We start from the raw sequence: 57671 nt of genomic DNA on the forward strand, positions 1-57671 counted from the left end.
AGAGTATCTTGGGGAGCATACAAAAGTATGTGACCCAAGTGCTTGAAAGAAGCCAACACCCCTACAACGCGAAATATAACGAGCATTAGTGTTCGCGGGCGTGATTAATAGTATATTTGGGTATCTCTACCACTAAATCCTCATCCGTCACTAACGCCTGACAACTTAAACGGCTTTCAGGCTCTAATCCCCACGCTTTGTCTAACATATCGTCTTCTAACTCACTACTCTCTTCCAGTGAATCAAAACCTTCACGAACGATACAATGACAGGTTGTGCAAGCACAGGATTTTTCACAAGCGTGCTCAAGCTCAATACCGCTGCGTAGTGCAACATTTAAAATAGACTCGCCTTCTTGTGCTTCAACAACAGCACCGTCTGGACATAAATCACTATGAGGTAAAAAAACTATTTTCGGCATAATTATATCTCATCCACAGAATGGCCTGACAACGCTTGTCGAATGGAGGTATCCATACGACGCGCTGCAAACTCCTGCGATTGCTTATCCAGTTGTTTAATGGCATTTTCAATTACGATTGGGTCAGTGCCCTCAACCGCTTTAATTAACTCATTGACCGCATTATCAATTTCTGACTCTTCTTCTGGCGTCAGTAAATTGCCATCTTGGGCTAATGCGCTCGTTAAACTTTCAAGCACTCTTGCAGCTTCAACTTTTTGCTCCGCTAAGCGGCGCGCATTTAAGTCATCTTGCGCGTTAGTCATTGAATCTTTAATCATGTTTGAAATTTCGTTATCTGTTAACCCATACGATGGCTTAACTTGAATAGAGGCTTCTACGCCAGTGGACTTTTCCATAGCGCTAACACTTAATAGCCCATCCGCATCCACTTGAAAAGTAACACGAATATGTGCGCCACCTGCAGCCATTGCAGGGATATCACGCAAGGTGAAGCGAGCTAATGAACGACAATCAGCTACCATTTCGCGTTCACCTTGCACCACATGAACGCTCATCGCCGTTTGCCCATCTTTAAAGGTGGTAAATTCTTGAGCGCGAGCAACTGGGATCGTCGTATTACGCGGGATCACTTTTTCAACCAACCCCCCCATGGTCTCTAGGCCAAGGGATAACGGGATCACGTCCAATAACAACATTTCGCTGTCGGGTTTGTTCCCTACTAAGATATCCGCTTGAATGGCGGCACCAATCGCTACCACTTTATCTGGGTCGATAGATGTCAGTGGTGACTTACCGAAAAAATCGCCGACTTTCTGGCGTACTAAGGGTACGCGAGTCGAGCCACCAACCATGACAACGTTCAGCACCTCTTGCGCTTCAACACCTGCATCTTTTAACGCACGGCGACAAGCCATTAGTGTGCGTTTAACATGGGTTTCAATAAGCGCTTCAAACTGCTCGCGACGGATTTCCCCTTGCCAATTAGCAAGTTTGATTGTCGCAGCGTCCGCGTCACTGAGCATGACTTTGGTTTCTGTCGCCACATTAAGTAATTGACGATTTAACTGATGGTCACCTTGTAATGAAACTCCTGCCTGCTCTGCGATCCACTGTGCCAGTACTTGGTCAAAATCATCGCCTCCAAGTGCGGTATCGCCACCTGTCGCTAAGACCTCAAAAACACCGCGACTCAGGCGCAAAATAGAGACATCAAAAGTCCCACCCCCGAGATCATAAACCGCTATCACGCCTTCTTGTCCAGAATCTAATCCGTAGGCAATTGCAGCCGCAGTCGGCTCATTCAATAGGCGTAACACGTGTAAGCCTGCAAGACGAGCCGCATCTTTCGTGCCTTGGCGCTGGGCATCATCAAAATAGGCAGGAACCGTGATCACTACGCCATCCATTTCCCCACCCAATGTTTCTTCAGCGCGTTTTGCTAACGTTTTCAATATATCCGAAGAAACTTGAATAGGATCTACTTGGCCGGCAGCCGTTTGGATAAACGGCAAGCCATTTTCACTCGCACTCAGCTGATACGGCAAATCAGGATAACGTTTTTGAATATCCGCCAATGAGCGCCCCATCATACGTTTAACTGAAATAATGGTATTCACTGGGTCTTGCTCCGCAAGTTGCTTCGCATCCCATCCCACTAATTTGCTTGCAGGCTGATAATTAACAACCGATGGTAATAAAAAGCGGCCTTGGTTATCTGGCAAAGCCGCAGCTTCACCACTACGCACTGTTGCAATCAAAGAGTGGGTGGTACCTAAATCAATGCCTGCCGCCAATTTGCGTTGATGCGGAGCTGCTGTCATACCGGGTTCGCTGATTTGTAGTAACGCCATAATCGTTTTCTCTTAAAATTCATCTAGTAACCGTTCTTCGAGTTGCTCAGCTTGCTGCTGAAGCTTATCGAGAAAACGTAGTTTACGTACGGTATCAGCGGCTTTTTCCCACTGCATGGCATCTAACTCTGTCACCATCAGTGCGCTTCGTGCTTGCTGCATTTGTTTGACGTTTTGCATAAATTTAGCCAATAGATCAAGTGCATCAGCGCTATTCTCAATATTGTCTAGTTCTTCACGTAACTCAAGCTGCTCCATCAAGAATGCCGTATCATGCATAGTATGTTGTTCGTTATTAATGTCGAAACCATGCAATGAAAGCATATATTCCGCACGTTTTAGCGGATGACGAAGGGCTTGGTAGGCAGCATTAATGGTTGCTGCTTTTTGCAGTGCTTGCATTTTTTCCTGTTCAGAGCAGGTAGCAAAACGGTCAGGATGGTATTGACGCTGTAAATCTTGAAAACGTAGCGTCAGTTGTTCATTATCAATGGCATAAATGGGAGTTAACCCAAAAAGAGTAAAGTAATCCATAAGTGCTCAGTTTCTCGAACCGGTTACCAATACCACTAACATGCAAATTGCTTATATTAGTGAGACTGGCCGAAAATTAGGCTTAATTGAACGCATTATACGTGAAAACTTTCACCGCATCCGCATTCGCTATTGACGTTAGGGTTATTAAATTTAAACCCTTCGTTTAAGCCTTCTTTCACAAAATCCAGCTCAGTGCCATCAAGATAAACAATGCTCTTGCCATCGATAATGACTTTCACACCTTTATCTTCAAAAACTGTGTCTTCTTCATTGATTGTATCAGCAAACTCAAGAACATAAGCCATTCCTGAACAACCTGAAGTTCTTACACCTAAACGCAAACCTTCACCTTTTCCACGATTTTGCAGAAAAGATTGAATACGCAGCGCAGCACTTTCTGTAAGAGAAATAGACATTGCAAACCTCACTTTAGAAACAAACAAGGCAGATGCTACTCATGAGTCGCATCCGCCTTCAAATTATTTTATACCCATTTATTTCCAAACTAAGAAACTCAGCGATGTTTAGCCTAGAGGCCATGGGTATTGTGCCAGTTATAGGACGATAACTTGTTGTTATTTATTAATATGGGTTGCCCTATAGACTGATTAAAAATTTATTTGCTTTGGCGTTTGCTTTTGTAATCAGCAATAGCAGCTTTAATTGCGTCTTCCGCTAGAATTGAACAGTGAATTTTCACTGGTGGTAATTCTAACTCTTCTGCAATTGCTGTATTTTTGATTGACTCAGCTTCATCCAAACTTTTGCCTTTCATCCACTCAGTCACCAGTGAACTTGATGCAATTGCTGAACCACAACCATAAGTTTTAAAGCGTGCATCTTCAATAATGCCGTCATCATTTACTTTAATCTGTAATTTCATGACGTCACCACAGGCAGGTGCACCTACCATACCACTACCGACGCTTGGGTCGCTGTTGTCAAACGAACCAACGTTGCGTGGATTTTCATAATGATCGATAACTTTTTCACTGTAAGCCATTTTTAAACTCCTGAAACCGTCTGATTAATGGTGAGACCATTCGATGCTGTTAAGATCTACGCCGTCTTTAAACATTTCCCATAAAGGAGACAGCTCGCGTAAGTGGCCAATTGCGCCATGAATCATTTTGATTGCATAGTCAATTTCTTCTTCTGTCGTGAAACGACCTAAAGAGAAACGGATTGAGCTATGTGCCAGCTCATCATTCATCCCTAAAGCGCGCAGTACATAAGAAGGTTCTAGGCTTGCAGAAGTACATGCCGAGCCTGAAGATACAGCCAAATCTTTTAATGACATCATCAGTGATTCACCTTCAACATAGTTGAAGCTGACGTTCAGAATGTGCGGCGCACCGTGTTCTAAATCACCATTGAGGTAAACTTCTTCGATATCTTTAATGCCGTTCCATAAACGCAGGCGTAAACCGCGTAAGCGCTCAGATTCCGCTGCCATTTCTTCTTTGGCAATACGATAAGCTTCGCCCATACCCACGATTTGGTGTACTGGTAATGTCCCAGAACGCATACCGCGTTCATGACCACCGCCGTGCTGTTGCGCTTCAAGGCGAATTCGTGGTTTACGGCGAACATACAGTGCACCAATACCCATTGGCCCATAAAGTTTGTGCGCAGAGAACGACATTAAATCGACTTTTAACGTATTTAGGTCGATAGGCAATTTGCCCACGCTTTGAGTTGCGTCGACGTGGAAAATAATCCCTTTGCTACGGCATAATTCACCAATAGCTTCGATATCCTGCACTACACCAATTTCATTATTAACATGCATAATAGAAATTAAAATAGTGTCTTCGCGGATAGCGTCTTGTAGGTCTTGCATAGCAATTAAACCGTTGCTTTGCGGTGACAGGTAAGTCACTTCAAAACCTTCACGCTCTAATTGGCGGCAGGTATCTAAAACGGCTTTGTGTTCCGTTTTACAGGTAATAATGTGGTTGCCTTTCTTTTTATAGAAATTAGCAGCGCCTTTAATCGCTAAGTTATCAGACTCAGTTGCGCCTGAAGTAAACACGATTTCACGTGGGTCAGCACCCACTAATTCAGCGATTTGATTGCGAGCAATATCTACCGCTTCTTCCGCTTGCCAGCCGAAACGGTGAGAACGGGATGCTGGGTTACCAAAGTTCCCATCCATTGTTAAACATTGCATCATTTTTTCAGCCACACGCGGGTCAACCGGTGTTGTTGCTGAATAATCAAGATAAATTGGTAATTTCATTGCTCACTTACTCCAAAAGACAAGCTAACTTGACTTTAATTTTTAAAGATACAAATGGCGGAAACTAGATCTTCGTCTAACCACTCACCGAGATGTACCGACTGCAATTATTTTAATATTTTTTAAGCACGTACATTGATAATCGATTCAGGTGTGATCCCATTTGGCATGGTTTTACGCTGTTCGTTATCTTGTCTATCAGCAACAACCATGACTTCTTGGTTTTTAACCAGTTCATCAAGGCTAATGCTGCTTAGGAAACTTGTAATTCTGTCACTTAAATCACGCCACAGTGCATGAGTTAAGCAGCGGTCGCCATTTTGACAACCTTCTTTATTACCCTGACAACGTGTGGCGTCAACAGATTCATCTACCGCAGCGATTACTTCAGCAACAAAGATTTGGTCTGCGTCTCTACCAAGCAAATAACCGCCACCTGGGCCGCGAACACTCGAAACCAACTCGTTTTTACGTAAACGAGAAAAAAGTTGCTCAAGATAAGAGAGGGAAATCCCCTGACGTTCAGAAATGTCCGCTAAAGGCACGGGACCTGACTGAGAGTGTAATGCGACATCTAACATCGCAGTTACTGCGTAACGCCCTTTGGAAGTGAGTCTCATAACATATTACTCCATGGTAAATTATGGTCAGATTGTGACATTCCTGAGTAATTTAGTCAACTATTTACCTGACTAATTTACTCAAGTATTATTCACCTGTTTTTACCGTGGATTTCGCCTCACTTTTTCGCCCATTTTTCCATCGACGTTAAAATACCCCGCAGGATATGTAACTCTTGGGTTTCGATGTGTGCACGTGTGAATAAACGACGCAATTTATTCATAATTAAGCCAGGGTGCGCTTTACGAATAAAACCAGATTCATTCAATACACTTTCAAGATGAACATAAAAACGCTCAACATCTTCTGATGGCGGGTATTCTACCTCATCATCTGTTGAAATTACCGTGTTTTTTTCATCCATTGAAAGATGCGCCATGCGTATCTCATAACTTACCAATTGAACCGCCATCGCTAAATTCAAAGAGCCGTATTCTGGGTTCGTGGGGATATACAAATGATACTGACATTTTTGTAGTTCTTCGTTGGTCAAACCCACTCGCTCACGGCCAAAAACGATAGCAACGGGGGATTCTTTGGATTGCTCAACAGATTTAACACCACACTCACGCGGCTCAACCATTGGCCAAGACAAGGTGCGAGAACGGGCACTGGTGCCGATCACTAACTTACAGCCTTCTAAGGCTTCATCGAGGGTTTTAACGATTGTCGCATTACCAATAACATCACTCGCCCCGGCAGAAAGTGCAATAGCATGTGAATCAGGTTCAACAAGAGGATTAACGAGGTACAGATTAGAAAGCCCCATGGTTTTCATTGCACGGGCAGTTGAGCCCATATTACCAGTGTGTGAGGTTTCAACAAGAACAATACGGATATTATCTAGCATGGTTTATACGTTTAATGAAAAAATTATCGCAATAGCTTAACACAAAATTGCTTATTGTGACGAACATCTATATACTTCGGCACTCCAGTTTTTCGTTCTTTAACATTCCAGTGGAAAAAGCCCATGCATCCGATGCTTAACATCGCCATACGTGCAGCACGTAAGGCCGGTAATCACATAGCTAAAAACTATGAAATGCCTAGTAATATCAAAGTGACTCAGAAAGGCACTAACGATTTCGTGACTAACGTTGACCAAGAATCTGAGCAGCTGATTATTGAAATCATCCGCAAGTCATATCCAGAGCACACTATTATCACTGAAGAAAGTGGTGAGTTAATTGGTAAAGATGATGATATTCAATGGGTAATCGATCCACTGGATGGCACTACCAACTTCACAAAACGTCTCCCTCATTTTTCTGTTTCTATCGCTGTACGCGTTAAAGGCCGTACTGAAGTTGCTGTTGTTTACGACCCAATGCGTAATGAATTATTTAGCGCAGTACGTGGACAAGGCGCTCAACTTAACGGTTATCGTATTCGTATCGATGAAAAACGTGATCTTGATGGCGCTATCGTTGCGACAGGTTTTCCTTTTAAACAAAAACAACACGCTGCGGTATATATGAATATCATGACTGCAATGTTCGATAAGTGTGCTGATTTCCGTCGTACCGGTTCTGCAGCCCTGGATTTATGCTATGTTGCTTCTGGTCGTGTTGATGCATTCTTTGAGATCGGCTTAAAACCATGGGATTTCTTAGGCGGTGAACTAATCATGCGTGAAGCTGGCGGTATCATGACTGACTTTATTGGCGGCCATAATTATATCGCATCTGGTAACTTAGTCGCTGGTAGCCCACGCGTTGTTAGAGACATACTGTCCGTCATGAAAGATGAGTTATCGGAAGCATTAAAACGCTAATTCGACAACGTATTGAATTTTAACACCCACACAATTCGACTGTTTTGTGTGGGTGTTTTTTTACTGATTAAACCGTTTAATGCGTATTAAAATAAGATAACGCCTTTAATTAACTCACGGTTATTAATCACGTCTTGCTCATAACTATTACCAATAGAATTAAAATCAAATTGATGAGTTAGCATCATTTCACTCGCGAGCTTTCCTTCCGCCATCAACCTTGCCACTTTATTGAAATCTTCAAGCGTCGCATTGCGACTTCCCATCATTGTTGTTTCTTTCTTATGAAAATCAGGATCTGGAAACGATAAATTACCTTTAAATAGCCCAACAAAAACAATCAAACCACCATGGCGAATTAAATTCACCGCAGTGTTCATTGCGTGTTGATTCCCCGTTGCATCAATGACTTTCTCTGCAAGCATCCCTGAAAAATGGCTTTCAATACTTGATAAGTAATTTTCACTCGCTGGGTCACACGTTGTTAAACCTAATACCTTTTCAACATGTTGACGACGAGCCTCACTGGTGTCAGCAACTAATACGTTAGCACCGTCTGCTTTAGCAATCGCAGCAACACCAAGCCCTATCGGACCAGCCCCTACGACTAGAACAGTATCTTGAGGCTTAACTTGTGCGCGTCTCACTGCATGAGCACTAATCGAAAACGGTTCAATTAACGCCCCATCAATATCAGTAACGGTATCCGCAATGGCTAACACGTTGTTTTGTGGGACGTTTAAGAACTCACAAAAACCACCATCTTCATGAACCCCAATCACCGAAATTTTTTCACAACAATTTGTTTTACCACTTTTGCAAGCCCCGCACTCATAGCAAGCAACATAAGGCATCACGGCAACACGCTGCCCAACTTTCCATTGAGTGACATCAGAAGCAACCTCGCAAATAGTGCCAGAAATTTCATGGCCTAATACGCGTGGATACTGGAAAAATGGCTGATTTCCTCCCCAGGCGTGAATATCTGTTCCACATATTCCAACGGCATGTATTTTTATTTTTACGTGCCCAACTTTAACTGTAGGTTCAGCAACGTCTTGATAGACTAATTTTTTAGGTTCCTGGCAAATCAATTGTTTCATATTTTCCTCCGTCAATTTATCTGTCTTTTTTAATTTAAAAAACATAGACTAGATACTTAGCAACCGAATTTTGTGATTAAATGTTTTTAAATCGGTTTTAAATCGGTCTTTAAAGAATAAAAAACAGCTTAAGGGGCAGTTAAATGGTGAGGAGTAAAAATATACGTTATGGGTCAATTAACGAATTTTTAGATGCAATTCATAAAAATTTATTAACGTCCCCCTTCCCATCACAATCTTCTTTAGCGGAAATGTTTAATATCAGCCGAACTACCGTTAGACATACCCTTGAATATTTATTAGAAAAGAAAATCATTGAAAAACAAGGGAATGACTACCATGTCATTCGCTATCCCAATAAAACTGATTTTTTCCCAGTTGAGTCAAGCCTTCCAGATCAACAAATCGTCTTATTCGAAAAAGCGTTTTACCAAATGATTAAACGCAAAGAATTGATGCCCGGAGATACTTTTACTGAGTTACAATTGGCGAAAAAAAGCCATGTGAGCTCTAGCGTTGTCCGTGAATTTTTAGTGGAGTTTTCTCGTTATGGGTTAATTAAAAACACCCACCGAGGAAATTGGCACATGATGAAGTTTTCGCGCGAGTATGCAGAAAAACTCTTTGAGTTCAGAGAATTACTAGAAACCAATGCCCTTACGCACTTTTTAAATTTACCCGCAGATGACCACCGTTGGATTTTAGCAAAAGAGCTATTACTTAAGCATAGAACACTGCGCGAAACAGTGACTATCAATTACCGCGACTTTTCCCAACTCGATTATGAGCTACATAGCCTTATTTTATCGGGTGCCAACAACCCATTTTTCAGTCAGTCTCTTGAAATCATCACTGTAATATTCCACTTTCAATACCAGTGGGATGAATCTGACTTAAAAGAAAGAAATGTACTGGCAATTGAAGAACATATGACCATTTTAAGTGCTTTAATTAGTCGTAATGATATTGTTGCGATGAATGAACTTCGTCACCATTTAGATACCGCTAAACGAACGATGATCAACTCTATACAGCAAACTTATGAATAAGTAACACTAACCTCCCAAGGCCAATGGATGGCCAATAACAACCTTTCTTTTGATCGAACATTGTATGCATCAAACACAAACCTGAATTTTTCAGTAAAAAAACAACTTAATTATAAAGCCATTATTTACCATAAATAAGATACGGAATAAATCGCGCTATTTTTCAATAACTTAAAGTAGCTTATCATAAAATGAATTTTATACATCAACAAACCACCTGTTTTTAACTGATAAAAAACACATTAAAAACATGAAAAAGCCATTCGTTCCACAAAATTGATTCAATTAATAGTCCATAGAAAAAAATACTTCTAGTCTGAGTCAACACCAGATGATTAATACACATAATAACTAGAGGAATGGTCATGGATTACTTAAATCGACAGTCAATGGCTAGCAAGCAATACCCAGAGAGAATTCTGCAATTCGGAGAAGGCAATTTTCTACGTGCTTTTATCGACTGGATGGTTGATCAACTGAATGAAAAAACAGACTTCAATAGTGGTATTACTATTGTTAGACCAATTGACTCATCACATCCCTCAATTAATCAACAAAATGGACTTTATACCGCCATCACCAGAGGAATTAATGAACAAAAACAAAGCGTTTCTAATATAAGAATAATTAATTCAGTTAATCGTGAAATACTTATTTACTCTGAATATGATAAATATTTAAAGTGTGCAGAAAATCCCGACTTACAATGGATATTCTCTAACACAACCGAAGCCGGGATCGTATATAAGCACGATGTACGTCTAGAAGACACACCAGCAAGTAGTTTCCCAGCTAAACTTACACAATTCTTATTTCACCGCTTTCAATATTTTAATGGTGATACTAGCAAAGGATTGTTCATCATCCCTTGTGAGTTAATTGACTATAATGGCGATAAACTACAAGAGTTTGTAAATAAACATGCGCAAGACTGGAAACTTCCCGCAGATTTCATTACTTGGCTAAATGACAGTAATACATTTTGTTCTACATTAGTCGATAGAATTGTTACAGGTTACCCAAAAAATGAAATTGAAAAACTGGAAAAAGAATTAGGTTATAAAGACGATTTTCTCGTCACGGCTGAATATTTCTATTTGTTTGTCATTCAAGGGCCAAAAGTATTAGAACAGAAACTAAAACTAAATGAATTACCATTAAATATCAAAGTGGTCGATGATATAAAACCCTATAAAGAGCGCAAAGTGGCAATCTTGAATGGTGCACACACTGCGATGGTTCCTGTTGCTTACTTAGCAGGCATTAGGACTGTCCGTGATGTCACTACTAATCCCGTTTTTTTATCTTTCATTAAAGATTTAATTGATAATGAAGTTATTCCTGTTTTATCTCAAAGCCCTTCAGAGCTCACGGCTTTTGCTTCCGCAGTGATTGACCGTTTTAATAACCCATATATAGAACATGAGTTAATGTCAATTTCGCTTAACTCACTCACTAAATTTAAAACTCGCTTATTGCCCCAATTAATCTCTTACGTTAATCAATACAATAAAATCCCTTATTGCATTTCATTTTCACTTGCTGCGTTGATTGTTTTCTATCGCGGAGAACAGGCTGGACAGCCCATTCCTTTAAATGATGATGATTATTTACTGGAACGCTTTAAAGCTTGGAACGAACTCTATGACTCAAATGTAAAACAACTTACTGAAAATGTGCTAGCGATGTCTGATTTATGGGGATTGAACCTCAACGAAATACCAAAATTACAGGATGATGTGAGCCAGAAAATTACTGAAATTCTGAGTCATGGTACAGAATCAATGCTACGCAAAAAATACGTTTGTTAGAAACAAATAATAAATACTTAAAACAATAAATCCCCCTACAGGAGATACATTTATGAAACTGAGCACATTAAACGGAAAAACACTTCTTAGCTTAACACTCAGCACAATGCTATTAATGGGCAGCATGACAGGAGCAGCATTTGCAGATGCTAAATATAAGCTAAAAGTTGCTTATGAAAATAACCCCGGTGAACCATTTGACTTAGCGATCCACGAATGGGCAAAAAAATTCAATGAAAAAACCAATGGCGAAGGTGAATTGATCCCTTATCCAAGTTCGCAATTAGGGTCCAAAAAGGATGTCATCGAACAAATGAAGTTAGGTAGCCCACTAATTACTTTAGCGGATGGCGCTTTCTTCTCTGATTATGTACCTGATTACGGCATTATGTTTGGACCCTATTTAGGACTATCTTATAAAGATATTTTTAAATTGAACGCCTCACCTTGGTATGGTTCTTTAGAACAACAGTTAGATAAAAAAGGCCTTCATGTCGTTTCTAAAGATTGGCTATATGGTTCACGCCATATCTTAGCCAATAAAATGATCCAAACCCCAGATGACCTAAAAGGTTTAAAAATTCGCGTTCCTAATAATAAAATTCAAATTAAAGGTTTAGAGGCAATGGGTGCCACCCCTACTCCATTACCTTTAGCTGAAGTTTATACTGCACTTAATCTTAAAATTATTGACGGTGCAGAAAACCCAATCCCAGTGCTATATGGGCAAAAACACCATGAAGCAGCTAAGTTCTTGATCCTAACGGGCCATGTAGAGAACGTGACCAACTTAGTCATGGGCAGTAAAACGTATGATAAATTACCCGAAAATATCCAACAGGCTTTAGTTGAATCAGGTAATGAAGCTGGGCAATTCTTAACAGATTTAGTCCTACAGCAAGAAAAAGAAATTATTGAGAAAATGAAAAATGAAGGCGTTACGGTTGTTGAAGTAGATAGAGCGCTCTTCAAAGAAAAATCTAAACCTTTCTATAATGAGTTCCCTGAATGGTCTGCGAACTTATATCAACAAACTCAAGATATTATTAATAATTAACCCTATGACTTGGCGGTGCTTACCGCCAATATTTTAACAACACAAATGGTTAACTATTGTTCTCGCAAGGATTTTTTATGTTTAAATTTCTGGGGAAATTAAGTGATATAGTGGCATCACTTGCCGTTGCCGCTATTGTCATTATTACTATTCTTGCTGTATTCATGCGCTGGCTTCTTAATGACCCTTTAATGTGGAGTGAGGAAGTTTTAATCATTTGCTACATTTGGTTGGTGATGATTGGTGCAGCATCCGCTGCGGGTAAAAGAATGCATGTCAGTATTGATGCGATTACCTCTTTATTTCCTGAAAAAGTACAATTAGCTATTGCGGTTATCACTCATATTATGGCCATTATTGCTTTATCTATTTTTGGGTATCTTGGATATGAACTCTCGATTATCGCAGAAGACAAAATAACACCGATTATTGGTGTGTCTTATTATTATATCGACCTTTCTGTACCCATTGGCGCATCCATCATGGTGTTATTTTCTATTCAACATTTACTGGAAGACATGAGTAAATTAATTAAAGGAGATAAACCATGTCAGTAGTTATCGCCTGTATCGTATTAATATTTTGTTTTTTAATTAATGTTCCTATTTTTTTAAGTGTGCTTATTGCATTGCTCACTTATTTCTTTTCTGTCGGCGATATCTCTCCGCTTATTGCCGTTCAGCGCATTATTGGGGCTGGAGAAAATGTCACATTACTCGCAATCCCTTTTTTCATTTTGCTAGGTAATCTTTTAAATTACACCGGTATCACTAGCCGAATGTTAAAATTTACTGGCACACTGTCTGGTCACTATCCAGGGGGACTTGCCCAGTCTAACGTATTATTAAGTACAATGATGGGTGGGCTTTCTGCATCTAACCTTGCTGACTGTGCAATGCTATCTAAAATGCTAGTGCCAGAGATGACCAAATTAGGTTATGGCAAAAGCTTCTCAGCTGCTGTTACTGCTGCAGGGTCATTAATAACACCTATTATTCCACCCGGTATTGCATTAATCATCTATGGATTTGTTGCTGATGTTTCTATTGGCAAGATGTTCATGGCTGCGATTATTCCCGGTTTAATGTGCTGCGTTGCTTTAATGTTTGCCATTTATCTTATTGCCAAAAAACGTGGATACAAACCGGCTAGAGATAAAGCTCCGACATTTGCTGAAGTTTATCAGACAGGTAAGGGAGCGATGTCTGCGTTCCTTTTAGTCCTCGTTATTATTGGTGGAATTCGTTTTGGTATCTTTACACCGACAGAAGCGGGCGCGATTGCAGTACTTTACGTTATTGTAATTGGCACTTTCTTTTATCGTGAAATGAAGTTAAAAGACATTGCAGCCTCATTTTTAGAAACAGCTCGTTCAACAGCAAGTATTATGTTGATTATCATGACTTGCTCTGCATTAGCTTGGGTATTGACGAATGAGCAAGTGGCGCAAGATGTCGCCAGAATGATGACCAATTTCTCTGACAATCCATATGTTTTCTTAATGATTGTCAATGCTGTGCTCTTAGTTCTAGGTATGTTTATTGAGGGTAATGCCGCAATTATTGTCCTTGTTCCATTATTAATGCCTACAGTAAAACTTTTAGGAATTGACCCTATCCATTTTGGTATTGTCATGATCCTTAATTTAGCTATCGGCTGTTTAACACCACCAATGGGAACAGTCATGTTTGTGGCTACATCGATTACGGGCGTGCGTATTGCTGATTTTATTCGTGAAGTTATGCCATTATTCTTAACATTAATTATCGTATTACTCTTAGTCACTTTTATGCCTGTATTTACGACATTCCTACCAAGCTTATAAGTTATAATTCATATCTCAATGGCAAGTCATTATCTATGATTTGCCATTTTTATTATCAACTCTATTTATTGTGGCAATCGCAAATACAGCGGGAAGCAATCGACATGGCGATTGTTCGAAAGAGGGATGGCGTTGCCAGCCTTGCAAAAAATTTGCGTTGATGACACTGGAAAACAAATTCAATACCAAACCAAGCTATAAAATAGCTTTAACACCTTTTATAGCTTGGCTGGTGATTTTAGGATTGAGCCACCACTTTAGGCCGAATAAATAAGGCAGGAACAGCAAGAAGCGCCATTAAATAAAAAACTACGCCATGATGTGCAGGTACTCGCTCATAAATGTACCCTACAATAATTGTCAGTACTGCTAACCCACCACCAGTCGCAAGTGCAGAGTAAATACCTTGTAATGGGATAATTTCATTTTCTTTTCTTGCGCTGATAAAACGCATTGCCGCTAAGTGGCAAACTGTAAAAGTACCACTGTGCAGAATTTGCACCACAATTAATACCGGTAATGCCGTAAATGCGCCCATCAAGCCCCAACGAATAATTCCACAAAAGGCTGATAACAGCAGTAAATTGCGAGCACTCCAACGTCTAAATAAACGGTGACTTAACATAAATACAATGACTTCAGCAACGACACCGAGCGACCATAAATTACCAATGACTAAATCTGAATAGCCGGCTTCTTTCCAAAATAGGGAAGCAAACCCATAATAAGCCGCATGAGCCCCTTGCAGTAACGTAACACAGATAAGAAACCTAACGACATTTTTATCTGCAATCAATTGTTTAAATCTAACCTTATCACCACCATCCGCTTTCGCTGCCCCCATTGGCATAATTGCTGGCTTCAGCATTGCGCCTAATAATAACGCTAAACAGCTCACTATCAAGGCCATCATGATGGCTTTATTACCCCAAACACCCGCTAAATACCCCATCAGTGATGAGCCGATAATAAAAGCTATCGACCCCCAGACGCGGATCTTGCCATAGTCAAAGGTAAATTGTTTTTGCCATGTCCCTGCCAGTGAATCTCCCAGTGGAACCATTGGCGCAAAAAATAGGTTAAACCCAATCATTACAAATAGTAACCATGCCCAATGAGATCCCAGAGCGAAGCCAATAGAGAAAATGAGCGAAAGCCCTGCCAGTAAGCGTAAAGCCATGATCAACTTCGAGGGTTCTTTAACTAAAGGAGTAATAAACATCGCGCCAAGGAAACGAGCTGCGAGCCCTACCCCTAACAAAACACCTATCATTTCTGCATCAATTCCCTCACCTTGTAGCCAAACTGACCAAAATGGTAAGAAAATACTGTAGGCAAAAAAGTAGGTAAAATAATCAATAGCTAGCCAACGCGTTGATGGAATGACCATCACTCCTCCGTTTTTTCAATGCAAAAAACCCGCTCATACATACATGTAGAAGCGGGTTTAGGTAATTAATATTACGTTATGTTATGCGTAAACTGGGTGTTTTTTGCAAATTGCTAATACTTTTTGCTTCACGCTCTCAATGGTCGCTTCGTCATTGAGATTGTCTAGAATATCACACATCCAGCCAGCTAGCTCACCTGCTTCTGCTTCTTTGAAGCCACGACGCGTAATCGCAGGGGAACCAATACGTACACCAGACGTTACAAATGGGCTCTTAGGATCGTTCGGCACACTGTTTTTGTTAACAGTAATATTCGCACGGCCAAGCGCTGCATCTGCATCTTTACCGGTGATGTCTTTATCAACCAAATCAACTAAGAATAAGTGGTTTTCAGTTCCGCCAGATACCACTTTGTAGCCACGTTTTTGGAAAACATCGACCATTGCCTTCGCATTCTTAGCAACTTGTTGTTGATAAGCTTTAAACTCAGGTTCCATCGCTTCTTTCAGCGCAACCGCTTTACCTGCAATAACATGCATTAAAGGGCCACCTTGAGATCCAGGGAATACCGCTGAGTTGATTTTTTTATACAACTCTTCGTCACCACCTTTAGCTAAAATTAATCCACCACGTGGACCCGCTAAAGTTTTATGTGTTGTTGTCGTCACAACGTGTGCATGAGGAACGGGGTTTGGATAAACACCCGCAGCAATCAAACCTGCAACGTGAGCCATATCAACAAACAGGTAAGCACCAATACCGTCTGCGATTTCACGCATTTTTGCCCAATCAACCACACCTGAGTACGCAGAGAAACCACCGATAATCATTTTTGGTTTGTGTTTTTCCGCTTGCGCTTTGATATCGTCGTAGTCAATTTTACCGCTTTCATCAATACCATAAGGTACGATGTTATACAGTTTACCAGAGAAGTTAACTGGTGAACCGTGGGTTAAGTGGCCACCATGTGCAAGGTTCATCCCCAGAACGGTGTCGCCTGGTTGTAATAACGCCATGTAAACTGCGGCGTTAGCTTGTGAACCTGAGTGTGGTTGTACGTTTGCGTAGTCAGCACCAAATAGCGCTTTTGCACGGTCAATCGCTAATTGCTCGACCACATCAACATGCTCACAACCACCATAGTAGCGTTTACCTGGATAGCCTTCTGCATATTTATTGGTTAGCTGAGAACCTTGAGCCTCCATGACTCGTGGACTGGTATAGTTTTCAGAAGCAATTAATTCAATATGTTCTTCTTGACGTTGTACTTCTTGCTCCATTGCTTCCCATAATTTTGGATCGTAGTCAGCAATATTCATTTCACGCTTTAACATTCGCTTCTCCTGCCTCAGCAATTCAATAGGTTGAAAATCGATTCATCGCAATGACACACAGTGTAAACTCTTTTTCACTCTTGAGATAGCCCTAAAGAAAAAATATACGCAAACGATTGCATTAATTTTTTTCACTTCATTTGCTTCTGAAGGCTTCATTATAAAATAGCCCAAATTTTAATTTTTGACGGACAAACCTCCAGATTTGTAATCCCCTTCTCATTATGTGCCTAAATTCACCCTATTTTCCCGGTTTGAGTCTTTACATAAACCCTTAAATATTATAAGTTGTATTTAAAATACATCTTTATAAATCGCCTTCATGGATCTCAAAAAATAGAGGTTAACTGAGATGAAATAATATTATCTCACTGATGTACAAAGAGATATTTTTGATATTACAAAAATAGCTCTTTACCTTAACGATAACGAGAACATGAAAATAATTCAGGAGCACCTGTATGCTAGATAGCCAAACCATCGCCATTGTTAAATCCACCATTCCTGCCATTGCTGAAACAGGGCCAAAACTGACCGCACATTTTTATGATCGGATGTTTAAACAGCATCCTGAGTTAAAAGATATTTTTAACATGACTCACCAAATGAATGGGGACCAACGTGAAGCCCTTTTCAATGCTATCTGCGCATATGCTGTACATATTGAAACACCTGAAGCGCTTATTTCAGCTGTCGAAAAAATCGCACAAAAACATGTCAGTTTGAATATAAAACCTGAGCACTACCCAATTGTCGGGGAAAACTTGCTTGCAGCCATTGATGAACTCCTTAATCCCGGCCAAGAAGTTCTTGATGCATGGGGAAAAGCTTACGGTGTTTTAGCTGATATTTTTATTGGTAGAGAGGCTGCAATTTACCAAGAAAATGCAAATAAAGATGGGGGTTGGGAAGGCTTACGTGAATTTAAATTAGCGCAAAAACAACCACAAAGTGATGTGATCACAAGTTTTGAATTCGTTCCTGTCGATGGGCAACCTGTCGCTGATTACCGACCAGGCCAATATATCACGATTTATGTCAACAACCCGGGATTTGAAAACCAAGAAATCCGCCAATACTCACTGACGACTGCACCTAATGGTCGTAGCTACCGTATCGCGGTAAAACGTGAAGACCAAGGCACCGTTTCTAATTTCTTACATCAACAATTAAATGAAGGTGACAGCGTGCATCTCGCACCTCCATGTGGGGATTTCTTTATCGATGTTGATAATACAACACCTGTTACGCTAATTTCCGCCGGGGTTGGCTTAACCCCAATGTTAAGTATGTTAAATCATCTAACAGAACAAGCTCACAGCGCACAAGTAAATTGGTTCCATGCCGCTGAGAATGGTGCAGTTCATGCCTTCAGACACGAAATTCAACAACTACTAGCAAAACAGAAAATTAGCCAATCTGCGATTTGGTTTAATCAACCAAGAGAGGATGATCGCCTCGGGTTTGATTACCAATATGAAGGTTTAATGAATTTAGAATTGGTACGTGAATGGATTGAGCAACCGAATATGCAGTTTTATTTCTGTGGCCCTGTTGGTTTTATGCAGCACATAGGTAAGCAGTTAATTGCGATGGGTGTCAATGCCGATGCGATTCACTATGAATGTTTTGGCCCACACAAAGTATTGCCCCTCAACTAATCGATAAAAAATGCGCTTCTATTTAGAAGCGCATTCTATGAAACATATTAACTGAAGAAAATTGGTTAACTAGTTAAATGTTCGTAGTTTTCTAATTTAGCGGTAACGGGCTCGCATAATAAATACACAATTCTAATCCCATTCCTGTGTATTTTCCGTTACCGCATTTTCATATAAACTTAATTTATTAAATTGCTTCTTCGTCTTGCTCACCAGTTCGAATACGGATCACTCGAGCGACATCATAAACAAAGATCTTCCCATCACCAATTTTGCCAGTTTGTGCCGTTTGCATAATGGTTTCGACGCAGTTTTCAACGATGTCATCAGGAACAACAATTTCAATTTTTACCTTAGGTAAAAAGTCGACCATATACTCTGCACCGCGGTAAAGTTCAGTATGCCCTTTTTGACGTCCAAAACCTTTTACTTCGGTTACAGTCATTCCTGTAATACCGACTTCAGCCAACGCTTCACGAACATCATCAAGTTTGAATGGCTTTATAATTGCATCAATTTTTTTCATAAGTAATTCCTGTTATGACCAGTTTTTACGGCCAAAACCTGAGGTGATCGGATAGCGGCGATCTTTGCCAAAATTACGCATCGTAATACGTGGCCCAACCGGTGCCTGACGACGTTTATATTCATTAATATCAACAAGACGCACAACTTTGCGTACTACGTCTTTATCAAAACCCAGTTTGATTAGGTCATTCACTGACAAGTCCTTTTCCACATAACCTTCTAACAAGGCGTCTAGCACATCATAAGGCGGCAGGCTGTCTTGATCTAGCTGACCCGGAGCGAGTTCGGCTGACGGTGGCCTATCAATCACACGTTGTGGAATTGCGGGAGAGAGTGTATTACGGTATTTAGCTAGCTCAAAGACAAGGGTTTTAGGCACATCTTTTAACACATCAAACCCACCGGCCATATCACCATACAGCGTTGAGTAACCGACTGCTGATTCACTTTTATTACTGGTTGTCAGTACCAAACGACGACGTTTATTCGACATCGCCATTAAAATAACGGCTCGGCACCGTGCTTGTAAGTTTTCTTCGGTTGTATCTACCGCAGTTCCTTCAAACATAGGCGTTAACTGTGCCATAAATGCATCAAACATCGGCTCAATCGACACGATATCAAACTCAACACCGAGTAAATCGGCTTGTTCTTTGGCGTCGTGAATGCTTATTTCAGAAGTATAACGGAATGGCATCATCACGGCTTGCACATGCTCTTTCCCTATTGCATCAACGGCAATCGCTACTGTCAGCCCTGAGTCAATCCCCCCCGATAAGCCTAAAATAGCCCCATTAAAACCATTTTTATTGATGTAGTCGCGAGTTGACATGACTAAGGCTTGGTATACCTGTGCGACAGGGTCATTTTCAATAAATACACTACCTTCGCTCACCAGTGCAAGTTCATCAAATTGCACTGTAATAACCTGCTCTTTAAATTCTTCCAATTTAAAGGTTTGTTTGCCTTTGTTTGCAATGATTTTTGAGCCACCATCAAACACCAATTCATCTTGCCCACCCACTTGGTTAAGATACACAATTGGCATATGAGTGCGTTTACAATGTTCGACTAATAAATCGGTTCGAATATGTTCTTTATTAATGTCATAAGGGGATGCATTGATTGTCAATAATATTTCAGCACCAGCCCCTTTAGCTGCATCTACCGGCTCGTCATACCAAATGTCTTCACAAATCAATAAGCCAAGCTGATAGCCTTTAAATTCAACGACACAGGTTTTTTCATCTGCGGTAAAATAACGAGGCTCATCAAACACACCATAATTGGGTAGCTCTTGTTTAAAATAACGTGCGTGCAGTTTACCTTGGTAGAAAAATGATAATGCATTATAGATATCATCCCCTTCATACCATGGGTGGCCAACGATAATCGCTGTCTCAGAGCTTGCTTTTTGTAAACGTTCTAGCTGTGCGACGCAACGATCTTCAAAATCGCCACGAAAAATCAAATCTTCTGGTGGGTAGCCTGTCAAAGACAGCTCTGAAAACATGACAATATCTGTGTTTGGTGCTTGTTCACTCAAAACTTGCAACATGCGTTCGCAGTTGCCTTCGATGTCACCGACTAACCAATTAAGTTGTGCTAGTGAAATATTAAGCTTACGGCTCATAAGGTGTTTTTTCTCCCGGAGCGTTAATATGAATTGCCTTATTCCACATAATGTAATCGATAACAACCATGTGGTAAATAATTCTTATTTATTCTTTGAAATCATTGGCTTCTAAATCATGGCGACCAAGTAATTTATAAAACTCTGTACGGTTTCGTCCTGCCATTCGAGCCGCTTGGGTGACATTTCCTTTTGTCATTTGTAATAACTTACGTAAATAATTCAGTTCAAATTGATTACGTGCTTCAACGAATGTCGGCAAAGCGGTATTTTCACCTTGCAGGGCTTGGCTAACCAACGCTTCACTGATCACCGGCGATGTTGTGAGTGCCACACATTGCTCAATCACGTTAACTAACTGGCGCACATTACCCGGCCAGCTCGCTGTGATTAAACACTTCATCGCATCGCTGGAAAAACTGCGTACAAAGGGTTTATGGCGTGATGCTGACTCGCGTAATAAATGATTAGCTAATAATGGTATATCTTCTGAACGCTCATTTAACGCAGGAATACGTAAATTAACTACATTTAAGCGATAGTAGAGGTCTTCACGAAACTCATTTTTTTCCATCGCTTTAGGAAGATTACGGTGAGTCGCAGACAAAATACGCACATCAATGTCTAAATCACGGTTACTACCTAATGGACGAACTTTGCGCTCTTGCAATACTCGCAGTAATTTAACCTGCAATGGCATTGGCATATCACCAATTTCATCTAAAAATAACGTACCACCACTAGCTGCAAAAAATAACCCTTCGCGATTACTGACTGCACCGGTAAAAGCCCCTTTCGCATGGCCAAATAATTCAGACTCTAATAGTTGTTCAGGTAATGCACCACAGTTAATAGCAATAAACGGCTTACGAGCCCTAGGACTGGCCTTATGAATCGCTTGAGCCAAAACCTCTTTACCTGTACCACTTTGCCCATTAATAAGCACGCTAACATCAGATTGTGCTACCATATGTGCTTGTTCTAACAGCCTTATCATCAAGGGGCTACGCGTGACAATCCCCGAGCTCCACTCTTCATCGCTAATGGGTGTCGAAGAGAGCGCGAGTGCTTCATCAATGGCTTTATATAATGCATCTTTATCGACAGGTTTAGTTAAAAAACTAAATACGCCTCGCTGCGTTGCTGCTACTGCATCAGGGATAGAGCCATGTGCCGTTAATATAATGACAGGCATATTTGGATGCGCTTTTTGTATCTCATCGAAAAGCGCCATACCATCCATTTCGTCCATCCGTAAATCGCTGATCACTAAATCTAATTTTTCTTTTTGTAAGATTTTTAGTGCTTCGGGACCACTTTCTGCTGTAGTGACTTTAAAACCTTCACTACTCAAGCGCATGCCTAACAGTTTAAGAAGGCTCGGGTCATCGTCAACTAACAATAAATTTGCTGACTTACGATTCGTCATTTTTGTTCATTCTCCGATGAATTTTGCTCTACTGGAGAAGATACGCTGCTATCAGGCTTTGGCGCTTCTGAGGAAATAGGTTTATCTCCTTCCACCCCATTTTCCACCTCTTTTTCGGTTTCGTTCGTGCTTTTTTTGCGAGAAGAAAGCTGACGTTCAATATCCGTTAAATTTTCAAGCTTACGGGAGGTCGTATTCAGCTCGAAAGCCAATTTAGCATTATCTTCCTTTAAACGGTCGAGTTTGCTATCCATTTCTTGCTGTAAGCGTTTATAACGGGCCCCAGCGTCTGACAAGTTGATAATTTGTACTTGTTGCTCACGCCACAGTTGTAATAATGGCCGCACCGCAGTTGGAAAACTCAAGCTATACGTGTTTATGCTATCAAGCATTTTACGACGCTCAGCAATGGATGGATCAGCAGAGTTCAACAAAATATTCTGTTGAAATGCACTTGACCAGTTTGTAACCTCTATTTTACCTGCATCCGCACGCGCTTGGCTGGTTTCAGTACGGTCTGCACAGTCCATCATGCGCAACCAAAATAGTGCATTTTCCCGTGCAGTTGGCTGGTCATTATTCCAAATCGTTTCACATGATGTATAACGGTAGTCTGTCACTTTAACTTCCGGCACAACAGCTTGAGCCAGTGTATCGAGAGGTGACTGACCATTTTTTGTTACACATCCACCTAAAATTAAGGAGAATAAAACGACACTAAAATTAAGCCCTTTACGTCTCATCACATAAGGTACTCTTTTATTATGTTTACTTAACGATGCCTTACGGTAAAGTACCGCCCAAACACCTGTAGACCGATTTACCATTATTCATTCTCTGCGGTTAGAGGCAGTTCAATTCTAAAACAGACATCTGCTGATTTATTGGGAACAAGAGATAGTTCTCCACCCATTTGTTTAATACAATCTTGCGCAATACTCAGCCCTAGGCCACTTCCTTTAACAGCACCTTTTCTTTGTAATGAACCTTGATAGAAGGGTTCAAAAATCATACTTTGCTCAGATTCAGGAATTGGCGTTCCCGTATTCGCAACTTCAATCAGAAGTTTATTGCCAGTTTGGCGACTAGAGATCCAAATATTACCTGATTCGCCACCATAGTGCACCGCATTGGAATAGATATTATCAATAACTCGCCCAAGAAGTGAGGGTTCAGCTAAACAGCTATCTACTTTTAAACGGACGTCTGTTTTGATGTTCTTAGCCCGTGCGGGTAAGTTATGTGCTTTGACGATATCTTCAATGAGCTTTTGTAAATCAACAATCTGTGCTTCTGGTGGGTCATCGACGAGCTTACGATTATAATCAAGTAATTGCTCAATAAGTTGCTGAAGATGCTTACTACTGTGATCAAGAATTTCTACAACTTCTTTTTGAGACAGCGTTAATGGCCCTGCAACCTCATCCGCAAGTAATTCTGTCCCTTCACGCATGCTTGCAAGAGGCGTTTTTAATTCATGTGAAATATGGCGGAGAAATTCGTGACGCTGTGATTCAAGCCAAGACAATCGTTCACTTAACCAAATAATGCGCTGGGCGATTGTCCGTAACTCCCTAGGGCCTTTAAAACGCTCAATATTACTGGCAAGTGTACGCCCAGTACCAAGACGATTAATCATTCGCTCGATAGCCTTGACGGGGCCAATAATCATTCGAGTGAATAATGCCACCAACAAGGCGCTTAATAAAAATAAAATTAAACTTTGCCAGCCAAATAGTTGACCTTTATTCGCAATCGCTTTTTGCAACTGTTCCCCACGGCTAAAAATGACATCCCGTGTTTCTTGCACTAATGAAGCATTCGCAGCAGAAAATTGTTCTAAAGCCTGTGTGATTTTTTCTGTTGGTTCATTGTTTTCACATGTGACGGCCTTAAGCGCATCCAACGTTTTAGTCAACGCGGAAGTGTCCGACGAGGCAGGTAAGATAGTACTCTGGCGCTCAAACATTTGCTGGTAGTCAGCAAACTGTTTCTGATATTGGGTTTTCAATGTGGGATCTTGCAAAACACAATATTGACGATAGCTCCGCTCCATTTCTAAGGCGAGGCTACTCATCACTTCACTACGCCGTGCGTCAAGCAACGTGGTTTTATTGATATTGGCAGCTTGGTTACTAAGTTGCTCAAGGCTTTGATATGCTTGATAGGCTAATACCAATAAAGGAAGTAGTACAAGCCAAAACGCCATCACAACTAGTTGACGCAAGGAGCGAGGGAAAAAACGCCATTTACTCAATACATTCATCTCATACCCATTAAACGTATTGCAATGGTAGCAGAACTCTTTGTCATGCGAAAAGTACAATCCAAATTCTGTGTCCCATAGCGTTAAAATCAGACTAAGTGTAATAATGAAATAGCAATGAACGTGCCAAGTTAATTGGTGAAAAGTGATATTTTTCAGGTAGCTATATCCTGCAAGCCAAATTGCTTCATATCTGACTAGCCTAGAATATCTTCAGCTATGCCCTAAATCATTCGGATTGCAACTAGGCGCCAAGTGAAGATATCTCTAGGAGCATGACGAGAGCCGCTGAGCGCAGGTAAGAATGCAGCAGTTAGAAGTATGGCGGATATTTTGGTGGGTATAAAACAGGAAGGCGGAGTAAAGGACTCACCTTTACCCCGCCAGCGATAACAACTGCTATGATATTGACTGCTTTATATAATTATGTCTTTACATTAAAGATAATTATATAGGTGGTGCCTCACTCCACGTGTCGCCCTGTGTTTGATAAGGCCCGAAGGCGAGTATCTATGCTGTTGGACGGTAGGCACCTTACTTTGGCGTCATTCTTGGTTTATGTGGTATGTACCCAACTAATTTTGGACCTACATAAGAAGTTGAATGAGCAACTGAATATTATTATGCACATGCCGTGCCAACTTTTCAATTTATTTTTTAACGCATTAAAAAATAAGACAATTTATTTTTTACAGCCTATTCAGAGATTCTGGATACACTGAAACGGTTTATCTCTTTCTCAATATTGTCGCTAATTTAAGACACCCTAAACACCAATCTTATAAGTCTATATTTATCAACAAGATAAATGTCTCCTTTTGGAGACACTCCTATGGAGGGTTTGTCGCTATTTTTATACACCTTGTTTTTTGGTTATTTATTGTTCAACATAAATAAGTTTGTATGAAAATTTTACCTCAATAAAAAAATTGCTCGTCATTATGGATGAACAGCAGAATTTTACATTCTGCTTCTAGCTTATCTTTTCCTATATTGATATAAGATTTCCCAATACCCTACTCATCAAATTGATAAAAATATGATAAAAATCGCGTTAGTTGATGACCACATCGTTGTGCGTTCTGGTTTTGCACAACTTTTGACACTTGAACCTGATATTTCGGTTATCGGGCAATATGCCAGTGCTCAAGACGCTTGGCCTAATTTGCTTAATTTAGACATTGATGTCGCCATCATGGATATTTCAATGCCAGATGAAAACGGTTTACAGCTTTTATCACGGTTACGCCAAAAAAAACCTGATTTTCGCACCATTATCTTGAGCATTTATGATACCCCAGCCTTTGTACAAAGCGCATTGGATGCAGGTGCAAGCGCTTATTTAACAAAACGTTGTGGCCCTGAAGAATTAGTCCAAGCAGTTCGCTCAGTGCACCAAGGCGGCTGCTACCTATGCGCCGATGCTATGCGAGCGCTACGCCATTCACCACAACAGCAAAAAAGCCTACAGGAATTGACGCCTCGAGAACGGGAAGTGTTTGATTTATTAGTCGCTGGCTTTAGTGTAAAGGTTATCGCAGAGCAACTTGAACTAAGCCATAAAACTGTGCATGTGCATCGCGCAAATATTTTAGGCAAATTACAATGCGAAAATACCATCGACCTTGTTCATTACGCGTTAGAGCATAACCTAATTTCAAGGTAATTCAGGCATGAATAAAAGCTTACGGTTAACGCTACAATCCATCTTTTTATTTTTTACCTACTCCCTGTTATGGATTGGGTTGTGGATCATCGGCTTTTATTTAAGTCAAAACAGTTTTCAAGCCACTTTGTTTCTACCACAAGGCTTGCGCCTAGCTTTGATGATTATCCTTTGGCGGCGCTACTGGCCAACACTGCTACTTAGCGAAGGAATATTAAATTTTTGGTTATCATCAGAGCAACTGCTCTTCCAGCCTGTTTTACTGTTATCCCCATTATTAAGTCTTGGTGTTGCTTTCGTCATTCAAAACATCTGGTGGCGCTATACGTTATATTGGCAACGATTATTATTATTACTCGCTGGTGTTGCCGCAAATAGCGTATTACATGCTTTATTATTCAGTGGGTTATCATCTTATTCCATTAGCCAATTATTCCTAACAACATTCACCGGAGGGATACTCCTATCTCCTTTTGTTTATCTCATTTATGAGTATCTCCACGAGCAGCACTACCAAATGCTCCTTGATTATGGAACGCCAGATAAACAATTACGAACCTCTTTAATAGTTTGGTGTTTTCTATTCTGTGTCGTCGGGTTGAGTGCCCAAGTCTTTTTTGCCCCCGAAATTGAGCGGTTAATTGTCCTACTCGTCTTTATTCCTAATGTTTTTATGGCTTATCGCTATGGTTGGCAAGGGGGCGTACTTTCTGCATTATTAGGTAGTTTAATTATTACTTTTGCACGACAATTTCACGGTGCCTTTGTTGATTTAGAAGAGCTAGAAATGTTTCTCAGTTCCCAAGCCTTAATTGGCATTGGGCTTGGGATAGCAATTAGCCGACAAAAACAACTGGCGAGTAACCTACAGCGCTATCGACAACGCTTAGAGCAAGAGCTAAAAGCGCGACGCGACTTAATGTTACAACTCGTTCATACCGAGGAAGATATCAAAAAAGCGATTGCTCGCGAGTTGCATGATGAAATTGGGCAAAATATTACTGCCATCCAAATTCAGTCAATGCTAGTGAAAAAAACAGCGTCTGACGACATCAGCCACCAAGCTGCAAGCCAAATAAATGAACTGGCTCAGCAAATTCACCAATCTACGCGGCAATTATTGCGCCAATTGCGCCCTCCCGTATTGGATGAAATGTCCCTTGAAAATGCACTTAAGCACTTAATTACTGAATTTTCTTTTCCACAGAATAATATTCAATGTCACTTTCATTATGGCTTACAAGAAACGCCGATCAATGAAACGGTTTTATTTACACTTTATCGCCTCGTCCAAGAATTACTTAACAATATCAGTAAACATGCAAGAGCCACACAAATTCACATATCTCTCAAGCAAATAGATGACTCGATCCAGCTAGTTGTTGATGACAATGGCGTTGGCATTCCATTTAGCAAACGCACGAGTGGCTTTGGTTTGCGCGGTATTGAGGAGCGAGTTCGAGCCTTAGGCGGTGACTGGACATTGACCACACAAAACGGAACACAAATAAGTGTTAACTTGCCCACATTTTGAGATAAAACATCGCAAAACTAGGAATAATTCCTAGTCCCCTAATACCTTCTCTCATCCTTTTTGTTAAAAACTTGATTACATTTCGCCTAACAAGAGAAACCGCCCTATGACAGGTAAAGACACCTTGAGTCTGGATAACACGTATCGTTTTTGGCGTCGCCGCTTAATGCTATCAATGATTATTGGTTATGCCACTTTTTACCTTACGCGAAAGAGTTTTAACTTCGTGATGCCTGTCATGCAAAACGAGCTGTTTCTCGATAAAAGCGATATTGGCTGGATAGCGACGGCATTTTATTTAACCTACGGTATTTCTAAGTTTTTATCGGGCATTTTCCACGATATCACCGGATACCGTTGGTTTATGGGTGTCGGCTTAGTGATGACAGGGCTACTCAATATTATTTTTGCCTATTGCTTATCGTTTCCGGCGTTATTGATCGTATGGACACTAAATGGCTTTTTTCAAGGCTGGGGCTGGCCACCTTGCGCACGCATTCTAACGCACTGGTATTCACGCAATGAGCGTGGCTTTTGGTGGGGGCTGTGGAATATTTCCATCAACCTAGGGGGGATGTCACTACCCTTGCTGACGGCGTTATTGGCAACCCAATACAGCTGGCAAATGGCATTAATTGTCCCTGGCGTTATTGGAGTCATCATTGGGTTATGGCTGTGCCGCCAATTACGTGGCACACCACAAGAAGAACAGCTTCCAAGCGTGGGGCAATGGCGACAAGATGTGTTGGAGTTGCGCCAAGAGCGTTTGTCCCCTCCCATGCCGATGTTAACGATTTTAAAAGAAGCCATTATTTTTAACCGTATGATTTGGTTGCTGGGTTTCTCCTATATTTTGGTTTATCTCATTCGCATGGCGATAAACGATTGGGGGAATTTATGGTTAACAGAAAAGCATGGCACTAACTTACTCAGTGCCAATGCCACATTATCGTTATTTGAATTGGGGGGATTATTAGGTGCTCTCTGCTCGGGTTGGGGCTCTGATATCCTATTTCGTGGCCAACGAGCACCTATGATCCTGCTGTTTTCATTGGGCCTTTGTGTTTCAGTCAGTGCCTTATGGTTAACGCCAATTCATCACTACGCTTTATTGGCTGTATGTTTCTTTGCTATCGGATTTTTTGTTTTTGGACCCCAAATGTTAATCGGTCTAGCTGCAACAGAATATTGTCATAAAAAAGCAGCTGGAGCGGTAACGGGCTATCTGGGTTTGTATGCCTATTTAGGCGCTGCAATCGCAGGATGGCCGCTCTCTCAAGTCATTGCACACTATGGTTGGTCAGGAATGTTTTCTTTACTAACGAGTGCCGCGGCTTTGATGGGATTACTGCTAATGCCACTTTTGATTGCCAATGTCAGCAAACGAGAGCATTTAGCAGGCACTGTTTCACCCTCTGATAATAAAACCTGAATAAAGGACTGACAATGAAACTGAAAACTCTCTCTACGCTTATCGCTGCGGGTTTATCCCTAGCGGCTATTTCTACCACTGCAAATGCGGCAGGCCGTTTAGTTGTCTACTGTAGCGCCACTAACGCCATGTGTGAAACGGAAACACAAGCTTTTGCGAAAAAATACGATGTTAAAACCACGTTTGTCCGTAACGGTTCTGGCAGTACTTTAGCCAAAATTGAAGCAGAAAAACGTAACCCACAGGCTGACGTGTGGTATGGCGGTACATTAGACCCTCATTCACAAGCAGGAGAAATGGATTTACTTGAGCCATACAAGTCGCCAAATCTGTCTGAGATCATGCCGCAGTTCCAAGACCCTGCAAAACGTAAAGGCAACTACTCTTCCGCTGTTTACATCGGTATTTTAGGTTTCGGTGTCAATAAAGATCGCTTAAAAGAGAAAGGCTTACCCATTCCAACTTGCTGGAAAGATTTAACTAAGCCTGAGTATAAAGGCGAAATTCAAATTGCAGACCCGCAAAGTTCAGGAACTGCTTATACCGCATTAGCTACTTTCGACCAATTATGGGGAAATGAGCAAGCCTTTGATTATCTAAAGAAATTAAACTCAAACATCTCTCAATATACTAAGTCAGGTATTGCCCCGGCACGTAATGCGGCTCGTGGTGAGTCGGCAATTGGTATTGGCTTCTTACATGATTATTCATTAGAAGTGGAAAACGGTGCGCCATTAGAGCTTATCGCTCCATGCGAAGGTACTGGCTATGAAATCGGCGGGATCAGTATTCTGAAAAATGCACGAAATATGGATAACGCGAAACTGTTCGTTGATTTTGTCTTATCGAAAGAAGCTCAAGAGCTGAGCTGGAAAGAGGGTAAATCTTACCAAATCTTAACCAATACAACGGCGGAGTCCTCGCCTATTTCATTAAAACTCAATGAGTTGAACCTAATTAATTACGATATGGATAAGTACGGAGATGCTGACGTCCGTAAGGATCTTATCAATAAATGGGTTACCGAAGTCAAAATGAGCAAATAGCCATTAAGTGCGGCGTTCAGGCGCCGCACTGGGCACTTACTTAACTAAAATAAAAAATTAATTTAATTAAGCTTCGAGTTATGCGTATTGTTATGGTGTCGCAAAGTGAAACCCACACCGTGACAATGCAAAATATGACGAGCTTAGGGGGAACTATGTCTCAAACCCTAACCTTATCGACCCCAACCAAAAAGGATAGTATCTTTTTTTGGCTGCTGATTGCTTGGCTAGGTTTCGCACTACTACCTTCTTGGAGCCTAGATTATGGCGTACTTGATTCAACACAAGACGAAATCATAGCGGCCTATGGTTGGAGTAGCCTAAACATTAGCTGGCTTTGGTATTTATTACCTTCCATTTTATTTATTCGCCCGTTAACACCAGCGGATCGTTATCACAAAACACGCCATTACTTTGATATTAGCGTAGCTGTTATCACCGCCGCACTGGTGATCTTAACCTCCTACTTTGAAGGAAAAGGGTTAGGTTACTCCGCTATTGTGCTATTTATCGCCTTGGGAATGGTGATGACATTGGCGTTAACTCGCCTTGAATGGCTCGGTGGAGACCAGTTTGTTATTGGCTCACTGATCACCGTCGTTGCGTTGATAACCCTGTTTATTGTGTTCCCAAGTGTCGCTATTTTCATTCCGATGTTTACGGATGGAAATGGCGACTTTGCGCCATTCGCCTTTGTGGCAATTTTGACACAATCTCATATTGTCCAAGTTATTATTAACTCAGTATTTTTATCGTTAGCAGTAGGGGCTGGCTGTACTTTCTTTGGTTTAATTTTAGCCATTTATACCACGCGTATTGCTAAACGCTCTGCGATTATTGGCCGTGTTTTTTCTATTTTGCCTATCGTCACTCCACCATTTGTCGTTGGTCTCGGAGTCACCTTAATGATGGGGCGCTCAGGGTATATTACTGAATTCCTTGCGGCCTATATGGGCCTTGAAAATACCAACTGGCTGTATGGCTTTACCGGAATTTGGTTAGCACAAGTTCTTGCCTTCACACCAATGTCATTCATGATTCTAGATGGTGCGATTAAAACCATTCACCCATCTTTAGAAGAAGCGTCTTATACTTTACGAGCCAACCGCTACCAGACATTCTTTAATGTATTTATGCCATTACTGAAACCTGCTTTGGCAAACGCATTTTTAATCGTTATCGTGCAATCATTGGCTGACTTTAGTAATCCGCTGGTTTTAGGCGGTAACTTCGACGTACTCGCAACGCAAATTTACTTCTATATCACCGGTTCACAGCTGGACTATCAAGCCGCTAGTACCTTGGGTGCGTCACTATTAGTGTTCTCATTATTAGTATTCTGCGTTCAGTATATGTGGATAGGCAAACGCTCCTACGTCACCGTGTCAGGGAAATCTTACCGTGGTGATGTCCAGCCGTTACCAACGTCATTAATTGCCACTGTAACAACGTTTTTAGCCATTTGGGTTGCATTTAACGTCTTGTTATACGGCAGTATTTTCTACGGTAGTTTCACTGTTAACTGGGGCGTTGACTACACCTTAACCTTTGATAACTTTATTAAATTATTTGGTCAAGGCATGAGCGATGGGGCATGGCCGTCATTGTTGGATACCCTTCTGTACGCGGGTATTGCCGCACCTATTACTGCGATCCTTGGTTTACTGATTGCCTATATCGTGGTTCGCCAAGACTTCCGTGGTAAAAAGACCATCGAATTCACGACGATGCTGTGCTTTGCGGTTCCGGGTACCGTGGCAGGTGTGTCATACATTTTAGCCTTTAACGACTCACCGTTCTATTTAACGGGAACAGCCGCTATCGTTATTATTTCGATGACTATGCGAAATGTTCCTGTCGGGATCCGTGCGGGTATCGCAGGTTTAGGCCAAATTGATAAATCATTGGATGAAGCGTCACTCAGCTTACGAGCGGGTTCAATGCGTACCATCTTCTTTATCCTATTGCCATTGCTGCGCCCAGCTATTCTCTCGGCCCTGATTTATAGCTTTGTCCGTGCAATCACCACGGTCAGTGCGATTGTGTTCTTGGTTACACCAGATACTCGCGTCGCAACGGCCTATATCTTAAACCGTGTCGAAGACGGTGAATATGGCGTTGCCATTGCCTATGGCTCAATCCTGATTGTCGTAATGTTGGCAATTATTTTCTTATTTGACTATTTGATTGGCGAAGCCCGTGTTTCACGTTCCAAAGCCAAAAATGCAGAGTAATCACGGAGTAACTGACATGACACAACATCATTTTGTTGAACTAAAAAATGTGACTAAACGCTTTGGCAACAATACCGTCATCGATGATTTAAGTCTTTCCATTCCGCAAGGTAGCATGGTGACCCTACTCGGCCCATCAGGTTGCGGTAAAACCACCGTATTACGCTTAGTGGCTGGTTTAGAAAAACCCACGGAAGGCCGTATGTTTATTGACGGTGAAGATGTAACTGACCGTTCCATTCAACAACGCGATATCTGTATGGTTTTCCAATCCTATGCCCTGTTCCCCCATATGTCCTTGGGGGACAACGTGGGTTATGGCTTAAAAATGTTAGGATTACCCAAAGCCGAAATCAAAAAGCGAGTTGACGAGGCATTAGAATTAGTGGATTTAGCCGGTTTTGCTGACCGTTTCGTCGACCAAATTTCTGGGGGACAGCAACAACGTGTCGCTTTGGCTCGTGCATTGATCCTTAAACCCAAAGTCCTGTTATTTGATGAGCCATTGAGTAACTTAGATGCAAATTTACGTCGTAGCATGCGTGAAAAAATCCGTGAATTGCAGCAACAGTTTAATATCACCTCTTTGTATGTTACCCATGACCAAAGCGAGGCCTTTGCGGTGTCGGACATGGTGTTGGTCATGAATAAAGGGAAAATCATGCAGCTAGGCTCACCGCAAGAGCTCTACCGCCAGCCAGCTTCAAAATTTATGGCGAGCTTTATGGGCGATGCGAATATTTTCCCTGCAACACTCAGTGCGGATTCTGTGGATATTTTCAATTATCGCTTACCACGCCCAGAACAATTTGTAACTGATAAAACCGCAGTGACTGTGGGGGTTCGTCCTGAAGCCATCACGCTGAGTTTACAAGGTGAAGACAGCCAACGCTGTACAGTGACTCATGTTGCTTATATGGGGCCTCAATATGAGGTTACTGTTGATTGGCATGATCAATCAATGTTGCTGCAAATCAATGCCACTCAATTACAACCTTCTGTTGGGGAAAACCTTTATTTGCAGATCCACCCATACGGCATGTTTATTCTTGAGTAAGATCCCACTCTTTGAATAATACTAAATGTCATTAGATAACAAGGAAAACTTAGCATTGTGAATAGCACATTCCCCTATAAGGGTGGAGGGGGAATGTGCTTCATAAGAAAATAATCACTAAAAGCATATTATCGGTGACTTCAATATCAATTTTTATTTTTTTCTGAAAGTACAATTAACATACTTAACAAAATAAATAACATACCGATTATCATCGAAATTGTCATTGACTCATCTAAAAGATAGGATGAAATCATCACACTAATGATTGGTGAAATAAGAATTGAGTATGATGAAAGCTTTGCGCCACCATACCCTATCATATAATACCAAAGAACATAAACAATCACGCCATTAGCTATCCCTATATAGATAATTGGTATATATACACTCATAAAAAATTCAGAATGTATATTACTCAATATGTTTAAATCAACATTTAAAAATGGAATTAATAAAACAAGAAAAATAAATGAGACTATATTTTGATAAAATACTTTTGAAGTTAGATTTGTTTTCATGGTGATTTTTTCAGATAAAATAGTTCCTAGTGCCCACATAAATGCACTTAATAAAATTATCATTTCACCAATACTTATACCAACTGGTGATATAAAGATAAAAATACCACTAATGCATAACAAAGATACAAATACTGACTTAGTTTCAATATATTTATTCATTACACCCAATATAACTGTTGCCATTACTGGCATTGTATAAACAAGTACAGATGCCTTTACCGCTTCTGTATACTTTAACGCTAAACTATTTAATATAGGAACTAAAAAAACATTTAAAAAACCAAGTGGGATACTTTTTACAAAATCCCGAAAATTAAACCGACATCGACTAAAAAAGAAAAAAGCAAAACACAAAAAAACAACTGAAATAATTAGTGAGTAAATTCTAAAAGCCCAGACACCTACTTGGTCAATCGCTAATTTTGATATAGGAAATGCACTCCCCCATATGAAAGATATTAAAATAGCACAAAGAAGTATTTTAATTTTCTTCATTATACCTCACAACTAATGCTATTCTCTTATTTGTTTTATTAGATGTCACTGTGGAAACGAAATGTGGGATTTTCCTTTTTTTTGTATCAAAAATTAAAACATTAAGTCATGCAATATTATTTCATTCTTCATATTTCCACCTCTAATAAATTTAATTTAATTTAATTTAATTTAATCACATGGTTATCTAAATTGATAACGCTATTATTAGAAAATATTAAATTAAGGTAGTCAACACCAGTCGATTAATAAAAAATAACACCACATAGATAATAAACATATTGGTAATACATATTATTTGAATGTATATTTCTAAATGCAATAAAAAAACAGCGCCTAAGTTTTCTTAAACGCTGCTTTTAATAGCAAGATTAATTATAAAAACGCTTTATAGGGCAATTCAGGTTCATTTTTAAATATATCGTTAAAGCCGCGGAAATGTTGATAATGCATACGGCCTTTATCCGTTGGATAAGTGTATTTTCCACCTACTTGCCAGAAGAACGGCGCAAATTTATATTGCAGACGCTCTTTTTTCATATTCCACAAGACTTCAATTTCACGTGGGTCGTTTTGGAAGTTCGCCCAAATATCATGGTGGAATGGAATAACACGTTCGCAATCCAATGACTCTGCTGCACGTAAAATATCGGATGACGTCATTTTATCCGTCACACCACGTGGGTTCTCACCATAAGAAAGCAATGCCACATCAATATTGTAACGGTTACCATGAGCTGCATAATAGTTTGAATAATGCGAGTCACCAGAGTGATACAGAGAACCACCAGTGGTTTCAATCAGGTAATTCACTGCACGTGAATCCATACCATCTAAAATTTGCTTATCATAAGAAGAAACGCCCTGTGGCAATGTCACTAACGCAGTACGATCGAATGAATCTAATACACGGATTTTCATATCACCGATATCAATCACATCCCCCACTTTGGCGACCACACAGCGCTCTGCGGGTACGCCCCACTTAGTCCATAAATCCACGCAAGCTTGTGGACCTATAAATTTAACGTGATCACCGCAGTTTTGCATAACCGCAGCAGCAACGTTGACATCGATATGGTCAGCATGGTCATGGGACGCTAAAATCGCATCAACCTCTTTAATGGCAAACGGGTCGAGAGGAAAAATCGCAGTACGTAAGTTTGGTTGTAGCGCTTCAACACCACCCATACGCATCATTTGGTGTTGCTTATTCATGAGTGGATTCTTTTGCGTTTTTTTCCCTGTTCCACACCAAAAATCGATACAAACATTGGTATTTCCCTCACTTTTTAACCAAATTCCTGTGCACCCTAGCCACCACATTGAAAAGGTATTAGGTTCAACAATCGTTTTTTCAATTTCTTCATTTAGCCACGTTCCCCACTCAGGAAACGTACTTAAAATCCAAGATTCACGTGTGATTTCATTTACTTTGCTCATAGTAATAATACCTTTTTCCAGAATTTTAGACGTAGGGAGCCCGATGCCTTAATCGAGAAATTAAGGCATAGCGGCAGAATTTGTTTAAATTTTAAAAGTCATCTATTCGACGGAGTTACACCAGTATCACTCGCGTGCCCTGTGCGGCAATCGCTTTGATAACTTCAGCGTTGGCATTCTTCCCAGTGATAAGAACATCTATCTTATTCGCTGGGCAAAATAGCATTCCGGTTCGATGACCCACTTTGGAACTGTCTACAACAACGACTAATTTATCAATTTGGTCAAGCATTTGCTGTTCTGCTACCGCGGTTAGCATGTCAGCTTTGTATAAACCGGCCTCCGTTAATCCTTTACCTGAAGTGAACATCCAGTTACCTGCATAACCCATTAACGTATTCAATGCTGGGTTTAAAAAGATATTCTGAGCCTTATTATATTGCCCACCGATTAAAATTACGTCATCATGGTCTTGGTCAATCAAATAACTCGCTAATGGAAAATAATTCGTCACAATTTGCACGTTTTTCCCGCACAATTGCTGCCCTAACATAAATGCGGTTGAACCGCAGTTAATAACAGCACTTTCCCCCGGAAGACAAAGTTCCGCGGCTTTAATCGCGATTTCTGATTTTTCTTCATAGTGCTCTGTACTGTTAATATTTAATGGTGTCCACTTACGTTTTTTGTTTTCAATACGTTCAGCACCATTACGGACTTTTCGCAATTTACCTTGCTCATCTAACTTTGAAATATCACGACGAGCAGTTGCAGGCGACACACTAAATTTTTCAGTAATATGAGAAACATTGATCACTCGATGTGTTTCCAATAACGACAATATTTCATTGTGTCTTTGCACTTCATTCATAATCATCGCCTTATTTGTTAATAATCACCACCATGATGACAAATGATTCAAAATGATTATTAGTGATTAGTTTTGATTCTATTTATCTCATCTAATGTTGTCAACCTTTGCACAGGCAAAAACACAACATTTGACACAAATAAAACAAACTCATTGATATATATGGATAATTTAAATTTTACGTGATCAAGTCGCCATTTATTTATTTTTTTACTGGTAAAAAAACAGACAAATGCAAACAATCACAAAAGAGCAATTCGTGATTATATATGATCACATTTGATTTTTGCGAGACTGTTTGACCGCTTTAAATGATTATATCGCAATAACACCAGATACGATCAATATGAATCATCTCTGACCCAGATAAATTACAAATACAATTTGATTAGAGGTAAAAATATGGATTTTTTATACGACGCTTTCTATATTTTTTACAGCCAAGTAATGACAAAAGCGCCTCTATTATTAGGCTTAGTCACATTTATTGGTTATTGGCTATTAAAGCGCGATGGCACGACCATTCTCAAGGGTACAATCAAAACAATTGTTGGTTTTATGCTAGTCGGCGTGGGGGCTAGTACCTTAGTTTCCAGCTTTAAACCCGTCATTGAAAAAATGTCTGAATACCACGGGCTGACAGGCTCAGTTATTGCCCCATATACGTCAATGATGGCGACAATGGAAGCGATGGGTGATAACTACTCTTGGGTGGGCTATACCGTTTTATTAGCCCTCGCCCTTAACATTCTTTTAGTCCTTTTTCGCCGCGTGACGGGTATTCGTACCATAATGTTGACGGGGCATATTATGTTTCAACAAGCAGGCTTGATCGCGGTTTTCTATTTTGTTCTCGGTTCAAGCATGTGGGAAACTATTCTATATTCCTCAGTTTTAATGGCACTGTATTGGGGGATTTCCTCCAATATTATGTTCAAGCCAACACAAGAAGTCACGGGTGGAGCAGGTTTTTCTATCGGCCACCAGCAACAATTTGCCTCTTGGATAGCCACGAAAGTTGCACCTAAACTCGGCGATAAAAAAGATAGCGTTGATAACTTGAAACTGCCGAAATGGTTACATATCTTCCATGACAGCATTTCCGCCACCGCCATTGTAATGACCTTATTCTTTGGTGTGATCTTAATTTCCTTTGGTATTCCCAACCTACAAACCATGGCAGGGACCACCCACTGGACCATTTATATTATTGAAACCGGTCTAAAATTTGCCGTGGCTATCCAAATCATTGTCACTGGCGTGCGAATGTTTGTTGCCGAGCTTTCTGAGGCCTTTAAAGGGATTTCCGAGCGAGTCATTCCTAACGCAGTGCTCGCCATCGATTGTGCAGCAATCTATGCATTCTCCCCTAATGCCATGGTATTTGGCTTTATGTGGGGGGCGATTGGGCAATTTGTTGCCGTTCTGGGTATGTTGGCATTTAACTCGCCAATTATGATTATCCCCGGTTTTATCCCAATGTTTTTCTCCAATGCCACTATCGGTATCTTTGCAAACCACTTTGGCGGTTGGAAAGCGGTCATGAAAGTGTGTTTTGTGATGGGGGTCATCGAAGTATTGGGTTCTGCTTGGGCAATTAGCTTAATTAACAGCCAAGGCACTGACTTCAGTGGTTGGATGGGTATGGCCGACTGGGCACTCGCCTTCCCTGTCATTATGCAAGGGTTGTCGTTCTCTAAAATGTTCTTCTTTGTGGTTGTCGCCTTAGCCGTTGTCTATATGTATTTTGCAGCGAAGAAATTACGGGCCGAAGAAGATGCCGAGAGCACAAGCGAACCGGTCGTTAATACTAGCGAAGAAACCGAAACAACCCCTATTGAGCATCATAGTGCTAAACCCGTACGTATTTTAGCTGTCTGCGGTAATGGGCAAGGCTCGTCCATGATGATGAAAATGAAAATTGGCCAGTATCTTGAGAAAAAAGGGATCCCACACATCATGGATTCTTGCGCAGTATCTGACTATAAATCGAAATTAACAGCAACTGACATTATTGTCTCTTCTAAGCATTTAAGCTCAGAAATGGATCCAGGTGAGGGTAAGTTTATTCTTGGCGTACAAAATATGCTCAACCCCAACTCCTTCGGTGATGAACTACTCGATATCATACATACCAATTTTATCGGAAATAAATAGCCTAAGTCATAGGGATCGATATCGCTCACGACGGTATCGACTTCCTTAACATTAAAAATAGGAACGCAATGATGGGATTTAAACAATCACTAATCGACAATCATTCAATACAGCTGCAAGCATCCGCTGATAACTGGCGTGATGCTATCAAAATAGGTACAGACCTGCTCATCGCTTCGGGTGCCATCAAACCCAGCTATCATGCGGCAATCATCAGCAGCGTCGAAAAGCTCGGCCCTTATATTTGCATCGCGCCTAACTTGGCCCTTCCCCACGCTAGGCCTGAAGATGGTGTACTAAAAACCGCCTTTGCTTTAGTCACACTAGAAAAACCGATTATTTTTGAGGGTGAAGATGAACCCGTTGATGTACTGATCACCTTAGCAGGTAGTTCATCAGATGAACATATGGAAGGCTTGATGGAAGTGACTCGCGTCCTCGATGATGAGGACAGTGAAACCGGTGTCGACCTTGATAAATTACGTCGCTGCCGCACCATTGATGATGTTTATCAGGTTATTGATCAAGCATTATGCTAATTTAATGATAATAAAAAGAATCATTAATTAGCGATAGAGGTAATCAACCATGTATAAAGTATTAGCGCTTGACTTAGATGGCACCGTTTTAACCCAAGAACACACTATCCATCCCGCAGTCAAACAAGCGATCCATGAAGCAACAAAGCAATGCCATGTCATGATAGTCACAGGGCGCCACCACACCGCGGCCCGCCCCTATTATGATGAGCTTGGTTTAACCACGCCAATTATTTGTTGCAATGGTACTTATATCTATGATTACCAAAATGAAAAAGTTATCACGCACAATGCCCTTACCAAAGAGAATGCGCTTACTTTTATTGAACTGGCGCAACAGGACAAACTAAAAATGGTGATGTACATCACCGACGCCATGGTGTATTCAAAAATCGATCCTATCGATTACATGAGCGCGATGGAGCAATGGGCTAACAACCCAACCATGGCCCATCCGCCAAAAATTTATCGCATTGATTCATTTGAAGAACAAGTCCAGCACGCTGACTATATTTGGAAGTTTGTCGTCGAAGGTGAACCCGCTACGTTAGAGCGCTTCTTAAACTTGCCTTGGATAAAACACACTTTTAATGCAGAAAAATCATGGTCAAATCGTTTCGACTTTGCTGCAAAAGGCAATAACAAAGGAACGCGTTTAGCTGAATATCTCAACACACTGGGTTATGACTCAAACCAAGTTATTGCTGTTGGTGATAATCACAACGATATCTCCATGATTGAGCTAGCAGGCTTAGGCGTTGCAATGAAAAATGCAGATGACACCGTGAAATCCCATGCGGATTTTGTTTGTGCGACAGATAACAATGGTGATGGCCTTGCGCGTCTAATACATGAAAATATTTTAGGACATTCACAATGACAAAGCCTTTGATCCAAATTGCTTTAGACCAAACCAACTTACCCGCAGCCCTCGAAGTGGCTGAAAATGTACACACTTTTGTCGATATCATTGAAGTGGGTACTATCTTAGCCTTTGCAGAAGGCATGAATGCGGTCGCGACTTTACGTCAAAAATACCCCAACCACATTCTGGTTTGTGATATGAAAACCACCGACGGTGGAGCCATTTTGTCGAAAATGGCATTTGAGGCAGGTGCAGATTGGATCACTGTTTCAGCTGCAGCACATATTGCCACGATTGCTGCCTGTAAAAAGGTTGCCGATGAATTTAATCGTGAAATCCAAATTGAAATCTATGGTAATTGGACGTTTGAAGATGCCAAAAATTGGGTCGAACTTGGGATTTCACAAGCGATTTATCACCGTTCTCGCGATGCCGAACTTGCTGGTATTGGCTGGGCAAATGAAGATATCGAAAAAATGCGTAAACTGTCTGATTTAGGGTTAGCGCTCTCAATTACTGGCGGAATAGTCCCTGAAGACATTCATCTATTTAGCGGTATCAAAGCGAAAGCCTTTATTGCAGGCCGTGCATTAGTCGGTGAGAAAGGTAAAAAAACGGCAGAAGCACTAAGAGAGCAGATTGACCGTTTTTGGAATTAATAAGCTTTAATTAAGTCACTATACTCACCCTAACCTAATACCATCAATAGGTTAGGGTTTCGTATTGTCTTCGCTCTATCAGGTTAAAACAAGTCGATCATTTACTTAATATTCTTTTATACTTATCTTTTTGATAAAAAATTATTGACAAGTTGAGTCGGTTGCCAATGACTCTTTATTTTTTCAACATCATCAATTCCACCGCTCATATATTCATCTTGCAACCGCATTTCTGCTAAAGTATTCACTAAATACTCAAGTTTTTGCGCTGTTGTGTACTTTCGGGCTCCTGGTAATACATTATGATGAATAATGACTGGCTCTTGACTATTTTTGTGTTGGATAAGTGTGAGCTTATAACCGGACTCAGAGCTATAAATATAGTGAACTGTTTCAGTTTGGTTATCAGGTTCTATTATTTCCGGTATTCTATTAAAGCTAATTAAGTGTATCCTATCTTTATCATTGTAGTGACGAATAACACTCGACCCGCTGAACTCCCCATTAACAATAAATATATTTTCCCCTTCTTGGTCACTCAACAGCCCACTATGGCCATTAGCGATAAGTACATCATTTCCAGCACCACCGTATAAATCAATATTGCCTTCCTCTGCATACAAGACATTATGGCCAGCTTTACTGTGCGTCATAGATAAACTTCCTGTGCCCATATTGGCTTTAAATACTCGTCCATGTTGGCTTTCATCTATGATTTTTTGTTGATGACCTGTGAATTGCATAACTAACTGAGAAGGTTTTGAATCCTTTTTAATATGGACCTCGGGTAAAGATAAATCCATTATTGCGTGCTTCGAGTTTTCGAAAAAGCCTTTAAAAGCAAACATCGGCTGCCATGGTAATAATGGCGATTCTCTTTGCCAATATTGCTTATGCTCCGCCAGATACCTGACCATGTGGCTCATACTTTCTTTGACATCATTTGGAATATTATCAGGAAGTTTATGATAATGGTGAATATGATTTTTATTTATTTCATCTGAAGATATTTTTTTTATTTTCACCTCGCGTAGTTTTGAAACTGACGTAAAAACTTGATACCGTACACCACTTTCTTCTATTTCTTTATATGTCCCATTAAAATGCATTAAATGAATATTATTAATCCCATTGTTATCATTAATAACTGTTATCCCACGGCCTTTAGAACCATCCACAATATAGTGGTCATTACCATCATTGCCATTTAAGGTATCATTGCCTAAGTCTGATAATAATAAATCCCCTTGTATACTACCCTCGACAAAATCATTCCCAGCACCACCATATAAAACATTCATTCCTTCATAAGCAGTGATTTTATCGTTACCATTTCCACCATTAGCAATCACACCCAAATAACTATAGTTATAGATTATATCATCGCCATCTAATGCATTAATAATCGCATTTTGATAAGTCTCTCCTCTTCTATGGTAAAGTTCATCAGATTGTTGAGTCAATAAATCGGGTCTTTTTTCAGTAACTATTTCATGCCCTTCTTTCTTTAGATTTATCTTAAATAGATTATCATTCGCATCCTTTACATATATATGTTGGAATTCTGTATTTTCATAGCCTATAAATTTGATATTCAATTTTTTATCATTAAACATATTGGAAAAATATATTGACTGACCACCTATACGTAACTGTTTTCCATATTCATCAAATAATTTTATAAAAATACTATTATCGCGCCCATCTCTTCCTTTCATATTACTAAGGTCGATGGTCAATTCCGATTGTTCAAGCCCCCCCAGTTTTAATTGATAAATATCATCCCCTTTTGTTGCTATAATATAGCTATTTCTATTTACCATAGTTAAGTTATCATCACGATGACTACCTGTGTACGTTAAGTTTTTAATATTCCCATTTGGATTAAAATAACCCCATATTGGAGATGAATACCCCTGATTATTAATAATCATATTTTTCATTTCTTGATTGATTATGACTTTATCATTCTCAGTTCGCCTTTTAAGGTGATCTTTATCTTGAAAATAGCTAATCTCATAAATCTTATCAAAATTCGTCTTATTTCCATGATTCATTGGCGTAGGTATTAAACTGAAACCATCATGAGTATATAGTTGATAATGATGTTTTAATACTTTTCCATCTGGTGAGTTCTGATAAACATTTTTTAATGTTAAATTCAACTCTAAAACATCTGTGGTTTTATAAGGCGATTTTGTTTTAATTGTTAATACAAGGTCATTATCCACTGCCCTTACATTAACGATCTCCTTTAGCGTATAACCTAAGTGAACGTCACTCTGGTTTTTTGTTTTTTCAACAATTCTTGCATTTAATTTAGTTATTTTTTTGTTTTTAATATTCGTCCATTGATAACGGCGCAGATAATAACTATCATCGCCATCTCCACCTCGCGCAACCCCCGACCGAAAAATAAGATGATCGTTTCCATCATATCCATTCATCGAGGCTTTCATCTCACCTGCATCTAATACATTATTTTCTTTATTCCCTTTTATAAATAAATTTGATTTTATACTCCCTGAAAAAATAACATTTTTAGTCTTCGCCAATTTAATTTCATGCCCTTTATCCTTACTTAAATGAAGGTCATTCTTCATTAAATTAATATATATTGATTTTTTATCAATGTAATTTGAAGCATCAATTTCATTTTCGAAAGACATTCCCATTTTTAATTTATTTATAGCATCCATATTAACTCGCTTAAAATTGCCATGAATATAAATCACTAAGCCATTCACTGTCTTAGCACTATTTAACACTCAACAATTTAACATTTAATTTATTTTTTAATTAAAAAGTTAATCTGATATATCAAAAAATTCATTCACAAAATAAATTAAAAATTAATTAATATTTAAATAATAAAAAAGCACCCTATCATTTTGGCTTTATACCTCATGATAGGGTGCTTGTATTCAAATTAGCGTAAAGACTAATTTGCTTAGAGACTAATTGCTTAAATGCGAATTAGCCTAATTGCTTACGTGCATTACGGAAAATGCGCATCCACGGGCTGTCTTCTCCCCAATTTTCAGGGTGCCATGAATTGCTCACAGTACGGAAAACACGCTCAGGGTGCGGCATCATGATCGTTGCTCGGCCATCTGTTGAGGTCACCGACGTAATACCATTAACTGAGCCATTCGGATTCGCTGGGTATTGCTCGGTCACTTGGCCATAGTTATTTACGAAGCGCATTGCCACCAGCCCATTATCTTCTAGTTGCTGTAAATGCGCGGCTGCACGTGCTTCCACTTGACCTTCACCATGAGAAACCGCTATTGGCATACGAGAGCCCGCCATGTCTTGCAGTAACAGCGATGGGCTTTTTGCTATTTCAACTAAGCTAAAACGCGCTTCAAAACGTTCAGAACGGTTACGCACAAAACGCGGCCAGAACTCAGCACCTGGGATAAGCGAATGCAAGTTCGACATCATCTGGCAGCCATTACATACTCCCAATGATAAAGTGTCTGCACGGTTAAAGAACGCAGCAAATTCATCACGGACTTTATTATTGAACAGAATAGATTTTGCCCAACCCTCGCCTGCACCTAATACGTCCCCATAAGAGAAACCGCCACAAGCCACTAACGTTTGGAATTGCTCCAAAGACAAGTTACCCGCAAGTAAATCACTCATATGCACATCAACCGCATCGAAACCAGCACGGTCGAAAGCGGCAGCCATTTCCACATGGGAGTTCACGCCTTGTTCACGTAAAACAGCCACTTTAGGACGCACGCCTGACAAAATAAACGGCGCTGCAATGTCTTCTTCAATGTCATAAGTCAGTTTCACATTCAAGCCAGGGTCTTGATTATCCTGCTTCATCGCATGTTCTTCGTCTGCACACACTTCGTTATCGCGCAAGCGCTGCATTTGCCAAGTGGTTTCAGCCCACCATTGACGTAATAAGCTACGAGACTCACGATACACAACCGTGTCACGGCTATTGATGATCACGACATCATCCTGTATTGCAGCACCTAAATAATGAACACAGCCTGCAAGCCCTGCTTGCTCAAAGCATTCTGCCACATACGCTCTATCCGCTTCATTAACTTGAATGACCGCGCCTAACTCTTCGTTAAATAATGCCGCTAAGGTATCTTCATCGAATGAACTGATATCGACATTTATACCGCAGTGACCCGCAAAAGCCATTTCCACTAACGTGACGAATAAGCCACCATCTGAGCGGTCATGGTAGGCTAATAATTTTTGCTCTGATAATAACTTCTGAATGGTATTAAAGAAGCCAAGCAATACTTCTGGATTGCGTACATCCGGGGCTTTATTACCTAATTGACGATATACCTGTGCTAGCGCAGAACCGCCTAATGCGTTATTACCTTGCCCAAGGTCAATCAATAACAAGGCATTATCTTTAATTGTTTTTAATTCAGGTGTCACGGTTAAGCGAACATCTTCAACACGCCCAAATGCGCTGATCACCAAGGAAAGTGGCGATGTCATTTCACGCTCTTCACCATCCTGCTGCCAACGCGTTTTCATTGACATAGAGTCTTTACCAACAGGGATGGTTAACCCTAACGCAGGGCAAAGCTCTTCCCCTACCGCTTTAACCGCTTCATATAAACCGGCATCTTCCCCTGGGTGCCCGGCTGCTGCCATCCAGTTTGCAGAAAGTTTTACACGTTTAAGATCTTGCACATAAGAGCATGCTAAGTTAGTTAAGGCTTCACCTACCGCCATACGCGCCGACGCGGCGAAATCCACTAAAGCCACTGGCGTTCTTTCACCAATTGACATGGACTCCCCGTAGTAGCTATCTAAACTCGCAGCCGTGACCGCACAATCAGCGACAGGGATCTGCCATGGGCCAACCATCTGATCACGGGCAACCATACCTGTAACGGTGCGATCCCCTATGGTAATTAAGAATGTTTTTTCAGCTACAGCGGGTAAATGCAGAACACGTTTTACCGCTTCATTTAAATTAATCGCCGTTCTGTCTAATGAATCTGGCTCTGCCTTTAATGTTTTCACATCACGCAACATTTTGGGTGTTTTGCCTAATAAAACATCCAGTGGCATATCAATCGGCTGGTTTGCAAAATGTTCATCATTCAGCGTTAAATGACGCTCTTCAGTGGCTTCCCCAATGACGGCGAACGGTGCCCGTTCACGTTCACAAATCGCAGTAAATACAGGAAGTTGCTCAGGTGAAACCGCCATGACATAACGTTCTTGTGACTCATTACACCAAACTTCTAGCGGGCTCATACCTGGCTCATCATTCAGGATCTTACGTAATTCAAAACGCCCACCACGGCCACCATCATTCACCAGCTCAGGCATGGCATTCGATAAACCACCCGCACCTACGTCATGGATAAATAAGATAGGGTTATCGTCGCCAAGCTGCCAGCAACGGTCGATCACTTCTTGGCAACGGCGTTCCATTTCAGCGTTATCACGCTGTACTGAAGCAAAATCGAGGTCCGCATCGGATTGGCCTGATGCCATGGATGAAGCGGCTCCACCACCTAACCCAATATTCATTGAAGGGCCACCCAGTACAATGAGCTTAGCACCGACCGTAATTTCACCTTTTTGTACGTGGTCTGCACGGATATTCCCTATGCCGCCTGCCAACATAATGGGTTTATGATAACCACGTAACTCTTCACCATTGTGGCTATTGACCTTTTCTTCATAAGTACGGAAATAGCCTAATAACGCAGGACGGCCAAACTCATTGTTAAATGCCGCCCCCCCTAATGGCCCTTCCATCATAATATCCAAAGCGGTCACAATGCGCTCTGGCTTACCAAAATCTTCTTCCCAAGGCTGTTCAAAACCAGGAATACGTAGGTTAGAAACCGAAAAACCGACTAAGCCCGCTTTTGGCTTCGCGCCGCGACCTGTTGCGCCTTCATCACGAATTTCACCACCAGAGCCTGTTGCTGCTCCTGGCCAAGGCGAAATCGCTGTTGGGTGGTTATGGGTTTCCACTTTCATTAAGATATGAGCATCTTCTTGGTGGTAGCGGTAAGTGCGCCCTTCGGGCTCAGGGAAGAAACGACCAACAGGCGAGCCTTCCATCACGGCTGCGTTATCTTTATATGCCGATAAAACGTGGTCAGGTGTTTTTTCAAACGTATTTTTAATCATTTTAAACAGCGATTTAGGCTGTTCTTCACCATCAATCACCCAATCCGCATTAAAGATTTTGTGGCGACAATGTTCTGAATTTGCTTGAGCAAACATGTATAGTTCAACATCCGTTGGGTTACGCTCTAACCCAATAAAGGCATCTAGCAGGTAATCAATTTCGTCATCAGCTAACGCTAGGCCCATTTCCCTGTTTGCTGTATCCAATGCAAGACGGCCCCCCGTAATCACATCAATGGATTTCATTGGTGCCGGCTGCTGCTGCACAAATAATGCACTCGCTTGTTCAAAAGAAGAGAAAATGCTTTCCATCATGCGATCGTGCAAAGCCGCGATCACTTCATGCCACTGTTCTTGGGTCAGTTCACCACCTTGAACATAGTAAGCAACCCCACGCTCGATACGCTTTACTTGGCTAAGGCCACAGTTATGGGCAATATCCGTTGCTTTTGAAGACCATGGAGAGATAGTACCCGGACGAGGGGTGACTAAAATAAGCTTACCGAATGGGTCGTGCTCTGCCAGAGAAGGACCATACTTTAACAAACTGCTTAGTTTGCCTTGCTCGCTATCACTCAACGGCGCCGATAATTCAGCAAAGTGCATATATTCAGCATAGATATCCGTGACAGGAAGCTGTTTTTCTGCAAACAGCGCCAAAAGGCGGGTAATACGAAATGCTGATAGAGCAGGTGAACCACGCAAAATTTCCATCGTCTTAATTTCTCTCTTTTAAACGCCAGCCCTGAACATGAAAGCAGGGAAACCGGAACACATTATAGAGCAATGTTCATCAATACGAAACCGTTTGCGTGATTAAAAAGGAAGCGATTAGTTAAATATTATTCTGTGCTAAATACGATAATATAGGTTGCACCGTTCCTAAATGTTGAGCAAAATAGCCGACTACTGGAATTATAACCATATTTAGCCATACTCTTTATTGATGTATAGCACCAGTCAATGCACGAGAAACTATTATTTGAATAACTTAAAAGTTAACTATTTAATTGTCGTGGTTATCGCGCTACTGGCTACTATGGTCATCGGTTTTAACGTCCGTTGGCCCAATACGCAAAATTCACAAATTAATAAAATTATTTCTCAAGGTGAATTACGTATTAGTGCCGTTAGCTCACCACTTATCTATATTGATGAGCAAAAACAGCTGCGTGGGTTTGACTACGAGTTGGCTCAAGGCTTTGCCTCATACCTAGGTGTTAAGCTTAAAATAACCATCCGCCCAACATTCGAGCAAATATTCGATGACCTTGAAAATGGTGATGCTGATATCGCAGTCGCGGGCTTGTTATATAACAAAGATCGTTTAGCCAAAACGAAAACCGGTCCTAGTTACCTCAATGTCACTCAACAACTTGTTTATCGCAAAGGAACCAATCGCCCTAAAAATTTCAATGAAATTAACGGCAAATTATTGGTTACTGCTGGCACCGCTCATGCAAGCACACTAAAGGCGCTGGCCAAAGAATACCCAAACCTAAAGTGGGAGGAAACCTCAAAATACAATACCAATCAAATCCTTGAAATGGTTGCTGATGGCGAGGTTGACTACACATTAGAAGACTCTATCGCAGTTGCATTACAGCAACGTATTCACCCTCAAATTGCTGTTGCTTTTGATTTATTGGATGAACACGCTATCACTTGGTACATGCGTCGTAGCAAAGAAAACAGTTTAGACGCTGCATTACTTGATTTCTTTAATCTCAGCCATGAGACCGAATTACTCGCACGTCTTAATGAAAAATATTTTAGTCATGTAGAGTCTTTCGATTATTTCGACACAATGGCATTTATAAAAGCAATTGATAACAAACTTCCCGAATATCAACCGCTGTTTGAAAAGTACGCTCAGGTAATTGACTGGAAATTGTTAGCGGCTATCGCATGGCAAGAGTCCCATTGGGACCCTTTAGCAACTTCGCCTACGGGGGTACGTGGGTTGATGATGCTAACCAAGCCAACGGCAACAACAATGGGTATTGCTGACAGGTTAGACCCTGAAGAAAGTATTAAGGGTGGAGCCGCGTATATTGCTTATATTATGGAACGTTTACCTGAAACCATCGAAGAGGATGACCGTATCTGGTTCGCCCTTTCTGCCTATAATATGGGATATGGGCATATGCAGGATGTACGTAAATTAACTGAAATGTTAGGTGGAGACCCTAACCGGTGGCTAGACGTAAAAGCCCGTTTACCTTTATTAACACAGAAAAAATATTACTCACAGCTCACTTATGGTTATGCACGTGGCCACGAGGCTTATCGTTACGTTGAGAATATTCGTCGTTATCATCAAAGCTTAGTTGGTTACCTACAAAGCCAAGAAAGAAAACAGCATGCGCTTGATATTGCACAAAAATCACTTATTTATTTAATCTCCCCAGAGGATCATACAGAAGGTGGAGCTCTAACGATTCAAAACCAGTCCCCTATTCCTGAAAAAGTGAGTACTACACACTTAGGGAAAATGAGTTCTGTAACGCAACCACCTAAAACACTCGAAGAAAAAAGACTACCATTAGGTAAGTATCTGCTTTCACTACATCCAGCGCAAAATACCGATGAAACCGATGATAAAACGCCCATCACACCACTAAAAGCACCTGAGAAGCCGTTATAAATCATGCTAAAATAAAATGGGAGCGCTAAAATTTACCCTATTAGCGCTTTTGTTCTTTTTTTTGGGCTCTACGCAGCTTAAAAAAAGCACTCAGCATTGAAGAACACTCTTTTTCTAGAACACCACCAGTAACATCCACATAATGATTTAACCCTGCTTGTCCCATGATATCTAGGTAAGAACCACAAGCTCCCGTTTTAAAGTCCTTAGCACCATAAACTACACGGCTAATACGGCTGTGGATCATTGCACCTGCACACATAATACAAGGCTCTAAGGTGACATATAAGGTGGTATCTAATAACCGATAATTTGACAACTCATGCCCTGCTTGTTGTAAAGCCATAATCTCAGCATGTGCTGTCGGATTATGATCAATAATAGAGCGGTTCCAACCCGAAGCAATCAAATGGTTATCTTTCACTAAGACCGCACCGACAGGAATTTCTCCAAGATCTTGTGCTTTTAGCGCAAGTTCAATGGCTTGTTGCATCCAATACTCATCAATTTCTATTTGTGTCACTCTTACCTCTAACCAATGCGTTTACACGTGATTATCCTTAAATGTTAGAATGACCGCAATTAAAATGCTTTTGCTTTTATAATAACAGCCTAATTTTAATTGCTGAAAATCGCTAACTTAGCTGCAAACCCCATAAAAAACGCACCTACCGTACAATTTCCAAGCTTTGCAAGGAGTTGTTTTTCACGTAAAAAACGGGCTATCAAGTAACCACTAAAAATCAATAAGCTTAAGTATAAAAAACTAACTAATTCTAGAATAGTTGCCAGTACAAGATAAGGCACCCATGCATGAGAGTAATTAAAATCAACAAATTGTATAAAGAAAGAAATATAAAATAAAATTGCTTTTGGGTTTGTTAAGCTAAGTACAAGGGCACGAGTAAAATGTTTTTCTGTTTTGATTGAGATAGTCTCAATGCCGTCTTTATTAGATTTTTTATGCATAAATGTGCTATATAAAATTTTACCACCTAAATATAGCAGGTAAGCTGCACCTAAATAGCGTACTATCATAAATAGTGTTGGAGATGCTTTTATCACTGATGCGACACCGATAAATGATAGGAAAATTAATATCGCATCCCCAGTAAATACCCCTAGAGCAGCTCGATAGCCAAACCGTGTACCGCTCGATGTACTTGTTTTTAATACATATAATGAATTAGGTCCAGGTACAATAATGATTAATACAAGCCCTGCCAAATAAGTCCAGAAGTTAAGAACCCCAAGATTTTCGAACATACTTTTAACCCTTTATCTTTTTTATTATTTTTATCATAACTTTCAATCTTTGTGAATATTTATTCTATTAATTAGATGTATGAAATGAACTAATAATAAAGATTATTTTAAATCTAACTTATTTATTTATGATAACTAGGCAATCACATTATTATTCATTATTAACATTAGAAGGAATAAATATATGGCTATCATTAGACGTTTAGTACAAGATGGTTCATTTGAAGAGTTTTATCCAACAACAATGACCTTCAGCGCTGCAAAGCGTAATTATTTTTTAGGTCACTCAAAAGATAAAACTTACGTTGTATATTCCATGGCTGAAAATGGTAAAATCGACCCAAATGCTCCTGCACAAAAAGGAAAATTAAGATCCTACCTTGGTAATATTCAAGCATTTTATGATACGGTAGAGAATAAACAATACTTATATGGATATAATTTAAGCGAAAAAATCGTCGAGTTATATGAAATCGATGATAAAGCAGGTATAAAACTACTCTATGTTGATGAATTTACTGTTGGAAGTACGATTCAATCAGCAACTCTGTTTATTGCTAATGGCCTCATTCATATATTTAGCCAAGCTGAAAAAGATAAAAGCTGGAGAACTCATAGCTATAGTATCATATAATATCAGCGTTATATTTTATGAACATTTAAATTAGTGCCCAAGGGGCATTATGCCCCTTATTTAAAATAACTAATTTAAAATTATATTTTTATAATGAGATTAATAACAATCATAACCACAGGAGGAGTCTTAGTATAAAAAACACCATTAATAATTAAATTAACAATCTTTATTTCACATATCTAAATTCAACTTTTCAGTATAAGTGTATTTACATTCTCGTCTAAATTTATATTATTATATTTTAACTTACTGATTGTTATAAATCAGAAAGTAACTACCCGGATATTACTAAAACAATAAAAAACACCAATATTTTAAAATAAAAAAATTGATAACCAAAAAACAAAAATTTATCGTTGAAATGATATAAAACATCTACATTATGATTTTTGTTACTTTTTTCAAACTTTGAAGGTAAAATACACGGCATAAAAATATAAAAAACAAACGAAAGTAACGAATAGGTGCAAGGTATAAGTTACTAGTTTTTAACTTAATACAATGTAAGTAACTGATATGTCTTTATTAATTACAAAACGCTGTATCAATTGCGATATGTGCGAACCTGAGTGCCCAAATGATGCAATTTTTATGGGCGACGAAATTTATGAAATTGACTCAACCCTATGTACTGAATGTGTAGGCCATTACGACAAACCTACTTGCCAGTCTGTATGCCCAATTACTAATACGATCATCACTGACCCCCAACATATCGAGACTGAAGAACAGCTTTGGGATAAGTTTGTCGCCATTCACCATGCGGATAAAATTTAGGCTTAACTTCACTTATTTTTAATTATCCACCTAGTTACCCCTAAATGCTGCCAGTGACTTTTACTGGCAGCTCGATATAACATCAATTTAAGAATTACTTTCTATGATAACTGTCGCAGATGCATAATGCCGTTCATCGGTAATAGAAACATGGCAATGCGTGACTCTTAACCGATTCGCTAGCTCTAATGCCTCACCAGTTAAACTTAATAATGGTTTCCCCAATTTGTCATTGGTGACTTCAAATTGGTTAAAGGCTAAACCATTACGGATCCCAGTACCTAATGCTTTAGCTGCCGCTTCTTTCACAGCAAACCGTTTTGCTAAAAAACGAGCTGGCTTTGATTGCTGTTGATATTGGGCTAATTCAGTCTCAGTTAGAATTCTTTTCGCCAGACTATCACCGGTTCGTTCAAGCACCGACTCAATTCGAGCAATCTCAACAATATCCGTTCCTAATCCAACAATGGCCATTATTTACGTGCTTCTAATAAGATTTTTTTCATATCAGCAACGGCTTGGGCCAAACCACTAAACAAAGCTCGCCCAATAATCGCATGGCCAATATTAAGCTCATAAATTTCAGGCAACTGCGCAATACGTTGAACATTATGGTATGTTAAGCCGTGACCTGCATTGACTTTAATGCCTTTACTTGCTGCGTACACGACGCCATCGCGAATACGACGAAATTCTAACTCTTGCTCTTGTTCTGACTTAGCATCAGCATAAGCTCCTGTGTGAATTTCAATAAATGGTGCCCCACACGCTTGAGCTGCATCAATTTGCTGATGATCCGCATCGATAAATAATGAAACAAGAATACCCGCGTCAGTTAGACGTTTTACAGCATCAGCCACTTTCTGCTTTTGACCCGCAACATCTAAACCGCCTTCAGTGGTGACTTCTTCACGCTTTTCTGGCACTAAACAGCAAAAAGTCGGTTTGATACGGCATGCAATTTCAACCATTTCCTCAGTTACTGCCATTTCAAGATTCATACGCGTTTGAATAGTTTCATTCAACAAAGTGATGTCTCTATCTGTAATATGGCGACGGTCCTCACGTAAGTGCACTGTAATACCGTCAGCACCTGCTTGCTCCGCAACAAATGCAGCTTGTACAGGGTCTGGATATTGCGTTCCTCTTGCATTTCTAACCGTTGCAATATGGTCGATATTTACGCCTAACAAAAGCTCTGCCATTTTTTATTCCCCATTAATAAATGCTAATAAACTTATTTACCCACTATCCTACTGTAATTTTCTCTGTTGAGGGAATAAATCTCTCACCATTCGAAGCAAATTCCAATCCACACGCTCTGTTTCAGTACTTGAACTTTATTTTTGCGAAGCGCTTCGTAAGATTTTATATCGGCAAAAAATTAGCGTTGTCTGATTACGCTAATTCAGCTAAAAAGACACATGAGAAAAGGATTTATGGCAATGATAACGGCGTGACAAATTAGATAAAAATAAAATTAAAAACAGTGTTAACTCTGTTTGTTATGTTCAACGGGTGAATAAGTAAACTGACGAAATAATTCTCGGCTTTTTAAAGGTTTACCACCTAAATAAGGTTTTAATGCCAGCCGGGTAAAACGTTTTGCTGCTTTAAGCGTATCTGCGTCAGGAAATTCTTGACTCGCCAATGCTTTCAATTGTTTACCCGTAAAACTAAGTTGGTCAACAACCAAACTGCCAATGAACCCCTTTTCTTCTCTATACCGGTAAGTCATTGTGTCAGAAACAGGTTCCCCGCTACCAGCACAATGTAAAAAATCAACACCATAACCAAGGTAAGAAAGCAAAGCTAATTCAAATCGACGCAATGCAAACTCGGGAGTGCGCTCACTTGCAGCCAGAATTTGTAAGCAGGAGAGGTAATCAAAAAATAGTGCAGAATATGGTGTACCAAATTCTAATACACGCGCGGTTAATTCATTAAGGTATAAACCGCTATATAGTACGGTACCTGTTAAAGGGAGGGCTAAAGATACGGGATCCGCATTAATTAAGGTTTTGATTTCACCTTTGCCACCCCAACGGATGAGCAAAGGTGTAAAGGGCTGTAAACTCCCCCTTAATGGTGAGCGATTACGGCGAGCGCCTTTTGCAAGTAAACGTATTTTTCCTTCACCTTCAGTAAAAAAATCGAGCAATAAACTCGTTTCACTGTAAGGCCTTGAATGGAGTACAAACGCACGCTGCCAACCACTCACTTTGCCACCTACTATTTTAGGTCGTCAACATAACCTAGGCTGCGTAATGCTCTTTCGTCATCAGCCCAACCAGATTTAACCTTAACCCAAAGCTCAAGGTGAACCTTGTTATCAAACATTCTTTCCATATCAATACGAGCTTCGGTACCAATAGTTTTCAGTTTGCTACCTTTGTTACCAATAACCATTTTCTTTTGGCCTTCACGCTCAACAAGAATTAAGCCATTGATATGGTAAATACCCGTATCAGTTACTTTAAATTGTTCAATTTCAACTGTAATTGAATATGGCAGTTCGTCACCTAAGAAACGCATGAGCTTTTCTCGGATAATTTCTGATGCCATAAAACGCTGCGAACGGTCAGTAATGTAATCTTCTGGAAAATGGTGCACTGCTTCAGGGATATGCTGTTTTACAATCTTAGCGATGGTATCAACACCTACACCTTTTTCTGCACTGATAGGAACAACATCCAAGAAATTCATTTTCTGGCTGATCATACCAATATGAGGAAGTAAAACCGTTTTATCAGTGACGTTGTCAATTTTATTAATCGCTAAGATCACAGGGCAACGTAAGCTAGATAGCTTGGTCAGTACCATCTCATCATCAGCGGTCCAATTCGTCCCTTCAACAACAAAAATAACTAATTCAACGTCGCCAATTGAACTGGATGCAGCGCGGTTCATTAAACGGTTGATTGCACGTTTTTCTTCAATATGAAGTCCTGGGGTATCAACATAAATAATTTGATAGTTATCTTCTGTATGGATCCCCATAATACGATGGCGAGTCGTCTGTGGCTTTCTCGAAGTAATCGAAACTTTTTGCCCCAGTAATTGATTCAATAATGTCGATTTACCGACATTTGGCCGTCCAACTATGGCAACAAAACCACAGTGGGATTGTAATTCACTCATTCAAGCTCCAAAATTTTCAATGCTTGCTCTGCTGCTGCTTGCTCTGCTTTACGACGGCTTGAGCCAACACCATTAATCGGTTGGTCAATACCACTAACTTGGCAGTGGATCGTAAACTCTTGATCGTGAGCTTCACCTTTAACCTGAACAACCAAATAATTAGGTAGTGGTAAATGGCGCCCTTGCAGATATTCTTGTAACCTTGTTTTCGGGTCTTTTTGTTTATCACCCGGACTGATCTCAACCAGTCTACTTTGATACCAATCTAAAATAATTCTTTCGATCGTTTGGATATCACTATCTAAAAAAATACCACCGATCAGTGCTTCAACAGTATCAGCAAGGATAGATTCGCGACGAAAACCACCGCTTTTTAATTCCCCAGGCCCTAAACGTAAACATTCACCGAGTTCAAATTCGCGTGCGATTTCTGCTAATGTATTTCCGCGTACAAGCGTTGCTCGCATACGACTCATATCCCCCTCGTCTACCTTTGGAAAACGGTGGTATAAGTCATTTGCGATCACAAAACTCAAAATCGAGTCACCTAAAAATTCTAGACGCTCATTATGTTTGCTGCTTGCACTTCTATGTGTCAATGCTTGGATTAATAATTCGTTCTGTTTGAATTGATAACCAAGCTTACGCTGTAATCTTTCTAATAAAGAGGGGTTCATGTGCGCCCAACCATTTTTATTTGATAAAAAAGCACACGCAACAGACCTGTAAAATACCCCATTTTACAAAACTGTTGCGTTTGCACTGACACCTTATTTTCCCACATTTTTTGCAGCTCAGTGGAACTAATTATAAAAAACTATTAGTTACAATAAGTTAAAATGGGAGAGTTAATAATTGAGGAGCCAATAATATTAATTAATTTATATTGTACACTGGGTAAAACAATAATGCTTCGGATAATGCAGGTTTTCAAACGAAAACCTGCATTTTCAACATTTCGCTAAACCAACTAATCAAATTATAGTGGACCAATTCGACTAAAGCGTACACCCGTCGGCCATTCGTTTTCTTGTTTATCTAAACTTAACCAAATAAATACCGCACGACCAACTAAATTTTCCTCCGGTACAAAGCCCCACATACGGCTGTCAGAGCTATTATCTCTGTTATCACCCATCATAAAGTAGTGCTTTTCAGGAACAATCCATTCATTCCTCGGCATGCCTGGTTGCAAATATTTTGCTTCAGTAATTGCTTGGCGAATAATAAGAATTTGATGCTCAACAGTATCTAATTTTTCGCTGCGCTCATACTGACGTAGCGCATTCCTTGGTAATGCTTGATCTAACGGAACTTCATAATTCCCTTTTTGGTTGTCAACAACAGAACCGATATCAAGGAACATTGTCCACTCACTCGGAGCCAGAGGGCCATAAACAATTGGCAGCTTCTCTGTACACTTGTTGTCAGCACAATTTGGGTAAATTGTTAGCTCTTTAGCATCCGGGTTATAAACAATTTTATCTCCAGGTAGACCAATAACACGCTTTACGAAATCCACGTTAGTATCTTTCGGATATTTAAATACCGCGATATCACCACGCTTTGGCTTACCCGTTTCAATGAGTGTCGTTTGGGTAATTGGATCTTTTAACCCATATGCAAATTTCTCTACCAACATAAAGTCACCAACTAACAACGTTGGCATCATTGACCCTGAAGGTATTTGAAATGGCTCATAAATAAATGAGCGCACAATCAATACAATCGCTAACACAGGGAAAATAGATGACCCTGTTTCAAGCCATGATGGACGGCGGACAGCATTTGCTACATCCGCTTCACTCACTGCGCCATTCGCTGCATCTTGTAACTGCTTGAGTTTTGCTTTACGTGCAGGTGCAAATTTAAACTTGTCTAAACACCATATAATCCCTGTGATTAATGTTGCCAGTGTTAGGATCAAGGCAAAGGTGTTCGCCATTGAGGCTCCTTGTAAACTTAGTCTTTACCAACGTGCAATATAGCAAGG

50 protein-coding genes (1 of these 50 running past the window's edge) are annotated in these 57671 nt (G+C 40.3%); 20 read left to right on the plus strand and 30 right to left on the minus strand.

The features are described from left to right. Positions 1–85: 85 nt before the first annotated feature. The 8 genes from fdx to trmJ all read right to left on the minus strand — a co-directional run bounded on the left by fdx (position 86) and on the right by trmJ (position 6524). A complete protein-coding gene (gene fdx, locus PSF42_RS14960; protein ID WP_042844637.1) occupies positions 86–421 on the minus strand; it encodes an ISC system 2Fe-2S type ferredoxin in 336 nt (111 codons plus the stop codon). A gap of 2 nt (positions 422–423) precedes the next feature. Beyond that, complete coding sequence (hscA, locus tag PSF42_RS14965; protein WP_125892173.1) at positions 424–2274, minus strand: Fe-S protein assembly chaperone HscA; 1851 nt, start codon at positions 2272–2274, stop codon at positions 424–426. Positions 2275–2286: 12 nt separating this feature from the next. Next, positions 2287–2808 (minus strand): co-chaperone HscB, encoded by a 522-nt coding sequence (hscB, locus tag PSF42_RS14970; protein ID WP_125892175.1) that lies wholly within the window; start codon positions 2806–2808, stop codon positions 2287–2289. 95 nt (positions 2809–2903) lie between these two features. Further along, positions 2904–3227, minus strand: coding sequence for an iron-sulfur cluster assembly protein IscA (iscA, locus tag PSF42_RS14975; RefSeq protein ID WP_125892177.1), 324 nt, complete (start codon positions 3225–3227; stop codon positions 2904–2906). Positions 3228–3427: 200 nt separating this feature from the next. Beyond that, positions 3428–3814 (minus strand): Fe-S cluster assembly scaffold IscU, encoded by a 387-nt coding sequence (gene iscU, locus PSF42_RS14980; protein ID WP_004264914.1) that lies wholly within the window; start codon positions 3812–3814, stop codon positions 3428–3430. A gap of 24 nt (positions 3815–3838) precedes the next feature. Further along, positions 3839–5053: an IscS subfamily cysteine desulfurase gene (locus PSF42_RS14985; protein WP_125892179.1), complete on the minus strand. Its 1215-nt coding sequence runs from the start codon at positions 5051–5053 to the stop codon at positions 3839–3841. Between the two features lie 122 nt (positions 5054–5175). Continuing rightward, positions 5176–5673: a Fe-S cluster assembly transcriptional regulator IscR gene (gene iscR / locus PSF42_RS14990; RefSeq protein ID WP_004264917.1), complete on the minus strand. Its 498-nt coding sequence runs from the start codon at positions 5671–5673 to the stop codon at positions 5176–5178. Positions 5674–5792: 119 nt separating this feature from the next. After that, a complete protein-coding gene (gene trmJ / locus PSF42_RS14995; protein WP_125892181.1) occupies positions 5793–6524 on the minus strand; it encodes a tRNA (cytosine(32)/uridine(32)-2'-O)-methyltransferase TrmJ in 732 nt (243 codons plus the stop codon). A 123-nt stretch (positions 6525–6647) separates the two neighbouring features. Between trmJ and suhB the strand changes: the two genes are divergently transcribed. Next, positions 6648–7451 (plus strand): inositol-1-monophosphatase, encoded by an 804-nt coding sequence (gene suhB, locus PSF42_RS15000; RefSeq protein WP_125892183.1) that lies wholly within the window; start codon positions 6648–6650, stop codon positions 7449–7451. An 86-nt stretch (positions 7452–7537) separates the two neighbouring features. On the opposite strand, the gene PSF42_RS15005 is transcribed toward suhB, so the two are convergent. Continuing rightward, positions 7538–8554 carry a zinc-binding alcohol dehydrogenase family protein gene (locus tag PSF42_RS15005; protein ID WP_213913171.1) on the minus strand — a complete coding sequence of 339 codons (1017 nt, stop codon included), beginning with the start codon at positions 8552–8554 and terminating at the stop codon, positions 7538–7540. A gap of 143 nt (positions 8555–8697) precedes the next feature. On the opposite strand from PSF42_RS15005, the gene PSF42_RS15010 reads away from it, so the two are divergent. The 5 genes from PSF42_RS15010 to PSF42_RS15030 all read left to right on the plus strand — a co-directional run bounded on the left by PSF42_RS15010 (position 8698) and on the right by PSF42_RS15030 (position 14296). Then, positions 8698–9603 carry a GntR family transcriptional regulator gene (locus PSF42_RS15010; protein ID WP_125892187.1) on the plus strand — a complete coding sequence of 302 codons (906 nt, stop codon included), beginning with the start codon at positions 8698–8700 and terminating at the stop codon, positions 9601–9603. A gap of 365 nt (positions 9604–9968) precedes the next feature. Continuing rightward, positions 9969–11414, plus strand: coding sequence for a tagaturonate reductase (locus tag PSF42_RS15015; protein ID WP_185746905.1), 1446 nt, complete (start codon positions 9969–9971; stop codon positions 11412–11414). Between the two features lie 52 nt (positions 11415–11466). Then, complete coding sequence (locus PSF42_RS15020; RefSeq protein WP_125892191.1) at positions 11467–12471, plus strand: C4-dicarboxylate TRAP transporter substrate-binding protein; 1005 nt, start codon at positions 11467–11469, stop codon at positions 12469–12471. A gap of 77 nt (positions 12472–12548) precedes the next feature. After that, positions 12549–13028, plus strand: coding sequence for a TRAP transporter small permease (locus PSF42_RS15025; protein ID WP_004264924.1), 480 nt, complete (start codon positions 12549–12551; stop codon positions 13026–13028). Further along, complete coding sequence (locus tag PSF42_RS15030) at positions 13019–14296, plus strand: TRAP transporter large permease (RefSeq protein ID WP_125892193.1); 1278 nt, start codon at positions 13019–13021, stop codon at positions 14294–14296. The genes PSF42_RS15025 and PSF42_RS15030 overlap by 10 nt, the downstream gene beginning before the upstream one ends. Positions 14297–14534: 238 nt before the next feature. Here the strand turns inward: PSF42_RS15030 and PSF42_RS15035 are convergent, their stop codons facing one another. Continuing rightward, positions 14535–15686, minus strand: coding sequence for a 3-phenylpropionate MFS transporter (locus PSF42_RS15035; RefSeq protein ID WP_272680300.1), 1152 nt, complete (start codon positions 15684–15686; stop codon positions 14535–14537). A gap of 81 nt (positions 15687–15767) precedes the next feature. Next, positions 15768–17021: a serine hydroxymethyltransferase gene (gene glyA / locus PSF42_RS15040; protein WP_125892197.1), complete on the minus strand. Its 1254-nt coding sequence runs from the start codon at positions 17019–17021 to the stop codon at positions 15768–15770. A 461-nt stretch (positions 17022–17482) separates the two neighbouring features. Between glyA and hmpA the strand changes: the two genes are divergently transcribed. Next, on the plus strand, positions 17483–18682 hold the full coding sequence (gene hmpA / locus PSF42_RS15045) for an NO-inducible flavohemoprotein (RefSeq protein ID WP_272680301.1): 1200 nt from the start codon (positions 17483–17485) through the stop codon (positions 18680–18682). Between the two features lie 187 nt (positions 18683–18869). On the opposite strand, the gene glnB is transcribed toward hmpA, so the two are convergent. The 5 genes from glnB to PSF42_RS15070 form a co-directional block, all read right to left on the minus strand. Further along, positions 18870–19208, minus strand: a complete 339-nt coding sequence (gene glnB, locus PSF42_RS15050; protein WP_004912721.1) for a nitrogen regulatory protein P-II — start codon at positions 19206–19208, stop codon at positions 18870–18872. A 12-nt stretch (positions 19209–19220) separates the two neighbouring features. Next, the gene (locus tag PSF42_RS15055) at positions 19221–20843 is read right to left on the minus strand and encodes an NAD+ synthase (protein WP_272680302.1); all 1623 of its coding nucleotides are present in this window, start codon (positions 20841–20843) and stop codon (positions 19221–19223) included. 88 nt (positions 20844–20931) lie between these two features. After that, positions 20932–22272: a two-component system response regulator GlrR gene (gene glrR / locus PSF42_RS15060; RefSeq protein WP_125892203.1), complete on the minus strand. Its 1341-nt coding sequence runs from the start codon at positions 22270–22272 to the stop codon at positions 20932–20934. Then, positions 22269–23099 (minus strand): two-component system QseEF-associated lipoprotein QseG, encoded by an 831-nt coding sequence (gene qseG / locus PSF42_RS15065; protein ID WP_125892205.1) that lies wholly within the window; start codon positions 23097–23099, stop codon positions 22269–22271. The genes glrR and qseG overlap by 4 nt, the downstream gene beginning before the upstream one ends. Further along, a complete protein-coding gene (locus PSF42_RS15070) occupies positions 23099–24538 on the minus strand; it encodes a sensor histidine kinase (protein ID WP_125892207.1) in 1440 nt (479 codons plus the stop codon). The genes qseG and PSF42_RS15070 overlap by 1 nt, the downstream gene beginning before the upstream one ends. 1039 nt (positions 24539–25577) lie before the next feature. Here PSF42_RS15070 and PSF42_RS15075 point away from each other — a divergent pair. From PSF42_RS15075 to fbpC, 6 genes are all read left to right on the plus strand, one after another. After that, positions 25578–26204 carry a response regulator transcription factor gene (locus PSF42_RS15075; RefSeq protein WP_125892211.1) on the plus strand — a complete coding sequence of 209 codons (627 nt, stop codon included), beginning with the start codon at positions 25578–25580 and terminating at the stop codon, positions 26202–26204. A gap of 7 nt (positions 26205–26211) precedes the next feature. Next, the gene (locus PSF42_RS15080; protein WP_272680303.1) at positions 26212–27738 is read left to right on the plus strand and encodes an MASE1 domain-containing sensor histidine kinase; all 1527 of its coding nucleotides are present in this window, start codon (positions 26212–26214) and stop codon (positions 27736–27738) included. 106 nt (positions 27739–27844) lie between these two features. Continuing rightward, positions 27845–29170 (plus strand): MFS transporter family glucose-6-phosphate receptor UhpC, encoded by a 1326-nt coding sequence (gene uhpC / locus PSF42_RS15085; protein ID WP_213913166.1) that lies wholly within the window; start codon positions 27845–27847, stop codon positions 29168–29170. A gap of 14 nt (positions 29171–29184) precedes the next feature. Beyond that, a complete protein-coding gene (locus PSF42_RS15090) occupies positions 29185–30216 on the plus strand; it encodes an ABC transporter substrate-binding protein (RefSeq protein ID WP_125892217.1) in 1032 nt (343 codons plus the stop codon). 155 nt (positions 30217–30371) lie between these two features. Beyond that, complete coding sequence (locus tag PSF42_RS15095) at positions 30372–32450, plus strand: ABC transporter permease (RefSeq protein WP_125892219.1); 2079 nt, start codon at positions 30372–30374, stop codon at positions 32448–32450. A 16-nt stretch (positions 32451–32466) separates the two neighbouring features. Beyond that, positions 32467–33507: a ferric ABC transporter ATP-binding protein gene (fbpC, locus tag PSF42_RS15100; protein WP_272680304.1), complete on the plus strand. Its 1041-nt coding sequence runs from the start codon at positions 32467–32469 to the stop codon at positions 33505–33507. 146 nt (positions 33508–33653) lie between these two features. On the opposite strand, the gene PSF42_RS15105 is transcribed toward fbpC, so the two are convergent. The 3 genes from PSF42_RS15105 to ulaR all read right to left on the minus strand — a co-directional run bounded on the left by PSF42_RS15105 (position 33654) and on the right by ulaR (position 36840). Further along, positions 33654–34526 carry a DMT family transporter gene (locus PSF42_RS15105; RefSeq protein ID WP_272680305.1) on the minus strand — a complete coding sequence of 291 codons (873 nt, stop codon included), beginning with the start codon at positions 34524–34526 and terminating at the stop codon, positions 33654–33656. A 375-nt stretch (positions 34527–34901) separates the two neighbouring features. Further along, positions 34902–35969 carry an L-ascorbate 6-phosphate lactonase gene (gene ulaG, locus PSF42_RS15110; protein ID WP_272680306.1) on the minus strand — a complete coding sequence of 356 codons (1068 nt, stop codon included), beginning with the start codon at positions 35967–35969 and terminating at the stop codon, positions 34902–34904. Positions 35970–36084: 115 nt separating this feature from the next. Beyond that, positions 36085–36840, minus strand: a complete 756-nt coding sequence (gene ulaR / locus PSF42_RS15115; protein ID WP_125892228.1) for an HTH-type transcriptional regulator UlaR — start codon at positions 36838–36840, stop codon at positions 36085–36087. Between the two features lie 402 nt (positions 36841–37242). On the opposite strand from ulaR, the gene PSF42_RS15120 reads away from it, so the two are divergent. The 4 genes from PSF42_RS15120 (at position 37243) to PSF42_RS15135 (ending at position 41060) form a co-directional block, all read left to right on the plus strand. After that, positions 37243–38997, plus strand: coding sequence for a PTS ascorbate-specific subunit IIBC (locus tag PSF42_RS15120; protein WP_272680307.1), 1755 nt, complete (start codon positions 37243–37245; stop codon positions 38995–38997). 71 nt (positions 38998–39068) lie between these two features. Beyond that, positions 39069–39536 (plus strand): PTS sugar transporter subunit IIA, encoded by a 468-nt coding sequence (locus tag PSF42_RS15125; RefSeq protein ID WP_213913234.1) that lies wholly within the window; start codon positions 39069–39071, stop codon positions 39534–39536. Between the two features lie 49 nt (positions 39537–39585). After that, positions 39586–40416 (plus strand): Cof-type HAD-IIB family hydrolase, encoded by an 831-nt coding sequence (locus PSF42_RS15130; protein WP_272680308.1) that lies wholly within the window; start codon positions 39586–39588, stop codon positions 40414–40416. Then, entirely contained in the window at positions 40413–41060 is a 648-nt protein-coding gene (locus PSF42_RS15135; RefSeq protein WP_272680309.1) for a 3-keto-L-gulonate-6-phosphate decarboxylase UlaD, read from the plus strand. Before PSF42_RS15130 ends, PSF42_RS15135 begins: the two co-directional genes overlap by 4 nt. A gap of 122 nt (positions 41061–41182) precedes the next feature. Here PSF42_RS15135 and PSF42_RS15140 read toward each other — a convergent pair whose 3' ends face one another. Continuing rightward, complete coding sequence (locus tag PSF42_RS15140; RefSeq protein ID WP_272680310.1) at positions 41183–43759, minus strand: calcium-binding protein; 2577 nt, start codon at positions 43757–43759, stop codon at positions 41183–41185. 277 nt (positions 43760–44036) lie between these two features. Further along, positions 44037–47924: a phosphoribosylformylglycinamidine synthase gene (gene purL / locus PSF42_RS15145; RefSeq protein ID WP_272680311.1), complete on the minus strand. Its 3888-nt coding sequence runs from the start codon at positions 47922–47924 to the stop codon at positions 44037–44039. A 268-nt stretch (positions 47925–48192) separates the two neighbouring features. On the opposite strand from purL, the gene mltF reads away from it, so the two are divergent. Further along, on the plus strand, positions 48193–49857 hold the full coding sequence (gene mltF, locus PSF42_RS15150) for a membrane-bound lytic murein transglycosylase MltF (protein WP_125892240.1): 1665 nt from the start codon (positions 48193–48195) through the stop codon (positions 49855–49857). Positions 49858–49897: 40 nt separating this feature from the next. Here mltF and tadA read toward each other — a convergent pair whose 3' ends face one another. Both tadA and leuE read right to left on the minus strand, forming a co-directional pair. Beyond that, complete coding sequence (gene tadA, locus PSF42_RS15155) at positions 49898–50380, minus strand: tRNA adenosine(34) deaminase TadA (RefSeq protein WP_272680312.1); 483 nt, start codon at positions 50378–50380, stop codon at positions 49898–49900. 95 nt (positions 50381–50475) lie between these two features. Then, positions 50476–51123 carry a leucine efflux protein LeuE gene (leuE, locus tag PSF42_RS15160; RefSeq protein WP_125892244.1) on the minus strand — a complete coding sequence of 216 codons (648 nt, stop codon included), beginning with the start codon at positions 51121–51123 and terminating at the stop codon, positions 50476–50478. A 184-nt stretch (positions 51124–51307) separates the two neighbouring features. Here leuE and PSF42_RS15165 point away from each other — a divergent pair, with 184 nt between their 5' ends. Beyond that, positions 51308–51757: an XRE family transcriptional regulator gene (locus PSF42_RS15165; protein WP_102137513.1), complete on the plus strand. Its 450-nt coding sequence runs from the start codon at positions 51308–51310 to the stop codon at positions 51755–51757. A gap of 519 nt (positions 51758–52276) precedes the next feature. Continuing rightward, complete coding sequence (locus tag PSF42_RS15170) at positions 52277–52537, plus strand: YfhL family 4Fe-4S dicluster ferredoxin (protein WP_036959019.1); 261 nt, start codon at positions 52277–52279, stop codon at positions 52535–52537. A gap of 87 nt (positions 52538–52624) precedes the next feature. On the opposite strand, the gene acpS is transcribed toward PSF42_RS15170, so the two are convergent. The 7 genes from acpS to lepA form a co-directional block, all read right to left on the minus strand. After that, positions 52625–53011: a holo-ACP synthase gene (acpS, locus tag PSF42_RS15175; RefSeq protein ID WP_125892246.1), complete on the minus strand. Its 387-nt coding sequence runs from the start codon at positions 53009–53011 to the stop codon at positions 52625–52627. Next, positions 53011–53742, minus strand: a complete 732-nt coding sequence (gene pdxJ / locus PSF42_RS15180) for a pyridoxine 5'-phosphate synthase (protein WP_213913156.1) — start codon at positions 53740–53742, stop codon at positions 53011–53013. Before pdxJ ends, acpS begins: the two co-directional genes overlap by 1 nt. 287 nt (positions 53743–54029) lie before the next feature. Beyond that, positions 54030–54758 (minus strand): DNA repair protein RecO, encoded by a 729-nt coding sequence (gene recO / locus PSF42_RS15185; protein ID WP_125892250.1) that lies wholly within the window; start codon positions 54756–54758, stop codon positions 54030–54032. 11 nt (positions 54759–54769) lie between these two features. Continuing rightward, positions 54770–55678, minus strand: coding sequence for a GTPase Era (gene era / locus PSF42_RS15190; RefSeq protein ID WP_125892252.1), 909 nt, complete (start codon positions 55676–55678; stop codon positions 54770–54772). Beyond that, a complete protein-coding gene (rnc, locus tag PSF42_RS15195) occupies positions 55675–56355 on the minus strand; it encodes a ribonuclease III (RefSeq protein WP_102137508.1) in 681 nt (226 codons plus the stop codon). Before rnc ends, era begins: the two co-directional genes overlap by 4 nt. A gap of 302 nt (positions 56356–56657) precedes the next feature. After that, on the minus strand, positions 56658–57623 hold the full coding sequence (gene lepB / locus PSF42_RS15200; protein WP_125892254.1) for a signal peptidase I: 966 nt from the start codon (positions 57621–57623) through the stop codon (positions 56658–56660). Positions 57624–57640: 17 nt separating this feature from the next. Then, positions 57641–57671: the final stretch of a translation elongation factor 4 gene (gene lepA / locus PSF42_RS15205; protein WP_125892449.1), read on the minus strand. Its footprint extends 1763 nt past the window's final position; only the last 31 of its 1794 coding nucleotides appear in the window; its start codon lies off the right edge, out of view; the stop codon is at positions 57641–57643.

It is taken from the genome of Providencia sp. PROV032, from assembly GCF_028484875.1.
Classification (GTDB): Bacteria; Pseudomonadota; Gammaproteobacteria; order Enterobacterales; family Enterobacteriaceae; genus Providencia; species Providencia rettgeri_E.

Bases quoted from the DNA above. Each gene is read 5' to 3' on its own strand.
- glyA (WP_125892197.1), bottom strand. From the start codon at position 17,021: ATGTTAAAGCGTGAAATGAATATTGCTGACTACGATCCAAAATTATGG.
- hscB (WP_125892175.1), bottom strand. From the start codon at position 2,808: ATGGATTACTTTACTCTTTTTGGGTTAACTCCCATTTATGCCATTGAT.
- PSF42_RS15020 (WP_125892191.1), top strand. From the start codon at position 11,467: ATGAAACTGAGCACATTAAACGGAAAAACACTTCTTAGCTTAACACTC.
- PSF42_RS15105 (WP_272680305.1), bottom strand. From the start codon at position 34,526: ATGAAGAAAATTAAAATACTTCTTTGTGCTATTTTAATATCTTTCATA.
- PSF42_RS15125 (WP_213913234.1), top strand. From the start codon at position 39,069: ATGGGATTTAAACAATCACTAATCGACAATCATTCAATACAGCTGCAA.
- PSF42_RS15015 (WP_185746905.1), top strand. From the start codon at position 9,969: ATGGATTACTTAAATCGACAGTCAATGGCTAGCAAGCAATACCCAGAG.
- iscR (WP_004264917.1), bottom strand. From the start codon at position 5,673: ATGAGACTCACTTCCAAAGGGCGTTACGCAGTAACTGCGATGTTAGAT.
- iscA (WP_125892177.1), bottom strand. From the start codon at position 3,227: ATGTCTATTTCTCTTACAGAAAGTGCTGCGCTGCGTATTCAATCTTTT.
- iscU (WP_004264914.1), bottom strand. From the start codon at position 3,814: ATGGCTTACAGTGAAAAAGTTATCGATCATTATGAAAATCCACGCAAC.
- PSF42_RS15090 (WP_125892217.1), top strand. From the start codon at position 29,185: ATGAAACTGAAAACTCTCTCTACGCTTATCGCTGCGGGTTTATCCCTA.
- PSF42_RS15165 (WP_102137513.1), top strand. From the start codon at position 51,308: ATGGCTATCATTAGACGTTTAGTACAAGATGGTTCATTTGAAGAGTTT.
- PSF42_RS15025 (WP_004264924.1), top strand. From the start codon at position 12,549: ATGTTTAAATTTCTGGGGAAATTAAGTGATATAGTGGCATCACTTGCC.
- PSF42_RS15075 (WP_125892211.1), top strand. From the start codon at position 25,578: ATGATAAAAATCGCGTTAGTTGATGACCACATCGTTGTGCGTTCTGGT.
- ulaR (WP_125892228.1), bottom strand. From the start codon at position 36,840: ATGAATGAAGTGCAAAGACACAATGAAATATTGTCGTTATTGGAAACA.
- fdx (WP_042844637.1), bottom strand. From the start codon at position 421: ATGCCGAAAATAGTTTTTTTACCTCATAGTGATTTATGTCCAGACGGT.
- PSF42_RS15035 (WP_272680300.1), bottom strand. From the start codon at position 15,686: ATGGTCATTCCATCAACGCGTTGGCTAGCTATTGATTATTTTACCTAC.
- ulaG (WP_272680306.1), bottom strand. From the start codon at position 35,969: ATGAGCAAAGTAAATGAAATCACACGTGAATCTTGGATTTTAAGTACG.
- glnB (WP_004912721.1), bottom strand. From the start codon at position 19,208: ATGAAAAAAATTGATGCAATTATAAAGCCATTCAAACTTGATGATGTT.
- leuE (WP_125892244.1), bottom strand. From the start codon at position 51,123: ATGTTCGAAAATCTTGGGGTTCTTAACTTCTGGACTTATTTGGCAGGG.
- trmJ (WP_125892181.1), bottom strand. From the start codon at position 6,524: ATGCTAGATAATATCCGTATTGTTCTTGTTGAAACCTCACACACTGGT.
- PSF42_RS15030 (WP_125892193.1), top strand. From the start codon at position 13,019: ATGTCAGTAGTTATCGCCTGTATCGTATTAATATTTTGTTTTTTAATT.
- fbpC (WP_272680304.1), top strand. From the start codon at position 32,467: ATGACACAACATCATTTTGTTGAACTAAAAAATGTGACTAAACGCTTT.
- PSF42_RS15010 (WP_125892187.1), top strand. From the start codon at position 8,698: ATGGTGAGGAGTAAAAATATACGTTATGGGTCAATTAACGAATTTTTA.
- PSF42_RS15135 (WP_272680309.1), top strand. From the start codon at position 40,413: ATGACAAAGCCTTTGATCCAAATTGCTTTAGACCAAACCAACTTACCC.
- hmpA (WP_272680301.1), top strand. From the start codon at position 17,483: ATGCTAGATAGCCAAACCATCGCCATTGTTAAATCCACCATTCCTGCC.
- purL (WP_272680311.1), bottom strand. From the start codon at position 47,924: ATGGAAATTTTGCGTGGTTCACCTGCTCTATCAGCATTTCGTATTACC.
- glrR (WP_125892203.1), bottom strand. From the start codon at position 22,272: ATGACGAATCGTAAGTCAGCAAATTTATTGTTAGTTGACGATGACCCG.
- PSF42_RS14985 (WP_125892179.1), bottom strand. From the start codon at position 5,053: ATGAAATTACCAATTTATCTTGATTATTCAGCAACAACACCGGTTGAC.
- pdxJ (WP_213913156.1), bottom strand. From the start codon at position 53,742: ATGGCAGAGCTTTTGTTAGGCGTAAATATCGACCATATTGCAACGGTT.
- PSF42_RS15055 (WP_272680302.1), bottom strand. From the start codon at position 20,843: ATGAGCCGTAAGCTTAATATTTCACTAGCACAACTTAATTGGTTAGTC.
- PSF42_RS15130 (WP_272680308.1), top strand. From the start codon at position 39,586: ATGTATAAAGTATTAGCGCTTGACTTAGATGGCACCGTTTTAACCCAA.
- suhB (WP_125892183.1), top strand. From the start codon at position 6,648: ATGCATCCGATGCTTAACATCGCCATACGTGCAGCACGTAAGGCCGGT.
- lepB (WP_125892254.1), bottom strand. From the start codon at position 57,623: ATGGCGAACACCTTTGCCTTGATCCTAACACTGGCAACATTAATCACA.
- rnc (WP_102137508.1), bottom strand. From the start codon at position 56,355: ATGAACCCCTCTTTATTAGAAAGATTACAGCGTAAGCTTGGTTATCAA.
- hscA (WP_125892173.1), bottom strand. From the start codon at position 2,274: ATGGCGTTACTACAAATCAGCGAACCCGGTATGACAGCAGCTCCGCAT.
- qseG (WP_125892205.1), bottom strand. From the start codon at position 23,099: ATGGTAAATCGGTCTACAGGTGTTTGGGCGGTACTTTACCGTAAGGCA.
- PSF42_RS15080 (WP_272680303.1), top strand. From the start codon at position 26,212: ATGAATAAAAGCTTACGGTTAACGCTACAATCCATCTTTTTATTTTTT.
- PSF42_RS15140 (WP_272680310.1), bottom strand. From the start codon at position 43,759: ATGGATGCTATAAATAAATTAAAAATGGGAATGTCTTTCGAAAATGAA.
- uhpC (WP_213913166.1), top strand. From the start codon at position 27,845: ATGACAGGTAAAGACACCTTGAGTCTGGATAACACGTATCGTTTTTGG.
- PSF42_RS15070 (WP_125892207.1), bottom strand. From the start codon at position 24,538: ATGAATGTATTGAGTAAATGGCGTTTTTTCCCTCGCTCCTTGCGTCAA.
- PSF42_RS15005 (WP_213913171.1), bottom strand. From the start codon at position 8,554: ATGAAACAATTGATTTGCCAGGAACCTAAAAAATTAGTCTATCAAGAC.
- acpS (WP_125892246.1), bottom strand. From the start codon at position 53,011: ATGGCCATTGTTGGATTAGGAACGGATATTGTTGAGATTGCTCGAATT.
- PSF42_RS15095 (WP_125892219.1), top strand. From the start codon at position 30,372: ATGTCTCAAACCCTAACCTTATCGACCCCAACCAAAAAGGATAGTATC.
- era (WP_125892252.1), bottom strand. From the start codon at position 55,678: ATGAGTGAATTACAATCCCACTGTGGTTTTGTTGCCATAGTTGGACGG.
- PSF42_RS15170 (WP_036959019.1), top strand. From the start codon at position 52,277: ATGTCTTTATTAATTACAAAACGCTGTATCAATTGCGATATGTGCGAA.
- PSF42_RS15120 (WP_272680307.1), top strand. From the start codon at position 37,243: ATGGATTTTTTATACGACGCTTTCTATATTTTTTACAGCCAAGTAATG.